The sequence below is a fragment of the Streptomyces sp. NPDC051133 genome, assembly GCF_040682635.1.
GTDB lineage: Bacteria > Actinomycetota > Actinomycetes > Streptomycetales > Streptomycetaceae > Streptomyces.
The window spans coordinates 112,182-169,085 of record NZ_JBFBBK010000007.1 but is presented as its reverse complement, the minus strand read 5'-3'; the positions used below and the strand labels follow the sequence as shown (position 1 = coordinate 169,085).

Below are 56,904 nucleotides of genomic sequence, written 5' to 3'. Positions count from 1 at the left end.
GATCACCGGGTGGTCGTCTACGACCAGCGGGGGCACGGGCGCAGCCCCGCGAGCCCCGCCTGCACCACCGAGGCGCTGGCGGACGACCTGGAGGCGGTGCTCGCGGCGACGCTCGCGCGCGGTGAGAAGGCCCTGATCGCGGGGCACTCCATGGGCGGCATGACGATCATGGCCGCTGCCGCGCGCCCCCGTTTCCGGGAGCACGCCGCCGCCGCTCTGCTGTGCAGCACGGGCAGTTCGCGGCTGGTCGCCGAGGCGCGCGTGGTGCCGTTGCGCGCGGGACGCGTGCGCACCTGGATCACCGGGCGCGTGCTCGGCTCCCGCGCACCCCTCGGCCCGGTCACGCCGGTGGCGATGGGCATCCTCAAGTACGCCACCATGGGCGCCCGTTCCGCCCCGCACATGGTCGAGGCGTGCGCGCGGATCGTGCACGCCTGCCCGCGCGCCGTGCGCCACGTCTGGGCGGGCGTGCTGGAGACGCTCGATCTCGACCACGGCGTACGGGAGTTGGAGACGCCGACCGCGGTCGTGCACGGCACGTCCGACCGGCTCACGCCCCCCGTGCACGCCCGCGCGCTGGCCGCCGCGCTGCCGCACTGCGTCGGCCTCACCGAGCTGCCCGGTATCGGCCACATGACCCCGGTCGAGGCCCCGGGGCAGGTCACCGGCAGGATCCGAGAACTCGTCACCACGTACGTCACGGGGGCCGGCCCCGCACACGGTTCCACCCCCGCGCAGATCAAGGAGGGCGCATGAGCAGGGTCAGCCTCGAAGGGCAGGTCGCCGTCGTCACCGGAGCGGCGCGCGGCGTCGGTGAGCTGCTGGCGCGCAAACTCTCCGCGCGCGGCGCGAAGGTGGCGCTGGTCGGGCTGGAGGAGGAGGCGCTCAAGGACGTCTCCTCGCGGCTGCACAGCGAGAGCGCCTACTGGCACGCCGACGTCACCGACCACGAGACGATGAGCCGGGTCGCGCGGGAGGTGAAGGCGCGGTTCGGGAAGGTCGACATCGTGGTCGCCAACGCCGGTGTGGCGACGGGCGGTCCGTTCGCCGACTCCGACCCGCAGGCGTGGCGGCGGGTGATCGAGGTGAACCTGATCGGCTCGGCGGTGACCGCGCGGGCGTTCCTGCCGGTGCTGGTGGAGAGCCGGGGCTATCTGCTGCAGGTCGCCTCGCTCGCCGCGATCACCCCCGCGCCGATGATGACGGCGTACTGCGCGTCCAAGTCGGGCGTGGAGGCGTACGCGCACAGCCTGCGCGCCGAGGTCGGCTACCAGGGCGTGCGCGTCGGCGTCGCGTACCTGTCCTGGACCGACACCGACATGGTGCGCGGCGCCGACCAGGACGACGTGATGCGGGAGCTGCGGCAGCGGCTGCCGTGGCCGTCGAACAAGACCTACCCGCTGGGTCCGGCGGTGGACCGGCTGGTCGCCGGCATCGAACGGCGCTCGGCGCACGTGTACGGGCAGTGGTGGCTGCGTGGCATGCAGGGCGTGCGCGGGTACCTGCCGGCGCTCATCGGGACAGTCGGCCAGCGCGAGATGCGGCGGTTCGCGCCGAGGCTGCAGGGGATGAGTTCCGGACTCGTCGGTGCAGGTGGGGCCGCGGACGAGGCGGCGAGGGCTACGCACCGTAACTGATCCACATGCGCTCCGTGGTCGGCCGTGTGAATCTGGTCGAGGCCCCACCAAGGGGCCGACTCCCCAGTCTCACTCACCACAGGAGTGAACCCACATGGGTATGAAGGACCAGTTCCAGGAGCAGGGCAAGGACAAGATCGGTCAGGCCCGCGAGAAGGCCGGTCAGCACGGTCAGCAGCCGCAGCGCGGTCAGCAGCCGCAGCGTGGCCAGCAGCCGCGCGGTGGCCAGCAGCCGCAGTCCGAGCGGGGTCGTCAGAACATGCGCGACCGCGAGGACACCGAGCGGGAGATGGACGACCGGTTCGACCGCGACTACGACGCGTAGCCGCTGCGCTCGGCTCCGGCCGGAATGAGATGTGGGGCGCCCTTCCTTCGGGGAGGGCGCCCTGCGTCCTGGGTGGGGCCCGTCCGCGCTACTGGTCCGCGCTACTGGTCCGCGCTACTGCTGCCGCGGGGGCAGCTTCGGGCGGGTCCGGTTCGGGACGTCGGTGTAGTCCGGGGGGACGGCGGCGGGGTGGGTCTCCAGGAGGTCCAGGGCCAGCTGGATCGCGTCGTCCATCTGGGCGTGGCGGCCCTCCGCCCAGTCCAGGGGGGTGCGCATGATCTCCACGTCGGGGGAGACGCCGTGGTTCTCCACGGACCAGCCGTAGGCGTCGAACCAGGCCGCGTTCATCGGCACCGTGATCACCGTGCCGTCGCCCAGGCGGTGCCGGCCGGTCATGCCGACCACGCCGCCCCAGGTGCGCTGGCCGACCACCGGGCCGAGCTTGAGCAGCTTGATGGCGGCCGTGATCATGTCGCCGTCGGAGGAGGTCGCCTCGTCGGCGAGGGCCACGATCGGACCCCGGGGCGCGTTCGCGGTGTACGACACCGGCTGCGCGTCCCTCGTCAGGTCCCAGCCCAGGATCGTCCGGGTCAGCTTCTCGATGACGAGTTCGCTGATGTGGCCGCCCGCGTTGCCGCGCACGTCCACGATCAGGGCGGGCCGGGACACCTCCATGCGCAGGTCGCGGTTGAACTGGGCCCAGCCGGAGCCGCCCATGTCGGGGATGTGCAGATAGCCGCACTTGCCGCCGCTCAACTCCCGTACCACCGCGCGGCGCTTGGCGACCCAGTCCTGGTAGCGCAGCGGCCGTTCGTCGACGAGCGGGACGACGGCGACCCGCCGGGCCCGGCCGGGCTCCCCCTGCGCGGGGGTGAACGTCAGCTCCACCGTCGTACCGCCGGACCCGGCGAGCAGCGGGTAGGGGCCCGCCACGGGGTCGACCGGGCGGCCGTCGACGTGCGTCAGCAGGGCGCCGTCGCGGATGCCCGTGCCGGCCAGCGGCGAGCGGGCCTTGGAGTCGGAGGAGTCGCCGGGCAGGATGCGCTTGACCGTCCAGCCGCCGTCGCGGCGCACCAGGTTGGCGCCGAGCAGGCCCTGCCAGCGCTGGTAGTGCGCCGGGCCCTCGTTGCGGCGGGCGGCGGTGACGTAGGCGTGGGAGGTGCCGAGTTCACCGAGGACCTCGCGCAGGAGATCGGCGAACTCGTCCGGGGAGGCGACCCGTTCCACCAGCGGCCGGTACTGGTCGAGCACCGCGTCCCAGTCGATGCCGCACATGCCCGGGTCCCAGAAGTAGGCGCGGATGAGCCGGCCGGCCTCCGCGTAGGCCTGGCGCCACTCGGCGGGCGGGTCGACGACGTGCAGGATGCGGCGCAGGTCGATCCAGACGGTCGTGTCGCTGTCGCCGATCTCCGTGGCGGGGGCGGCGCGCAGGTCGCCCTCGTCGACGACGACCAGCCGGGTGCCGTCGCCGCTCACCGCGAACCAGTCGAGGTGGTCGACGAGTTCGGACTTCTTCGCCTTGGCGAGGTTGAAGTGCTCCAGGGCCGGACGGGCGCTGATGTCGGTCGGGTTGGCGAACGTCTCGCCGAGCGCGCCGGAGATCGGCCAGCGCATCCAGACCAGGCCGCCGCCCGCCACCGGGTACAGCGCGGAGTACTTGGAGGCGATGACCGGGAACGGCGTGACCCTGTTCTCCAGGCCCTCCACCTCGACGGTCACCGTGCCGTTCTCGCCGGTGTCCTCGTCCTCCAGCGGGTCCAGCCCGCCGGCGGCCGGGCGGCCCTCGGGGTTCAGCGCGAAGGGGGAGGGGGTCGCCGAGTTCAGCGGGACCAGGTACGGGCGGCAGCCGAGCGGGAAGGACAGGTCGCCGGTGTGGACGTCGTACACCGGGTCGAAGCCGCGCCAGGACAGGAAGGCGAGGTAGCGGCCGTCGCGGGTGAAGACGGGGTTCTCGTCCTCGAAGCGGCCGTTGGTCACGTCCACGACGAGCCGGTCCTTGATGCGGGCCAGCTTGATCTGGCGCAGGGAGCGGCCGATGCCCGGGTGGGACCAGGTGAGCCAGGCGCCGTCGGGGGAGAAGGCGAGGTCGCGGACGGGGCCGTTGACGGACCGGATCAGCTCGGTGACGCGGCCCGCGGCGGCTTCCGCGGGTCCGGCGCCGTGGCCGCCGGCGCCCTCGGGCCGCTCCGCGCCCTCCCCCGCACCCTCCGCCGCGCTCTCCGCCGCGCCCTCCCCCGAGCCCTCCCCCGCACCGTCCGTCGCGCTCTCCTCCGTGCCGTCCGCCGCGCCCTCCTCCTCCGCCACGTCGATCAGCAGCAGCCGTCCGTCGTGGGACGCGACCGCGAGCCGCTCGCCCGGTGGGTTGGAGACCATCTCCAGGACCCGGCCCAGCTCGCCGGAGGCCAGCCGGCGGGGTGGGCGGTCGCCGCTGGCGCGGGGCAGCTGGGCGATCTCGACGGCGTCGTCGCCCTCGGCGTCCGTCACATAGGCGACCTGGCCGGTGGAGCCGAGCATCTCCGGCAGCCGTACCCGCACCCCGGGCGCGTCGGTGATCGTCCGGGCCGGCCCGTCGCGGTGGGTGAGCCAGTACAGGCTGCCGCGTACGACGACGGCGCTGGCCCGGCCGGTCTCGTCCACGGAGATGCCGTCGACGTTCTGCGCGGCCGGCACCGGGTACCTGCGGCGTCCCGCGGCCGGTCCGGCGAGCCGGATGTCGAGCTTGTGCGGGACACCGGCCGGGGAGAGGTCGTCCACCAGCCACAGGTCGCCGGCGCACTGGTAGACCACCCGCGTGCCGTCGCTGGAGGCGTGCCGGGCGTAGAAGGCGTCGTGGTCGGTGTGGCGGCGCAGGTCGGTGCCGTCGTGGGCGCACGAGTAGAGGTTGCCGACGCCCTCGTGGTCGGAGAGGAAGGCGATCCGGCCGGCGACGAACATGGGGCTGGCGAGGTGGCCGCCGATGTCGGGCAGCAGCTGCTGCCCGTGCAGCCAGAGCCGGCCCATGGCGCCGCCGCGGTACCGCTTCCAGGAGGCCGGTTCGTGCGGCGGGGTGCCGGTGAGCAGCAGGGTCTTGTGCACGCCGTCGACGTCGGCGACCTGGATGTCCGAGACCGGCCCCCAGGGCAGCTTGCGGCCGGGGTCGCCGTCCGCCGTCACCTTGTAGGCCCAGGTGAAGTAGGAGAAGGGCTCACCGTGGGAGGCGACCGCCAGGATGTCGGCGCCGCCCTCGTCGTCGGGGGGCGTCCAGCCGCAGACCCGGGTGTCGGTGCTGCCCCAGTACGTCAGCTGCCGCGCGGGGCCGCCGTCGACGTCGACGAGGTGGATCTCGGGGACGAGGCTGCGCCAGGTCGTGTAGGCGATCTCGCGGCCGTCGGGTGAGAAGCGGGGGTGGCCCGCCTTGGTGCGGTCGGCGGTGAGGCGCCAGGCGCGGCCCGGGGCGTCGAGGGGGGCCAGCCAGAGGTCGTCCTCGGCCACGAAGCAGAGCAGGTCCTCGCTGATGTGGGGAAGGCGCAGATAGCTCACCTCCCCATGCTTTTCCCCCCGATGGACCCCAGCAACTTATGCGGGGCTCACATCCGTGACGCACGGCACGTACGAAACGGTTTCGTTTCGCTCGTGCTCAGGGTATCTTCATGGTGTACGAAGACGGAGGCTCCCCGGGCGAGAAGGTGATGGGCATGACCGAGACCGTCGCAACGGCGCGTCGCAGTCGGATCACGCCCGAGCGAGAGGCCGAGTTGTACGAGGCCGTGCTCGACCTGCTCCGGGAAGTCGGCTACGACGCCCTCACCATGGACGCCGTGGCCGCCCGCACCCGGTCCAGCAAGGCCACGCTCTACCGCCAGTGGGGCGGCAAGGCCGAGCTGGTGGCGAAGGCCGTGCGGCACAACAAGCCCGGCCCGGTCGACGACGTCGACACCGGGTCGCTCAGGGGCGACCTGCACGCGCTCACGCTGCGCGCGGACGACTGCGAGATGGAGCAGAACTCCGCGCTGATGCGGGGCCTGGCCATGGCGACCCACTCCAACCCCGACCTCCTGCGGGCCTTCCGCGAGCATCTCATCGAGCCGGAGATGGCCGAGTTCCGCCGCGTCCTGCAGCGGGCGATCGACCGGGGCGAGGTGTGTGCGGACAACCCGGCGCTCCGGTTCGTGATGCACATGATGATCGGAGCGTTCGCCGCCCGCACCATGATCGACGAGCAGCCGCCGACGCAGAACTTCCTCCTCTCGTACATCGACGCCGTGGTCCTCCCCGCCCTCGGCGCGCGCACCACCTCCTGAGCTGACCCCTCTCCCCAGCAAGCCCACCACCTGACGTAACCGCTCACGTCGTCGGGCTGAACACCCCTGCCCTGACAACCCCACGACTGACCGGGAGTACGCCCTCGTGGCCACGTTCCTCTACAAACTGGGCCGGCTCGCCTTCAGGCGACGGCACTTCGTCGCCCTCATATGGGTGGCGTTGCTGACGCTCGCGGGCGTCGGAGCGGCCAGCGCGCCCGCCGCCGGCAACACCTCCTTCTCCATCCCCGGCACCGAGGCCCAGAAGGCCTTCGACCTGCTGGAACAGCGCTTCCCCGGAATGAGCGCCGACGGCGCCACCGCACGCGTCGTCTTCAAGGCGCCCAGCGGCGAGAAGATGACCGACCGTGCCAACAAGGCGGCCGTCGAGAAGACGGTCAAGGAGCTGCGCAGCGGCTCCGAGGTGGTCTCCGTCGCCGACCCCTACGCCGGGCACGCCGTCAGCCGGAACGGCTCGATCGCGTACGCCTCGGTGAAGTACAAGGTCTCCGGCATGGAGCTGAAGGACTCCTCCCGGGACGCGCTGAAGGACGCCGCGCAACACGCGCGCGACGCCGGGCTGACCGTCGAGGTCGGCGGTGACGCGCTCAACGCCACGCCCGAGACCGGCTCCAGCGAGATCATCGGCATCGGCATCGCCGCCGTCGTCCTCGTCATCACCTTCGGCTCGCTGCTCGCGGCCGGATTCCCGCTGCTGACCGCGATCATCGGCGTCGGCATCGGCGTCTCCACGATCACCGCGCTCGCGCACGCCCTCGACCTGGGCTCGACGACCTCCACCCTGGCGTCGATGATCGGCCTCGCCGTCGGCATCGACTACGCCCTGTTCATCGTCTCCCGCTACCGCGCCGAACTGGCCGAGGGCCGCGAGCGCGAGGAGGCGGCCGGCCGCGCCGTCGGCACCGCCGGATCGGCCGTGGTCTTCGCGGGACTGACCGTCGTCATCGCCCTGGTCGGCCTGTCCGTCGTCAACATCCCGATGCTCACCAAGATGGGTGTCGCGGCCGCGGGCACCGTCGCCATCGCCGTCCTCATCGCCCTGACCCTGATCCCGGCGCTGCTCGGCTACGCGGGCCGCAAGATCAAGCCGATGGGCGAGAAGAGCAGGCTGCTCGGCGGCGGCCGTACCCCGAAGAAGCCGGGCCGGCCCAACATGGGCACCCGCTGGGCAAGTTTCGTCGTGCGGCGCCCGATCGCCGTCCTCCTCCTCGGCGTGATCGGCCTCGGCGCGGCGGCGATCCCGGCCGCCTCCCTCGAACTCGGCCTCCCGGACGACGGCTCCCAGCCGGTCTCCACCACCCAGCGCCGCGCCTACGACCTCCTCTCCGAGGGCTTCGGGCCCGGCTTCAACGGCCCGCTGATGGTCGTGGTCGACGCGAAGGACAGCGCCCATCCCAAGAAGACCTTCACGAAGGTCGGCGACGAGATCAAGGGCCTGAAGGACGTCGTCACGGTCACCCCGGCCGTGCCCAACAAGGCGGGCGACACCGCGACGATCACGGTCGTCCCGAAGTCCAAGCCGTCCTCCACGACCACCGAGGACCTGGTCCACGCCATCCGTGACAAGGGCGCCGACATCGCCCGGCAGACCGACTCCCAGGTCCTGGTCACCGGCTCCACGGCGATGAACATCGACGTCTCGCAGAAGCTGAACGACGCCCTGCTGCCCTATCTGGCGCTGGTGGTCGGCCTGGCCTTCCTGCTGCTGATCGTGGTCTTCCGCTCGGTCCTCGTCCCGCTGAAGGCGGCCCTCGGCTTCCTGCTCAGCGTGCTCGCGGCCCTCGGTGCCGTGGTCGCGGTCTTCCAGTGGGGCTGGCTGTCCGGCCTGATGAACGTCGAGCAGACCGGCCCGGTCATGTCGATGATGCCGATCTTCATGGTGGGCGTCGTCTTCGGCCTCGCGATGGACTACGAGGTCTTCCTCGTCACGCGGATGCGGGAGGCGTACGTCCACGGCGAGAAGCCCAGCCAGGCCGTCGTGACCGGCTTCAAGCACGGCGCACGCGTCGTCACCGCCGCCGCTGTCATCATGATCGCCGTCTTCTCGGGCTTCATGGGCTCCAGCGAGGCGATGGTCAAGATGATCGGCTTCGGCCTCGCGATCGCCGTCTTCTTCGACGCGTTCATCGTCCGCATGGCCATCGTCCCGGCGGTGCTCGCGCTGCTCGGCAAGCGGGCCTGGTGGCTGCCGAAGTGGCTCGACCGCGCGCTGCCCAACGTCGACGTCGAGGGCGAGGGCCTGCGCACGCGCTCCGAGGACGAGGAGCGGGAGCTGGTGCGGGTCTGACGTGACCGGCCCGACGCGCCGCGTCCGCGGCGGCGCGTCAGGCCGGCAACGACCAGCCGGTGAGGGATCCGTGGGGACGGGGCACCCTCACCGGCTTCTTCCTGTCGCGGGCGCTGTCACGCGTGCGGCGACGCCGTCATCCGGAGCCGGAAGGCCGGGCACACGTCCGGGTCGTCGTCCTGGTAGAGGGACGCGCGACCGCCGTCCAGGGCGACCGACAGCGTGTCGAGACCGGAGCCGGCGGGCGGAAACCCCGGTGAGCGTGGCCCGGGTGATGTCGTAGCGTGCCCACCATGACGACAGCCGCCACTGACGCCGAAGAATCCGGAGCGCACCCCCGCTTCGCCGACGCCCTCCGCGCGCGGGGCCTCGACGACCTGCTCGTCCGGACCCGCCGGTTCCCGCAGGCCACCCGGACCGCCGCCGAGGCCGCCGCCGCGATCGGGTGCGGACTCAGCCAGATCTGCAAGTCGCTGATCTTCGCGGCGGACGGCGTACCGGTGCTGGTGCTGATGGACGGCGCCTCGCGCGTGGACGTGGAGCGGGTACGGCGGGAACTGGGCGCGGGCAAGGTCACCCGCGCCGACGCCGCCGTCGTACGCGAGAGCACGGGGTACGCCATCGGGGGCGTCCCGCCCTTCGGGCACCGCACGCGCACGCGTGTCCTCGCCGACCGCTCCCTGCTCGCGCACGACCAGGTGTGGGCGGCGGCCGGCACACCGCACACCGTCTTCCCGATCACCCCGCAGGAGCTCGTCGCCCACGCGGGCGCCACGCTGGTGGACGTGCGCGAGCAGACCGCGTGACGCCGGCCGTCACGGCCGCCGTCCTGCTCGCCGCGGTCACCCACGCCAGCTGGAACGCCATCGCGCACCGGATCACCGACAAGCTGGTCGGATTCACGCTGATCCTGGCGGGCGGCGTACTCATCGGGCTGCTGCTGGCGCCGTTCGCCGCGTTCCCGGCGGCCGGGGCGTGGCCGTACCTGGTCCTCTCGGCCGCGATCCACCTCGTGTACGTCGTCCTGCTGATGACGTCGTTCCGGCTGGGGGACTTCGGCCAGGCCTATCCGATCGCGCGGGGCAGCGCGCCGCTGGTGGTCACCGTGTTCGCGGCGGTCTTCGCGCACGAGGTGCCGGACGCGTGGGCCGCGGCCGGCATCGTCGTGTCCTGCGCGGGCCTCACCGGGGTGGCGCTGTGGGGGCTGCGCGGGCACCGGCCCAACTGGGCGGCGATCGTGGCCGCGCTGGCGACCGGCCTGTCCATCGCCTCGTACACGCTCGTCGACGGACTCGGCGTGCGCGCCTCCGGCTCCTCGCTCGGGTACACCGCCTGGCTGATGGTGGTGCAGGGCGTGGCGATCCCCGCGTACGCCGTCTGCTGCCGCTGGGGGCGCGAGACGGGAGCGGTCCTGCGCCCCCACGCGAGTCTCGGCCTGCTCGGCTCCGTCCTGTCCGTCTCCGCGTACGGCCTGGTCCTGTGGGCCCAGACCCGCGCCGCACTCGCCCCCATCTCGGCCCTGCGCGAATCCTCGATCCTCGTCGGCGCGGCCATCGGCGCCTTGTTCTTCAAGGAGCGCTTCGGCGCACCCCGGATCGCGGCGGCGGGGCTGCTGGTCGTCGGCATCGGGTTGATGCTGCACGCCGGGTAGCAGGATGAAGCGGGATCGGGGGGACAGGGATCAGGGGGACAGGACACAGGAGCCACCGAACCCCGTGAGAGGGAGAGCGTCGATGAGCGACAAGCCGACCGTCAGCGTGCTGGGCACCGGGATCATGGGGGCCGCCATGGCCCGCAATCTGTGCCGTGCCGGGTTCGAGGTGCGGGTGTGGAACCGTACGCGGGCCAAGGCCGAGCCGCTGGCCGCCGACGGCGCCCGGGTCGCCGGCACGCCCGCCGAGGCCGTCGAGGGCGCCGATGTCGTCCTGACCATGCTGTACGACGGCGCCACCGTGCTGGACGTGCTGCGCGAGGCCGGCGCGGCGCTGCGGCCGGGCACGGTGTGGGCGCAGTGCACCACCGCCGGGATCGACCTGGTCGAGGACCTGGCCGGCTTCGCCCGCGAGCACGGGCTCGTCTTCTACGACGCCCCCGTCCTCGGCACCCGCCAGCCCGCCGAGGCCGGCCGGCTGACCGTGCTGGCCGCCGGGCCCGAGGAGGGGCGCGAGACGGTCACGCCGGTCTTCGACGCGGTGGGCGCGAGCACCGTGTGGACCGGGGACGACGGCGGCGCGGGCAGCGCCAGCCGGCTGAAGCTGGTCGCCAACAGCTGGGTGCTCGCCGTCACCGCGGCCGCCGGTGAGACGCTGGCCCTCGCCAAGGGACTCGGCGTCGACCCGCAGGGCTTCTTCGACATCATCGAGGGCGGGCCGCTGGACATGGGGTACCTGCGGGCCAAGGCCGCGCTGGTGCTCGACGGGAAGCTGTCCCCGGCGTCGTTCGCGGTGGCCACCGCCGAGAAGGACGCCCGGCTCATCGTCCAGGCCGGGGAGCGGGGCGGGGTACGGCTCGACGTGGCCGCGGCGAGTGCGGAACGGTTCGCCCGCGCCGCCGCCCAGGGCCACGCGGACGAGGACATGGCGGCCGCGTACTTCGCCAGCTTCGGCAGCCCCGGCGGCTCCGGCGGCTCCGGCGGCTCCGGCGAGAGCAGGAGCTGACCCCCTTCGGCGGCGCCTTGCGCCGAGATGACGTCCGGTGCGCGCGGGAGCACCCTGGAATCAGCTGGCATCAGCGGTTTCCGGAGGTGGTCGACATGATGAACACCGCTGTGGGATGGCACGTCGAGCTGGAGTTCCAGGAGGACGATCAGCACACGCGCGCGGCGGCGATGGTGCGTCTGCCCGACGGCACCGAGGTGCGCGGGCACGGGCACGCCAGCCGTCACCGCATCGACTCCAACCAGCCCCGGGTCGGCGAGGAGATCGCGGGCGCCCGCGCGCTCAACGAGATGGCCATGCAGCTGCTGGCCAAGGCACACGACGAGATCGACGAGATGTCCGGGCGGACGTCGCACCCGATCAACGTGTGAGCGGATCCGGCCGGACCCTCAGGCGAGCGCCGTGCGCAGGGCCCGTACCAGCGACTGCGCCCGCGGGTCCGCCGTCACGCTCTTCCTGAAGCCGTTGGTGACGTAGCCGAAGGCCACGCCCGAGTCCGGGTCGGCGAACGCGAGCGCGCCGCCCCGGCCCGGGTGGCCGAAGGAGCCGGGGGAGAGCAGCGGGGACGCGCTGCCGTGCAGCATGTAGCCGAGGCCGAACCGGGTGCCCACCACGAGGACCCGGTCCGGTCCGGCGGACTGCTCGGCACGGGCCGTCGCCGCCGTCCGCGGAGTGAACAGGCGGCGTCCGCCGTCCACCTCGCCGATCAGCGCGGCGTAGAAGCGGGCCAGCCCGTCGGCGGTGGCGATGCCGTTGGACGCGGGCAGGGCGGCGGCGCGGTAGGCCGGCGCGTTCTCGTCGGGGAGCGGGGTGATGGCGGCGAAGGCGCGCCGGGTCAGGGAGTCCGGGTCGGCGTAGGCCTCGGCCACCGCCCGCTTGGGGCGGGTCTTCAGTCCGCCCGCGGCCTGAGGGGTGTCCAGCGGGCCGACGCGGCCCACGCGTGCCTGCTCCGACTCGGGCAGGCCCAGCCACAGGTCCGCGCCGACCGGCCCGGCGATCTCGTCCGCGGTCCACTCGCCGACCGGACGGCCGGTGATCCGCCGGATCAGTTCGCCGGCGAGCCAGCTGTAGGTCTGCGCGTGGTAGCCGTGGTCCGTGCCCGGCTCCCACACCGGCGTCTGGGCGGCGACGGCCGCGGCGCCCAGGTCGGGGTCGACGGCCTCGGCGGGGGTCAGCGGGCGGTCCAGCACGGGCACGCCGGCGCGGTGCGCGAGCACGTCCCGCACGCGCGTGTGCTCCTTGCCGGCCGCCTTGTACTCGGGCCAGTACGCGCCGACCGGGGCGTCGAGGTCCAGCTCGCCGCGCTGGTGCAGGAGCAGGAGCGCGGCGGCGGCGACGCCCTTGGTCGCGGAGCGCACGATCTGCGCGGTGCCGGGCTGCCAGGGCCGGGTGCCGTCGACGTCCTGGGTGCCGGCCCACAGGTTCACGACGCGGTGCCCGTCGCGGTACACGGAGACGGCCGCGCCGCGCTCGCCGAGCAGCGCGAAGTTCGCTGCGAACGCCTCCCTGACCGGCTCGAAGCCCTCGGCCACAGTGCCGTGCACGTCCACGTCCGCCGTCCCTTCCGATCGCCTGCGACAGTGGGTGCAACAGCGGCCGTCGGCCTGCGATTCCTCGGTGGGATCAGCCCAGCAGAATCGTTACGTCGATGTTGCCGCGGGTCGCGTTCGAGTACGGGCACACCTCGTGCGCCGCGTCCACCAGCCGGGCCGCGACCTCCGCGTCCAGCACGGGCAGGGAGACGCTGAGGGCGACCGCGAGGCCGTAGCCGCGGTGCTTGTTCGGGCCGATGCCGACCTTGGCGGCCACGGTGGAGCCGGTCAGGTCGTAGCCCGCGCGGTTGCCGACCAGGATCAGCGCGTTGTGGAAGCAGGAGCTGTAGCCGGCCGCGAAGAGCTGCTCCGGGTTGGTGCCGTCGCCGTCGCCGCCGAGTGCCGGGGGCATCGCGACCTTCAGCTGGATCTGGCCGTCCTGGCTGGTCACATGGCCGTTCCGGCCGCCGTGGGCGGTGGCCTCGGCGACATACATGATCTTCGTCGGACGCGTGTCGACGGCGGTGTCCTCGGTCATGGCCGGCCTCCCCCGGAACAAGTGGCGCACAAGTACATCGCGCACAAGGTACTGACCGGTATGGAGAGGGGCCGCACCAGGGGTGGGCAACCGGCGGTAACACCGGTCAGCGGCGGCCGGCCGCCGGGTCGGCGCGCTCGGTCAGCCTCCACAGTTCCTCGCGCAACCGCGCGATCTCCTGTGCGCCGAGTCCCGTGGCCGTGAGCAGGGCGCCGGGCACGCGCGCCGCGCGCTCCCTCAGTTCCTCACCGCGCCCGGTGCAGGCGACGCGCACCGAGCGCTCGTCGCCCGCCGAGCGCTCCCTGCGTATCAGGCCCGCCCCCTCCAGCCGCTTCAGCAGCGGCGAGACGGTGCCGTAGTCCAGACGCAGGGCGCGGGCCAGCTCCTTCACGCCGGCCTCGCCGCGCTCCCACAGCACGAGCAGCACGAGGTACTGCGGGTAGGTGAGCCCGAGGTCGTCGAGGAGCGGACGGTACGCGGCGGTCACCGCGCGCTGCGCCGCGTACAGCGCGAAGCACAGCTGGTCGTCCAGCAGCAGCGAGCCCTCGGCGGCGTGGTCCTCGTTCGTCACGCGCCCATTGTCACGGACTTCGGGTCGAACCCGAACGGCAGCTCCAGCCGGTGCGCCCGCATCAGCTCCTCGTCGGAGAGCAGCGCGCCCGTGGCGCCGTCCGCCGCGATCACGCCGTCGCTGAGGACCAGGGCGCGCGGGCACAGCTCCAGGGCGTACGGCAGGTCGTGGGTGACCATGAGGACGGTCACGTCCAGGGAGCGCAGGATGTCGGCGAGCTCCCGCCGGGAGGCCGGGTCGAGGTTGGAGGACGGCTCGTCCAGGACCAGGATCTCCGGCTCCATGGCGAGCACGGTCGCGACCGCGACCCGGCGCCGCTGGCCGAACGACAGGTGGTGCGGCGGCCGGTCGGCGAAGTCCTGCATGCCGACCCGCTCCAGCGCCGTGCGCACCCGCTCCTGGAGGGCCGCGCCCTTGATCCCGGCCGCCGCGGGCCCGAACGCCACGTCCTCCCGCACGGTCGGCATGAACAGCTGGTCGTCCGGGTCCTGGAAGACGATGCCGACCTTCTGCCGGATCGCGGCCATGTGCTGCTTGCCGACGGGCAGCCCGGCCACCGTCACGGTGCCGGTGCCACCGTTCAGGATGCCGTTGAGGTGCAGCACGAGCGTGGTCTTGCCGGCGCCGTTCGGACCGAGCAGCGCGACCCGCTCGCCGCGCCCGATCGTGAAGTCGACGCCGAACAGCGCCTGGTGGCCGTCCGGGTAGGCGAAGGCGAGGCCGCGGACCTCCAGCGAAGCAGTACTCACAGGACCCATCCCAGCAGACAGACGACAAGGGCGGCGCAGGGGAGCGCGAGGGCGTGACGCCACTGCGCGCGGGACGCGGTCACCTCGTCGATGACCGGCATCGAGCCGGCGTAGCCCCGGCTCACCATGGCGAGGTGGACGCGCTCCCCGCGCTCGTAGGAGCGGATGAACAGCGCGCCGGCGGACTTGGCCAGTACGCCCCAGTGCCGCACGCCCCTGGCCTCGAAGCCGCGGGACTCGCGGGCGATCCGCATCCGGCGCATCTCGTCGGTGATGACGTCGCCGTAGCGGATCATGAAGGAGGCGATCTGCACCAGGAGCGGCGGCAGCTTCAGCCGCTGCAGCCCGAGGAGCAGTTCGCGCAGCTCGGTGGTGGCGGCCAGCAGCACGGAGGCGGCGACGCCGAGGGTGCCCTTGGCGAGCACGTTCCAGGCGCCCCACAGGCCGTTCACGCTGAGCGAGAGGCCGAGGACGTGCACCCGCTCGCCCTCCGCCACGAACGGCATGAGGACCGCGAAGGCCACGAACGGCACCTCGATCAGCAGCCGCCCGAGCAGGAAACCGGCGGGCACGCGCGCGTGGCGGGCGACGGCGGCGAGCAGTACGGCGTACAGCGCGAACGCCCACATCGCCTCGCGCGGCGTCGACACCACGACGACCACGAACAGGAAGGCGGCGGCGAGCTTGGTGTGCGGCGGCAGGCCGTGCACGGGCGAGTGCCCGTGCCGGTAGAGCCTGTGCGCGTGTCCGGCGCCCACGTCAGGCGCCGGTGCTCAGGGGGGAGGCGTCGTCGGCGCCGCGCCGCCTGCGCACCGCCCAGAACACGGCGCTGCCCGCCACCACCGTGACGCCGACGCCGATCACGCCCGCGAGGCCGCCGGACAGCCGGGCGTCGGAGACGTCCTTGACGCCGTAGTCGGCGAGCGGGGAGCCGGAGGCGGCGTGCTTCTCCTCCTTCTTGTCGATCCCCTTGTCGTGCGCGACCTTCTCCAGCCCGTCCGGGGAGGCGGAGGCGTAGAAGCTGACGAAGCCGGCGAGGACGAGGGACGTGACCAGGCCGGTCGCCCACAGCGTGCGGCGGGAGGTGCGCGCCGCGACGGGGGCCGTGGGCGCCGGGGCGTCCACCAGCGCGCCGTTCACGCGCAGCTTGAGCCGCTGCTGCAGACCGCGCGCGCCGTGCACCAGGTCCGGGCGCACGGCGATGACGGCGCCCACGGTGAGCGCGGTGATGAACGCCTCGCCGACGCCGATCAGCACATGGACGCCGATCATCGCGGTGGCGACCTTGCCGAGCGGGACGTCGGTGGTGCCACCGGCGGCGTAGATCAGCGTGAAGGCGACGGCGGCGGCCGGCACGGAGACCAGGGCGGCGACGAAGGAGGCGACGGTCACCGAGCGCCGCCCCCGGGGCAGCACGGCGAGCAGGCCGCGGAAGACGGCGTAGGACACGACCGTCGTGACGATCGCCATGTCGGTGATGTTCACGCCGAGCGCGGTCAGGCCGCCGTCCGCGAACAGCACGCCCTGCATGAGCAGCACGACGGACACGCACAACACGCCTGTGCAGGGGCCTACGAGGATCGCGGCGAGCGCCCCGCCGAGCAGATGGCCGCTGGTGCCGGCCGCCACGGGGAAGTTGAGCATCTGTACGGCGAAGATGAACGCCGCCACCAGGCCGGCCAGCGGGGCCGTCTTCTCGTCCAGTTCACGGCGGGCGCCGCGCAGGCTCACCGCGAGGGCGCCGGCGGCGACCACTCCGGTGACGGCGGAGGTAGGGGCGTCGATGAATCCGTCAGGTACGTGCACCCGACGATTTTAGGGCCTTGTTGCGAACCTTTTGCAAGAGAGATGCAGTCTCACCGCTCCGGCAGGCGTCCGCCGGGCGAGAGCGGGAATATGTGCGACATTGGAAAGAAGCGGATGCACAGCTTTCGCATAGGTCACTCAGCGTGAGAGGGCGGTCCGATGACTGTAGTCGAGCAGTACGCGCGCGCCCATATCGTCACGGACGAGGAGGACCCGGGGGCCGTGCCCGTGGTCCTGCGCTACGACCCCGACGCCGATCCGCGGTCGGTCCGGTTCGGTCTGCCCGGGCCGCACGAGTGGACGTTCTCGCGCACCCTGCTCGAACGCGGACTGCGGGCACCGGCCGAGAGCGGTGCCGTACGGGTGTGGCCGTGCGGGCGCGTGCAGGCCGTCGTGGAGTTCCACTCGGACAACGGTGTCGAGGTGGTCCAGTTCGAGTCGAAGGCGCTGCTGAGATTCCTCCGCCGTACGTACACGGCGGAGCCGGTGGGCGCCTGAGCTCAGCCGCCCATCTTCAGCAGGGCCGCCACGATCGGGCCCGCCGTGTCGCCGCCGTGACCGCCCGCCTGGACCACGCCCGCCGCGGCGAGGTCGCCCTTGTAGGCGGTGAACCACCCGTTCGGCTTCTTCTGGCCGTCGACCTCCGCGGAGCCCGTCTTGGCGCCGTAGTCCCCGCTCATGCCCGCCATGGCCTTGCTCGCCGTGCCGTAGTCCGCCGTGAACCGCATGACGTCCTTCAGCTGGGACCGCGTCGCCGACGACATGGTCCGCGCCGCCTTCGCCAGCGTGCGGTGATCCACGTCGGGGGAGACCAGGTACGGCTGGTGGAAGGCGCCCGACTCCACCGTCGCCGCCACCGAGGCCATGTTCATCGGGTTCATGCGCACCCCGCCCTGACCGATCAGCGAGGCACCCATCTGCGCGCCGCTCTGCACCGGCACCGAGCCGTCGAACGACGGGACGCCGACGGCCCAGTTGTCCATGCCGAGGCCGTAGACCTGCTGGGCCTCCTTCGTCAGGTCGCTGTCCGACAGCTTCGGCGCGAAGTCGATGAAGGCGTTGTTGCAGGAGGCACCGAAGCTCTGCTTGAACGTGCCCTTCTTGATCTCGGAGTCGTCGTCGTTGTGGAACGTCCAGCCGGCCAGCTTGTACGTCTTGGGGCAGGGGTGCGAGGCGTCCGGGGTGACGAGCTTCTTCTCGAACAGCATCGTCGACGTCACGATCTTCATCGTGGAGCCGGGCGCCAGGGAGCCCTGGAAGGCCGTGTTGAAGCCGTGCCCGCTGTTGGCGACCGCGAGGATCTCACCGGTCGAGGGCCGCAGCACCACCACGGAGGCCTGCTTGCGCTCGGCGACCTGCCGCTCGGCCGCCGCCTGCAGCGTCGGGTTCAGCGTGGTCCGCACCGTGCCCGGCGTGCCCTTGCTCAGCTCCAGGAGCGTCTTGTCGGACAGCTTGGCCGCCTGCGACGCCTTGCCGCGCACCACGCGCAGCTCGATGCCCGCCTTGCCGCCGGCCGTCTTGCCGTACTTCTCCCGCAGCCCGTCCAGCACCGTGCCCAGGGACGGGAACCTGGCGGAGGTCAGCTGACCGCCGGCGCGGTCCAGCGCGGTGACCGGCGGGGTCCCGGACTCACCGGTGACGAGCGTGTCGCCGTCCTTCAGCTCCGGATGGACGACGGAGGCGTGCCAGTCGACGAGCGGCTTGCCGTCGCTCGTGCGCCGGACGACGGTGAGCGAGCTGTCGTAGGCGAGCGGCTTGCTCAGGCCCTTGTACGACACCGTCGCCTTGACGGAGAACGGCACCTTCGCGCCCGTGGCCTTCCCCGGGGTGAGGGTGACGTCCTTCAGATGGGCGTCCTTGGTGTAGCCGGTGAGCAGCGTGCCGGCGGCGGAGGTGTCGTCGGTGACCCCGGCCGCCTCGGTCACCCTGCCCTGCTGCCAGGCGGTCAGGAAGCGCGTGGACGCCGTGCGGACCTCGGCGGCGCTGAGCGGGCCGGTCTTGACGGCCTTGTGGTGGGCGGAGCCGGCGGACGTCCCGTCGTCGGCCGCGGCCCCGCCGCCGTACAGCGCGTACACGCCGAACCCGGCGCCGCCGATCACCACGGCGAGCATCCCGCCGAGCACGACGGGTCCGGTGTTCCGTCGCTCGGCGACGCGCCTTCTCTTGCCCACTGCCTCAGTTCCTCCGCGTCTTCCCCGGGTCCCCGCCGCCCTCGCACTCCTCAACGACGGCAATCACCTTAAAGTCCCCGCCTCGACGGGTGACGTCAGCCCGCATTCCGTAGCACGCTTGCGACAATCGGGCCGGCCGCGTCGATGCCGTGTCCACCGTCCTGGGTCATCGCGGCGGCGGCCACGTCACCGCGGTAACCGGTGAACCAGCTGTTGGACCTCGACTGCCCGTCGACCTCGGCCGAGCCCGTCTTGGCGCCGATGTCGCCGCTCAGCCCGGCCATCACACCGGCCGCCGTGCCGCTGCGCGCGGTGCGGTTCATCATGGCCCGCAGCTGCCCGACCGTGCTCTGCGACAGCCCGCGCGCGTGTGCCGCCGCGCGGTGGTCCAGGCTCAGCGGCACGATCACCGGCTGGCGGAAGGTGCCGGTCATCGCGGTCGCCGTGACGGACGCCATGTTCAGCGGGTTCATCTGGACCTGGCCCTGCCCGATCAGGTTGGCCGCGGTGTCCGGGCCGCCGGAGGCCGGGACCCGGCCGTCGAAGGAGGGCACGCCCACCTTCCAGTCCTGCCCGATGCCGAACCGCTCCTCGGCCTCCTTGGTGAGGGAGTCCACCCGCACGGAGTCCGCGAACTTCACGAACGCGGTGTTGCAGGAGCGGGCGAAGCTCTCGGAGAGGGTGGCGTGCTCGTTGGGCGCCAGGTCCTTGAGGTTCTGGAAGGTCTGGCTCTGCCAGACGGCCGTCGCCGGGCAGGGTGCCGGGCCGCTCGCCGTCGTCAGCCCGGTGTCGATGAGGGTCGCCGCGCTGACGATCTTCATGGTGGAGCCGGGGGCGAGGGTGCCGAGGAAGGCCGCGTCGAAGCCGTCCCTCCGGTGGTTGGCGACCGCCAGGACCTCGCCCGTGCTGGGCTTGACGGCCACGACGGACGACTCGGCGTACTTCTGCACGGCCGTCTCGGCCGCCGCCTGCGCGCTCGCGCTGAGCGTCGTCCGCAGCCTGCCCGGCCGGCCCTTGGCCAGGGTGAGGAGCGGGGTGTCGGCGGCGCTCCCCTCGTGCCGGATCGCCAGCTCCACCCCGGGCCGCCCGCCCGCCGTGTCGCCGTACCGCGCGCGCAGCTCGTCCAGCACGGTGCCGAGGGAGGGGTACTTCTCCTTCGACAGGACCGTGCCGTCGCGGTCCACGGCCTCGACGGGCGGGTCCGCCGCCTTCCCGGTGACGAGCGTGTCGCCCTTCTCCAGCCGCGGATGGATCACGGAGGGCTGCCAGTCGACCAACGCGCGGTGCGAGGTCTCGCCGCGGACGACCGACAGGCTGCTCGCGTAGGAGAGCGGCCTGGAGGTGCCGTCGTAGGACACCGTCGCCTCGACCGTGAACGGCACCCTCGTGCCGGTGGCCGTGCCCGGCGTGATGTGCACATGGGTGATGTGCGCGTCGTCGCCGTAGGCGGTCAGCAGGGCCCGCGCGGCGTCCGGGTAGTTCGTGTACGACGCCGCGGCCGGCGCGTCGCCCTTCTCCCAGGCGGCGAAGAACGTGCCCGTGGTCTCCTTCACCTCCGCGGCGCTCGGCGGCCCCGTCTTCACGGACACCGCGCCGCCCGTGCCGCCGCCCCCGCCGCCGTGCAGCGCCGAGAGGACGTTGTACGCGCCGTAACCGGCCCCGCCCAGCACCACCGCACACACGGTGCCTATGACGGCACCCTTCACCCCGCTGCGCATGCCGCGCTTCCCCTCCCCGTAGACCCTGTTGAACACGTTCAAAACAGGTTGCCCCAGGCACTGTAAGCGCTTGTGTCACTGCTGTGGCGGATGTTGTCGAAACCGTGATGAAGCCTCAGTGCCTCAGTGCCTCAGGGCCCCATGGCCCCGGGCCCCATGACCCCCTGGCCCCGTGGCGGGCGTTCACCGGGGGACCGAGGTGCCGACACGTGTGATGAGGAGGGCGATGTCGTCCTGCGCGGGGGTCGGAGCGAGGCGGTCGATGAGGGTGTCGGCCAGCTCGTCGAGGGACGGGTGGTCACCGGCGAGGAGGCGGGTGAGCTCATCGAGGCGCTCGTCGAGGTCGTGATCCCGCGCCTCGACGAGCCCGTCGGTGTAGAAGACGAGCACGGTGCCCGGAGCGACGGAGATCTCGGTGGTCGAGTAGGAGATGCCACCGATGCCGAGCGGCGCGCCGGAGGGCAGGTCGATGAGGCGGGCGGTGCCGTCCGGGCTGATCAGGGCGGGCGGGGGGTGTCCGGCCCGGGCCAGCCGGCAGCGGTTCGCCGCGGCGTCGCAGACGCCGTACAGGCAGGTGGCCAGGATCGGGCCGTCGAGGTCCTGCATCGCCTGGTCGAGGTGGTGCAGCAACTGGTCGGGGGACAGGTCCAGGCGGACGAGGGCGCGCAGCGTGCTGCGCATCTGCCCCATGACGGCGGCGGCGGGGATGCCGTGCCCCATGACGTCGCCGATGGCGAGGGCGGCCTTGTCGGGGGTCATGGCGGCCACGTCGTACCAGTCGCCGCCCACCTCGCTGGCGTCGGAGGCGGGCAGGTAGCGGTGGGCGATCTCGATACCGCCGGGCGGGTCGAAGGCGCGGGGCAGCAGGCTTCGCTGCAGCGTCAGAGCCGTGTCGTGCTCGTGGGCGTAGCGCAGGGCGTTGTCGATCGCCACGGCGGCTCTGGCCGCGATCTCCTCGGCGTCGGCCAGCTCGTCCTGCGCGAACGGGCTGGGGTTCTCCGCCCGCCACAGGCCGACCGCACCCAGCAGTGTGCGCCGTGAGGACAGCGGGGCGGTGATCAGCGAGTGCATGCCGTAGTCCAGCAGCCTGCGGGCCTGGTGGCCGTGCCGGGCCTGCCATGCGGAGGCGGTACGAAGGTCCGGCACGAAGGTCGCGTCCGCGCTCGCGAGAGCGATCCGTGAGCCCACGGGGCCGAGCGGCGGGTCGGCACGGACCCCGCCGAGCGCGACGCGGCGAGCCCATCCGTCGTGCTCGGCGAGCGGCTCGTCGACGAGCAGGACGGGCAGGGCCAGATCGACGGTGACGAAGTCGGCGAAGCGCGGGACCAGCACGCGCACCAGTTCCTGTGCGGTCTGCTTCGCGTCGAGCGTCGTGCCGATGGCGATGCTGGCCTCGTACAGCAGCCCGAGACGCGCGTGAGCGTGACGTGCCTGCTCCCGGCTCTCCTCCAGCGAGCGGGCCATGGTGTTGAACGCCGCCCCGAGCTGCCCGATCTCGCCCCGGCCGGTCTCGGGCATCCGCACGGCGAGGTCGCCGCCGGCGAGCCGGGACGCCACGCCGGCCGCCTTGCGGACCGGCCAGACAACGGCCCGGATCAGGTACCCGGCGAAGATCGCGATGAGGAGCATGGAGCCGCTGAGGCCGACCGCGGCCGCCACGACCGCTTCCCGCGCCTCGTCATCGGCCGCGCCTTCACGCGCCGTGATCAGGGCTTCCTGGGTCGCCTCGTACTGGTCGAACTGCTTCCTGAGCGCGTCGACGCGCCGCTTGCCCTCCTGCGTCGAGGCCACCCCGTGGGCCCGGGGATCCCCTCGGCTCGCGGCCGCGACCAGCGGAATCGAGTAGTCGTGGATGAGGGACTCACCGGCCTGCCTGATCTGCAGGGCCAGGCTCTTCTGGCCGGGGGTGGTGCTGAGGCGCACGAGTCGCCGTGCCTGGCCGGAGAACTTGGTCCGGGCGGTCTGCCATGGCTCGAGGAACTGTTTCTCCCCGGTGATGACGAAGCCGCGCTGGCCCGTCTCCAGGTCGACGACGAGTCCCTCGACCGTCCGCGCCTGGGCGAGCGCCGTCTGTGCGTGGCGGTCGGCCGCCGTCGACTCGCCGAGCTCGACGATCGTCCAGAGCAGCATCGTGAAGGCGAGCCCGATCAGCAGGGCGAGCAGTCCACCGGCGACGGCGGTAAGGGGTACCAGCCCCACACGTGCGCGTCTCTTGCGTGGACCCGGCATGCGCATCCCCGTCATCAGCAGGGCGGTCTCGCGGTGAGCTCCGTCCCCTCGAGTCTAGGTGGGGTGCGCCGGACCCGCCGGGGACGCCGCCGGCCCCGGCCCAGCCGGACACGAACGCCCGCCTTCGGCGCCAGTCCCCGCCGGCATCACGCTGTCTTCACGCCCGGCATGATGGCCGCCGACGACGACTTTCATCCAGGCTCAGCCTTCCCAGGTTCGAATCCCGGCGCCGCCACACGGTCTTGCCAAGATCAATGGTCTCCATTGTTCCGCCCATCCGCACGTGCTGAACTGGCTCGCGTATGGAGGCCACAGAAAGGGCTGGCACATGACCGGGGTCCTCAGCACAGGGTGGGACAGTGTGCGGCAGCGAGCCAGGCTGAGCGCCCAAGCCCCCGGGGCCACCGCCCCAATGGAGCGGCTGACCGCGTTCAAGCGGGCAGAGCTGCTCGGGCGGCTGCGCTGGGAAGTCATCCAGGGCGGCTCTCTGTTCCTGACCTATCCCCAACTGCTCGATGGCGCCGTCTTCGCTGTGCTGCGGCCCGCCGCACTCCTCGATGAGTTGGCGATCCGCGCGATCGGTGGCGGCGCGGTGCTGCCGATCCGGGTGAACTCGCGGAACGCAAACCTGGCCGCACAACTGATCGCGATGCTCTCGACCGGTTTCCTCTTCTCCTCCCTCCCGATCCCTGACGAGCAATGCCTGCGGCTCCAGCAGGAGTTGGCTGTCCACGCGGACGTGGAGGCTGCGGCCGCATCCCTCGCGGCGGAGGGGCCAGTCGGCGTGGCGGACCAGTTGTTGGCGGTGACAGGCGTCCTCGACACTCCGCTACGGCGGCGCACAGTCGCCCGGTGGGGCGACTGGCTGGAGGCCGCCGAGCGTGGCCTGCTGGAGGTCAGCGCCCTGGCGCCGGCCGACTATGCAACCGCGTACGCCCTGCGGCCCCCGCCGCGCCCGGAGGAAGTGGCCAGTCATGAGGGCCGGGCGGTGCTTGCTGCCTGGACCAGCGGGGAGTTCGACGTGAACGGGCTGCCTAACCGTAGCCGCCTGTACGAGAGCCTCGACCCCCTGCTGCGCTCCGGTGACCCCCTGGCCCAAACGGATGCAAAGACACTGCGCGAGTCCTTCGACGAGACGTACTACCGAGCCATCGCGGCGAGCGAAGGCTGCCTGCTTGGGCTGGCCTCGCCTCGCCGCGGCATCCGGCGCCGCGAAGCAGCGACGCTCGTGGACCAGACACCGGTCGTGATCTATCCGACCCGGTTCGAACTGCGGCTCGGCCTGATGAGCGGTGAGCAATGGCAGCGTTACACGGATGAGGCAGCCGATGCCCTCACCAGTTGGTGGCACCGGCGGGACCTCACTGCACTGCAGGAGGTGGGCGACTTGCTCGCCGCCCGTACGAAAGAGCCACCGTCCGGTGGCGTGGACGAGGTGCCGGTGACCCGACTCCAACGGTTCACACAGAGTGCACGTGGGGTTACCGCGCAGATGGTTGCGGGCGGCGGAATGAGCCTGGCGACCAGCCTGCTCGGCGAGGGGACGCCTGGAGTGTTCGCCGCTGGCGCAGGTGGGGCGCTCGCGCCGGTCGTCGTTGCGGCCGTAGCAGCCGGGGTGACCCGCCTGACCGACTTCCGAGGACGATACGACGTGATAGAGGTCCCTGGGGTGCTGGGAAGGAGGGCCTGATGGAGACTGAGGCGCCACGCACGCACACCCGCAAGGCATACACCGATGCTGACGGCGGCCGATGGTGCGAGGTCTACATCGATACCTATCGCTTGCCCTCCGGCACCGAGACCGTCCGGCACCGCATCCGCGTTGGCGGTGGCCGCACAGGAGTCGTGGTGCTGGCCCGACGAGGTGACGACATTCTGCTGGTCCGCCAGTGGCGACCGACGGTCGGCCGGTGGGCCTGGGAACTTCCGCGCGGCTTTGGCGAAACAGATCCTGTCTCGGACGCGCTGCGCGAACTTGTCGAGGAGACGGGGCTGGTGGGTTCCACAGTGGTTGTAGTGGCGTACCTGGACGTCGACTCCGGCATGCTGGAGAACGAGGTTGCCGTCGCGGAGGTCTCGGTTCAGGGTGACGCACCACTGCGTCCCAGCTCAGCCGGTGACGGCGAGATTGCCGCGGCGCGCTGGTGGAGTCCACACGAAATCGCACAGGCGATCCGTGCGGGAGAGTTGCGGGACGGCTTCACGCTTGCCGCGCTCGGGGCATCCAGCGCGGCCCGAGGGTAGGTGAAGTGCTGCTTGACAGGGATGGCTTCTTCTCCGGGCGCCCCGAGACCGCCGGAGTCCTCATCTGTGGGACACGGTGACGTCAAGCGGTTGAAAGCGCAGCCCAGACGCTGGCCATCGCGCGGTCTGTAAATCTGCCGTGGTGCCGTAGCCGGGCCGTCTCGGGGCCGTCCGAGGGCGGCCGGTAGTAGCCACTGACGACCGACAACGACCACGAGGGCGCGGCCGGCCGCCGCGCCCTCGTGGCGGGTCCGCCCGGCTAGACCCAGGTGTCCAGCCACATCCGCGAGCGCCACTGGTCCATCGGGATCGCCTCGCCCGTGAACAGGGGCCAGAAGTAGATGAAGTTCCAGGCGATCAGCAGCACCAGCACGCCCGCCGCCGACGCGCCGACCACGCGGCGGGTGTCGCTGGAGCCCGGTGGGCCGACGATCGCGCCGATCATCATCGCCACCGCCAGGCACAGGAACGGCACGAAGACGACCGCGTAGAAGAGGAAGATCGTCCGCTCCTGGTACAGGAACCACGGCAGATAGCCGGCCGCGATGCCGCAGGCGATCGCGCCCGCCCGCCAGTCGCGGCGGAACGCCCAGCGCCACAGCACGTACAGGATCGCGAAACAGGCCGCCCACCACAGCAGCGGCGTGCCGATCGCCAGCACCTCCCGGGCGCACTTCTGGCCCGCGTCCGCCGGGCAGCCGTCGGCGCCGGGGTTGGGGGACTCGTAGAAGTACGACACCGGGCGGCCCAGCACGATCCAGCTCCACGGGTTGGACTGGTAGGTGTGCGGGGACGTCAGCCCGACGTGGAACTCGTACACCTCGTGCTCGTAGTGCCACAGGCTGCGCAGCCAGTCCGGCAGGAAGGTCCAGCCGCCGCCCTTGCCGTCGGTGGCCGCCCAGTTGCGGAAGTAGCCGCCGCTGCCGTTCGTGGGGGAGAGGATCCAGCCGGTCCAGGAGGCCACGTAGACGACGATCGCCACCGGGACCGTCGCCACGAAGGCGAGGCCGGTGTCGTACTTCAGGACCGCCAGGTACGGATGCCGGGCACCGGCCACCTTCCGCGCGCCGACGTCCCACAGCACCGCCATCACACAGAACGCGGCCAGGATGTACAGGCCGTTCCACTTCGTGCCGATCGCCAGACCCAGCATCAGCCCGGCCGCCCAGCGCCAGGGGCGCAGCCCGAAGCGGAAGGTGTCGCCGACGTGCACGTCCGGGCGGACGCGCCCGTCGGGGCCGGCGGGCAGCGCGGCGGCGATTTTCTCCCGTGACCTGTCCCGGTCGACGACCAGACAGCCGAACGCGGCCAGCACGAAGAACATCAGCACGCCGTCGAGCAGCGAGGTCCGGCTCATCACGAAGTGCAGGCCGTCCACCGCCATCAGCGCGCCCGCCAGGCAGCCGAGGAACGTCGAGCGGAAGATCCGCCGCCCGATCCGGCACAGCAGCAGCACGGACAGGGTGCCCAGCAGCGCGGTCATGAAGCGCCAGCCGAACGGGTCGAACCCGAAGAGCAGTTCGCCCAGCCCGATCACGTACTTGCCGACCGGCGGGTGCACGACGTAGGCCGCGTCCGTCGGGATCGCCAGATGGCCGTGCGTCTGCAGGACGAGGTCGTTGGCGTTCTTGTCCCAGTTGACCTCGTAGCCGCGGTGCACGAGCGCCCAGGCGTCCTTGGCGTAGTACGTCTCGTCGAATATCACCGCGCGCGGGCTGCCCAGGTTCCAGAACCGCATCAGGCCCGCCATCAGCGTCACCAGCAGCGGCCCGCCCCAGCCCGACCAGCGCCGGATCCGGTCGGCGAGGACCGGCGAGGCGCCGAGTGCCGCCCACAGCCGGGAGCTCGGCTCGGCGTACGGGGGCACCAGCCGGTCCCGTACGTCGCCCGCCGGCGCGTCCTCGGCCGGTGTGTACCCGAATCGGCGCAGCCGCCGCTGCCACGACGGCTGCTCGTCGTGCGGTGCCTGGCCCTGCCGGAGGTCCATGGAGGACGCGGTACTGGTCACCGCGCCATCGTAGGGAACGGTGCTGTGGGAGTCCCGTGCATGTGGGGTACCGATCGGGATGCGGCCGTTTTCCCCCGGTGAGACGGCCCTGGGAGGATGGGGGCGTGACTGGAACCCTTGTCCTGGCAGGTACCCCCATCGGTGACATCGCGGACGCGCCGCCCCGGCTGGCCGAGGAGCTGGCCGGCGCCGACGTGGTGGCCGCGGAGGACACCCGGCGGCTGCGCCGGCTCACCCAGGCGCTGGGCGTGACCCCCAAGGGGCGCGTGGTGTCGTACTTCGAGGGCAACGAATCCGCCCGCACGCCCGAGCTGGTGCAGGAACTGGCCGGCGGCGCGCGTGTGCTGCTCGTCACGGACGCCGGCATGCCGTCGGTCTCCGACCCCGGGTACCGGCTGGTGGCGGCGGCCGTCGAGCAGGACATCCGGGTGACCGCCGTACCGGGTCCGTCCGCCGTGCTCACCGCGCTCGCCCTGTCCGGGCTGCCCGTCGACCGGTTCTGCTTCGAGGGCTTCCTGCCGCGCAAGGCGGGCGAGCGGCTGTCCCGGCTGCGGGAGGTCGCGGCCGAGCGGCGCACGCTGGTCTACTTCGAGGCCCCGCACCGGCTCGACGACACCCTCGCCGCCATGGCGGAGGTCTTCGGCGCGGACCGGCGGGCCGCCGTCTGCCGCGAGCTGACCAAGACGTACGAGGAGGTACGGCGCGGTCCGCTGGCCGAGCTGGCGGAGTGGGCCGCGCAGGGCGTGCGCGGGGAGATCACCGTCGTCGTCGAGGGCGCGCCCGAGACCGGGCCCGAGGAGCTGGACGCGGAGGAGCTGGTCCGCCGGGTGCGGGTGCGGGAGGAGGCGGGGGAGCGGCGCAAGGAGGCGATCGCCGCGGTCGCCGTCGAGGCGGGAGTGCCGAAGCGGGTCGTGTTCGACGCGGTGGTGGCGGCCAAGCGCGCCGGTGGCTGAGCGGCGCGCCGGTGGCTGAGCAGCGCGCCGGGCGCTCGGGAAACCCCCTGTGAGCAGGGCCGTTCTCGTGTGAGCGGACGCGCCATGGGACGGCAAAGGGCTGTCTTCGATGGCAAAGCCCAGCGGGGTGGAAGAGGGCGGTTTCTGCAAGGAACGCCCAAATCGGCTCCAACACTCGACAGCCCTGCTGCGTTCACGCCGGCGGAAGAGTCCACTGGTTGAAGAGACGCCCCGTCGCGGGGCGTTTGTCCAGCGGAACAAGAGGAGCTGGCATGAGTGAGCTCGCAGGGCAGCCCGGCCTCCGTGGTACTGCCACAGCCGTCGTTCACGAGTCGTACGCGTTCGCCTGCATGAGGTGCGGGCACGGCTGGGAGCAGTCGTACGAGATAGAGCACCACACGGACGGCGACGGGCACGAGTTCGTGCTGTACGTGGCCGACGGCCGGGTCGTGCCGTCGCCGCTGAGCCGGCCCAGCTGCCACAACTGCGACGGCCACGTCGTGCGGATCATGCGCGCGGGCCAGGTCTCGTCGGCGCGGGGCGCCGGCCGGCACCACTCCGTGCCGCAGGCGGGCCCGGTCGAGGCACCGCAGGTGCCCGGGCGGACCGAGGAGCCGCACCACTGGCACCTGTCCGACCTCCTCCACCCTTTCCGCAAGGCGGGCTGAGCCTGCTGCGGGGCCCCGCGGGGCGGGCATGGTCCTTTCGTAGGATCGGGGCATGCCTTCGAACGCCGGCCAGAGCCCCAAGGACGACAAGCACACGGCCCCGCCGCTCCCGGCGCCCCTCCAGGTGCCCGTCGCCGACTCGCACACCCACCTCGACATGCAGTCCGGCACGGTCGCGGAGGGCCTCGCCAAGGCCGCGTCGGTGGGCGTGACGACGGTCGTCCAGGTCGGCTGCGACATCAAGGGCTCACGCTGGGCCGCCGAGACGGCCGCCGCGTACGACAGCGTCCACGCCGCGGTCGCCCTGCATCCCAACGAGGCCCCGCGCATCGTCCACGGCGACCCCGACGGATGGTCTCGGCAGGGCGCCCGCGAGCCGGGCGGGGACGCGGCGCTGGACGAGGCCCTCGCCGAGATCGACCGGCTCGCCGGGCTGCCCCAGGTGAAGGGCGTCGGGGAGACGGGACTCGACCACTTCCGCACGGGCCCGGAGGGCAAGGCCGCGCAGGAGCGGTCCTTCCGCGCCCACATCGAGATCGCCAAGCGGCACGGCAAGGCCCTGGTCATCCACGACCGGGACGCCCACGCCGACGTCCTGCGGATCCTGCGGGAGGAGGGCGCCCCCGAGCGCACCGTCTTCCACTGCTACTCCGGCGACGCCGACATGGCCGCGGTCTGCGCCCGCGAGGGCTACTTCATGTCCTTCGCCGGCAACGTCACCTTCAAGAACGCCCAGAACCTGCGCGACGCCCTCGCCGTCGCCCCGCTGGAGCTGGTCCTCGTCGAGACCGACGCGCCGTTCCTGACCCCCGCGCCCTACCGCGGACGGCCGAACGCGCCGTACCTCGTCCCGGTCACGGTCCGCGCGATGGCCGCCGTCCGCGGCATCGACGAGGACGCGCTGGCGACGGCCCTGGGCGCCAACACCGCCCGCGCCTTCGACTACTGAGCACTACAGAGCACTACAGAGCACTACAGAGCACTACTGAAGCACTGCTGAGCACCGCGCAACTGTACGTATCTGCGTCGCTTTGGAGAGTCACGGCCGCTCCGCTAGGTTCTGGTCGCCCGAACCGGACCCCTCTGGCTCCCTGGAGCGTGTCGGCGTGAGCAAGTCGCAGTACGAGACGTACGAGCCGTACGGTCATGACGCCTCCGTGCACACCGCGGAGACCCTGCCCTACGGCCTGTACGAGGACACCTACCGGCCCGCTTACGAGGCCCAGGCGTACTTCGTCACCGAGCCGGTGCCGCCGCGGCGGACGATGACCGTGCCCGTACCGGTGACCGCGGAGGAACCGGAGCCACTCGATGGGGTGACCGGACCGCCCCAGGGGATGGACGGGCGTGCCGCGCGCCGGCGCAGGGCACGCGGTGCCGAGCGCCCGGAGTCCGCGGTGCGCCGCCTGCTGCCGCAGGCGCTGGTGGTGGCCTTCCTGGCCGGCGGCACCACCGCGTTCGTCGCCAAGGACAAGGCGATCGAGCTGAGCGTCGACGGCCGGCCGCGCACCCTGCACACCTTCGCCGACGACGTGAGCGAGCTGCTCGCCGAGCAGGGCGTGCACGTCGGGGCGCACGACATGATCGCGCCCGGCCCCGGCGAGGCCCTCGCCAGCGGGGACGCCGTCGCGGTCCGCTACGGGCGCCCGGTACGGCTCACGCTGGACGGCCGGCGGCACGAGGTGTGGACGACGGCGCACACGGTCGAGGGGGCGCTCGACGAGCTGGGGGTGCGCGCCGAGGGCGCGTATCTGTCGACCTCACGCTCGCAGAGCATCGGACGCGCCGGACTCGCGCTCGACGTGCGCACCGAGCGCGCCGTCACGGTCATGGCGGACGGCCGTACCCGCACCATCCGCACCAACGCGGCCACGGTCCGCGAGGCCGTCGAGGAGGCCGGGATCGTCCTGCACGGCGAGGACACCACCTCCGTCCCGCCCGACAGCTTCCCGCGCGACGGCCAGACGGTGACCGTGCTGCGCATCAGCGGCACCCGGGAGGTGCGCGAGGAGCAGATCCCGTTCGACGTCGAGCGGGTCGAGGACCCCTCCCTCTTCAAGGGCATCGAGGTCGTCGCCCGGCCCGGACAGCCCGGACTGCGGCGGGACACCTACCTGCTGCGCACCGTCAACGGCGTCCGGCAGAAGCCGCGCCGGGAGACCTCCGAGACGGTGCGGGGGCCGCGCAGGCAGCTGGTGAAGGTGGGCACCAAGCCGCTGCCGCCCTCGGTGGACGGCGCCGAGAACCTGAACTGGAGCGCCCTCGCCGCCTGCGAGTCCGGCGGCCGCCCGCACGCGGTCGACCCCTCGGGGACGTACGGCGGGCTCTACCAGTTCGACACCCACACCTGGCACAGCCTCGGCGGCACCGGCCGGCCCCAGGACGCGCCGGCGCAGGAGCAGACGTTCCGCGCGAAGAAGCTGTACGTGAGCCGGGGGGCCAGCCCGTGGCCGCACTGCGGGACGCGGTTGCGCGGCTGATCCGGGGGCCCGCGTGCGCCCCCCTGGCGCCCCGCGGGCCCGGGAGGCACCCCCGGGGCCGGGGGACCTGGCAACCCGGCCCGGTGGACCCCCGTACCCTTGTCCCGTGAGCAGCCCCACCCCCGACGCCCTCCTCGGCCCGGCCGACATCCGTGAGCTGGCGGCAGCGCTCGGTGTCCGTCCCACCAAGCAGCGCGGCCAGAACTTCGTGATCGACGCCAACACGGTCCGCCGTATCGTCCGCACCGCCGAGGTCCGCCCGGACGACGTGGTCGTCGAGGTCGGCCCGGGGCTCGGCTCCCTCACCCTCGCGTTGCTGGAGGCCGCCGACCGGGTCACGGCCGTCGAGATCGACGACGTCCTCGCCGCCGCCCTCCCCGCGACCATCGGCGCGCGCATGCCGGCCCGCGCCGACCGGTTCGCGCTGGTCCACTCCGACGCGATGCACGTCACCGAGCTGCCCGGCCCCCCGCCGACGGCCCTGGTGGCGAACCTCCCCTACAACGTCGCCGTACCCGTGCTGCTGCACATGCTCGAAACCTTCCCGAGCATCGAGCGCACCCTCGTCATGGTGCAGTCCGAGGTCGCCGACCGGCTCGCCGCCGCCCCCGGCTCGAAGGTGTACGGCGTGCCGTCCGTGAAGGCCAACTGGTACACCGAGGTGAAGCGGGCCGGCGCCATCGGCCGCAACGTCTTCTGGCCCGCGCCGAACGTCGACAGCGGGCTGGTCTCCCTCGTCCGGCGGGCCGAGCCGATCAAGACGACGGCCTCCAGGCGGGAGGTGTTCGCCGTGATCGACGCGGCCTTCGCGCAGCGCCGCAAGACCCTGCGCGCCGCGCTCGCCGGCTGGGCCGGATCCGCCGCCGCCGCCGAGGCGGCCCTGGTCGCCGCCGGGGTCTCGCCGCAGGCGCGCGGGGAGTCGCTGACGGTGGAGGAGTTCGCGTCCATCGCCGAACACAAGGAGTCCGGCACGTGAGCGTCACCGTACGCGTTCCCGCCAAGGTCAACGTCCAGCTCGCGGTCGGCGCCGCCCGCCCCGACGGGTTCCACGACCTCGCCAACGTCTTCCTCGCCGTCGGCCTCTACGACGAGGTCACGGTGACCCCCGCGGACGAGCTCCGGATCACCTGCGAGGGCCCCGGCGCCGACCAGGTACCCCTGGACCGCACCAACCTCGCCGCGCGCGCCGCGCTCGCGCTCGCCGGACGGCGGGGCATCGAACCGGCCGTGCACATCCACATCGCCAAGGACATCCCGGTCGCCGGCGGCATGGCGGGCGGCAGCGCGGACGGCGCGGGCGCGCTGCTCGCCTGCAACACGCTGTGGGGCGCGGGCGCCTCGCGGGCCGAACTGCTCGCGATCTGCGCCGAGCTGGGCAGCGACGTGCCGTTCAGCCTGGTCGGCGGGGCGGCTCTGGGCATCGGGCGGGGCGAGCAGCTGACCGCCCTGGAGACCGGTGGCACCTTCCACTGGGTGTTCGCGATGGCCGAGCGGGGGCTGTCGACCCCGGCGGTCTTCCGCGAGTTCGACCGGCTGGCCGAGGGACGGGAGATTCCGGAGCCGGTGGCTTCGGCGGAACTGCTGGAGGCGCTGGCGAAGGGGGACGCGGACGCGCTGGCCGCCGCCGTCTCCAACGATCTCCAGCCCGCGGCCCTGTCCCTGTTCCCGGAGCTCGCCGACACGCTGGACGCGGGCCGCGGCGCCGGCGCCCTCACCGCGCTGGTCTCGGGATCGGGGCCCACGACCGCCTTCCTCGCGCGCGACCCCGAGGCCGCCGCGAAGATCGCCGACGCTCTCCGCTTCTCCGGCACCTGCCGGACGGTGCGCACGGCGACGGCCCCCGCGCCGGGCGCCACGGTGACCCTTCACGCCTCCGCGCGGTGAGCCACCCGGAGGCCGCCGCGAAGATCGCCGATGCTCTCCGCTCCTCGGGTACCTGCCGGGCGGTGCGCACGGCGACGGCTCCTGCGCCGGGCGCCACGGTGACCCTCCACGCCTCCGTGCGGTGAGCCACCCCGAGGCCGCCGCGAAGATCGCCGATGCTCTCCGCTCCTCGGGTACCTGCCGGACGGTGCGCACGGCGACGGCTCCTGCGCCGGGCGCCACGGTGACCCTTCACGCCTCCGCGCGGTGAGCCACCCCGAGGCCGCCGCGAAGATCGCCGATGCTCTCCGCTCCTCGGGTACCTGCCGGGCAGTGCGCACGGCGACGTGCCCCGCGCCGGGCGCCACGGTGATCGACCATGCCTCCGTGCGGTGAGCGGTAATACGGCTGCGCCGACGGCAGGGGCGCTCTAGGCTCCGCTCCCTCGGCCGCTTCCGGCGCGGGCGGGCAGGGGGGAGCGCACACATGGACACGGGGGAACCGGACCGGCTCGTCGAGGCCGTACGGCGCGGGGACGCCGGACGGGTCCGGGAGCTGCTCCAGGCCGGCGCCGATCCGGACACCGCCGACGGGAGCACGGGCCTGCCGGTGCTGTGCCGGGCGATCGCCGCGGACGACGAGCCGGTCGCCGAGGCCCTGGTGCAGGGCGGGGCCGACCCGCTGCGCCGGCTGCCCGACGGCACCACCCCGCTGCTGCGGGCGATGGACGGCGGCTCGCCGCGGCTCGCCCGGGCCGTCTTCCCCGACATCGCGCTGCGCCCCGGGCCGGCGCGCGAGGAACTGCTCGACCACGCCCGCCGCCTGGCGGGCATCGACCCCGAGGCCGAACTGCGGCGCCGAACCGGCCTGCCGGGCCCGGCCGGGCGGACCCGGCAGCAGGACGACATCGGCTGCTGGTACGAGCGGCTCACCCTCGGCGGCCTGACGCTGTGCGACGGGCACGCGGCCTTCCTCACCGCCCTGGAGGCGAGGCTGCGGCTGCGCACGCCCTTCGCCGAACTGCTCGCACGCGCCCTGACCCGCCCGGACCGCCACCACGAGGTGTGGACGGAATCGATGCTGGCGCTGGGTGCGCGGCTGGACGACGAGACCTGGTCCGAGGCCACCCGGCTCGGCCGCGATCCCGATCCGCTGCTCCGGCTCTTCGCCGCGGACGTGCTGCTGAGCACGATCGTCGCGGACGCCCAGCGCCGCGAGCCCACCCTCCAGGACCGGGCCCGCGAGTTCGTTCCCTGGGCCGAGCGGGAGCGGGACACGGAGGTGCTCGACGTCCTGCTCGACCTTCTGACGTGGATGCGCGGCCCCGAGACCGACGCCATCGGCCTGGCGCACGTGACGCACCCCGACCCCCGGATCCGCAGCCACGTGCCCGAACTGCTGGACGGCGACGAGGACGCGCTGCGCCCGGAGGGCCTGGCCGCCGTCCTCACCCTGGCCCGCGACCCGGACCCCGACGTACGCGACCGCGTCTGCTTCTGGTTGTCGCACTACCGGGGCCGCGAGCCGGAGACCGGGAACGTACTGGTGGAGCTCACGCACGACGAGCGGCAGCGCACGCGCGCGTACGCGGTCGCGGCCCTGGCCCACCGCGACGACCCGCGCTGCGTGGAGCTCGAACACCGCATCGGACCCCTGGAGCCCGGCATGGACGCCGAATCGTTGCCGCTGCTGGCGGTCTGGTACCACCAGCGGCGTGGGAAGGAGCAGAAGGACGACGGCTGACCTCCGACTACCCTGGATGGTCGATCCATCCCCCCGGGCAGGAGTGAAATGGCCGTCAACCTGGTCAATGTCGAGAACGTCAGCAAGGTGTACGGCACCCGTGCCCTGCTCGACGGCGTCTCGCTCGGTGTGTCGGAAGGGGACCGGATCGGCGTCGTCGGGCGCAACGGCGACGGCAAGACCACCCTCATCCGGATGCTCGCCAAGCTGGAGGAGGCCGACACCGGGCGCGTCACGCACTCCGGCGGGCTGCGCCTCGGCGTGCTGACGCAGCACGACTCCCTCGACCCCGCCGCCACCGTCCGGCACGAGGTCATCGGCGACATGGCCGACCACGAGTGGGCGGGCAACGCCAAGGTCAGGGACGTACTGACCGGGCTCTTCGGCGGCCTGGACCTGCCGGGCTTCCCCAAGGGGCTCGACACCGTCATCGGGCCGCTCTCCGGTGGCGAGCGGCGCCGTATCGCGCTCGCCAAGCTGCTCATCGAGGAACAGGACCTGCTCGTCCTGGACGAGCCCACCAACCACCTCGACGTCGAGGGCATCGCCTGGCTCGCCGCCCACCTGCGCGACCGCCGCTCGGCGCTGGTCTGCGTGACCCACGACCGGTGGTTCCTGGACCAGGTCTGCACCCGCATGTGGGACGTGCAGCGCGGTGACGTCTACGAGTACGAGGGCGGCTACTCGGACTACGTCTTCGCGCGTGCCGAGCGCGAGCGGATCGCCGCCACCGAGGAGGCCAAGCGGCAGAACCTGATCCGCAAGGAGCTGGCCTGGCTGCGGCGCGGGGCGCCCGCGCGGACGTCCAAGCCCCGATTCAGGGTCGAGGCCGCCAACGAGCTGATCGCCGACGTGCCGCCGCCCCGGGACAGCTCCGAGCTGATGAAGTTCGCCTCCTCACGGCTGGGCAAGACCGTCTTCGACCTGGAGGACGTCACCGTGCAGGCCGGCCCCAAGGTGTTGCTCAAGCACGTGACCTGGCAGCTGGGCCCCGGCGACCGGATCGGTCTCGTCGGCGTCAACGGCGCCGGGAAGACCTCCCTGCTGCGCGCCATGGCGGCGGCGGCCCGCACCGGGGGCGAGGAGCAGCCGGCCGCCGGCCGGGTCGCCGTCGGCAGGACCGTCAAGCTCGCCTACCTCTCCCAGGAGGTCGCGGAGCTGAACCCGAACACGCGGGTCCTGGAAGCCGTCCAGCAGGTCCGCGAGCGCGTCGACCTCGGCAAGGGGCGCGAGATGACCGCCGGGCAGCTGTGCGAGACGTTCGGCTTCGGCAAGGAGAAGCAGTGGACGCCGGTGGGGGACCTCTCCGGCGGTGAGCGCCGCCGCCTGCAGCTCCTGCGCCTCCTCATGGACGAGCCCAACGTCCTCTTCCTCGACGAGCCCACCAACGACCTCGACATCGAGACCCTCACCCAGCTCGAGGACGTCCTCGACGGCTGGCCCGGCTCGATGATCGTCATCTCCCACGACCGGTTCTTCGTCGAGCGCACCACGGACCGCGTGTTCGCCCTCCTCGGCGACGGCGCCCTGCGGATGCTGCCGCGCGGCATCGACGAGTACCTGGAGCGGCGCCGGCGCATGGAGGAGACGGTCGCCACGCAGGCCGCCGCCGCGGCCCCCAGGCCGGCCACGACGGAGAAGAGCGCCGCCGGCCAGCGCGCCGCCAAGAAGGAACTGCAGAAGATCGAGCGCCAGTTGGACAAGGTCTCCGAGAAGGAGTCCAAGCTGCACGCTCAGATCGCCGACAACGCCACCGACTTCGCGAAGGTGGCCGAACTGGACGCGCAGCTGCGGGAGCTGGCCGGTGAGCGCGAGGAACTGGAAATGCGCTGGCTGGAATTGGCGGAGGACGCCTGACCTGTCCGGCATCTCGCGCCGGGGGGGGCGCGTGCGCCGCGTGAAGGGGGCGTGAAGGCGCATAACGACGGCATCACGGGCCGGTTCTCCCTTGGGAACAGGGGAGGGCACGGCCCCGTGTGCTGTCTGCGCCGGGTGATAGAAAGAGCCGTCTGACTACTTCTGAATACGACCTTGGGTCCATCACGAACCTCAGGGCGTGGCTAAAAATCAGTGAACGAGGGGGAAGAACGCTGATGACTCAGCCGCCCAACCAGCCGCCGCACGGCGGTTTCGGAGCGCCACAGGACCAGCCGCCACAGGGCGGCGGATTCGGCGCACCCCCTCCTCCGGCGCAGCCGCCGGCCGCCCCGCCCCAGCCGCCCGCGGCCCCGCCGCAGCAGCCCCAGCCCGGCTACGGCTACCCGCAGCAGCCCGGCCCCTACGGCGCCCCGCCCGTGCCCGGCGCGCCGGGCCCGTACGGCGCCCCGGGGCCCTACGGCTACCCGCAGCAGCCCCAGCAGCCCCAGCATCCCGGCCCGTACGGGGCGGCGCCCCAGCCCGGTTTCGGTGGCGGGTACCCGCAGCAGCCGTACCCGGGCATGCCCGGCACCCCGCCGGGCGCCCCCGCGCCGGGGTCCAGGACGAAGCCGGCTCTGCTCATCGGTGCCGCGGTGGCCGCGCTGCTCGTCATCGGCGGCACCGTGTACGCGGTGGCCGGCGGCGGGGACGACGACGGCAAGAAGAAGGCGGTCGCCCAGCAGAGCGACGACCCGAAGCCCTCCGCCTCGGCGTCCGCCACCCCGAGCCCGTCGAGCGGCGGCGGTGACGACCCGGAGAACTTCAACGAGGGCCGCAAGCCCGGCGAGGCGAAGGTCCTCTGGTACAAGTCGGCGCCGGACGCACCGGGTTCGGGTGCCGACGCGCCCGGTCTGTGGGTCACCGGCTCCACGGTGGTGAAGGCGGCGTACAAGCAGGTCTTCGCCTTCGGCGCCGGCGACGGCAAGGCCGCCTGGGGGCCGATCGCCTTCCCGCAGAAGATCTGCGCGGTCACCCCGCAGAAGTCGGCCGACGGCAAGGTCGTCGTGGCGTACGAGAGCGGCCCCGGTGACAGCGCCAAGTGCAACCAGCTGCAGCAGATCGACCTGACCACCGGCAAGAAGGGCTGGAGCGGCGAGGTCGCCGACGGCGAGCTGTTCGACAGCGCGCTGAACGTCGAGCTGACCGTGAGCGGGAAGACGCTGATGGTGGCCCGTTCGCAGTCGGGCACGGCGTACGACATCGACAGCGGCAAGAAGCTGTACGACAAGAAGAAGTACGGCTCCGCCTGCTTCCCGGACGCGTACGCGGGCGGCACCGGCCGGCTGATCCAGGTGGCCTCCTGCGGCGCCGGCACGAGCACCGAGCACGACGAGATCCAGGAACTCGACCCGGCCACCGGTAAGGCGAGGTGGACCCAGAAGGTCAAGAAGGGCTGGAAGGTGTCGCGGACGTACTCCGTCGACCCGCTCGTCGTCTACCTGACCAACCAGGACAAGAAGGCCTGGAACATCTCGGCCTTCGCCAAGGACGGGAAGTTCCGTTCGCAGGTCACGGTCGACGAGAAGTTCGCGCCGCGCTGCGGCTGGGCGATCCTCGAACGCGACCTGCAGGGCTGCCAGGGCGTCGCCGTCGACGGCGACACGCTCTACCTGCCCACGGACTCCACGAGCAGCGCCAACGAGATCGTCGCCATCGGCCTGGCCGACGGCAAGGCGAAGTGGCGCGCCAAGTCCCCCGCGGACGAGCCGATGTCGCCGGTCAAGGTGGAGGGCGGCAAGCTCATCGCGTATGTGCAGCCGTCGTACGACACGGGCGGCCAGGTCGTCTCGATCCCGGTCGGCGGCTCCTCCCACAAGGCGGCCAAGCTGCTGCAGAACCCGTCCGGCACCGCCGAGATCGAGGACACCTTCTACGACAGCGTCCTCGACTGGTCCGGCGGGCGGTTCTTCATCTCCTCCGGCCGGCTGAACGGAAACGACGACGCGAAGGAGAAGCTGATCATGGCCTTCGGCAACTGAGCCCGGCTTCCCGCCCTTTCCGTAGAGTCCGAGTCCGCTGAGCCGTCCGGCCGTCCGAGCTTCACCGAGGTACCCGCGTCATGACCCAGCCGCCCCCTCCGCCACCCCACCAGCCCCCGCAGCAGGGCGGCGGCTTCGGCCCGCCGAACACCCCGCCGCCCCCGCCGCAGACCCCGCCCGCGCCGGCCCCGCAGGACCAGCCGCCCGCGGCTCCGCCTGCCCCGCAGGACCAGCAGCCGGCGGCCGCCCCGATCCCGCTGGACAAGCCGCCCGCGGCCCCCGCGGCCCCTGCGGCTCCCGCGGCCCCGGCGGGTCCGCCCGTGCAGCCGCCGCAGCCGCCGCAGCCCGCGTACGGCTACCCGCAGGCCGGCGCTCCGGCCCCGCAGCCGCCCCAGCCCGGATACGGCTACCCCGGCGCGCAGCAGAACCCGTACGCCCAGCAGCCCCCGGCCTACGGGCAGCCGCAGGGCCCGTACGGCCAGCCGCAGGGCCCGTACGGCCGGCCCACCCAGCCGATGCAGCCCGGACAGCCCGGGCAGCCGGGCTACGGCTATCCCGGCTACGGCTATCCGGGGCAGCAGCCGACGATGCCGATGCAGCCGCAGTCGGGGACGGGCGGCGGCCGGAACAACACCGTGCTCTTCATCGTCGTCGCGGCGGTCGTCGTGATCGCGCTGATCGTCGGCGGCGGCCTCTGGTACGCCAAGTCCTCCGGTGACGACGGCAAGCGGCACCACACCGCCTCCTCCGGCGGGGGCACGGGCGGCGACAAGGGCGGCTCCGGGGGCACGTCCACCGGCGGCAAGGAGAAGGCGCCGGCCGACCCCGCCTCCCAGGTGCTCTTCCAGGTCCCGATGCCCAAGGCCGACGACACGACCGACACCTCCGGCTCGTGGCTGACCGACAAGGTGTACGCCAAGAGCGGCGTCGCCGAGATCGTCGGCTACGACCCGGTCAAGGGCGGCAAGCTGTGGACGGTCAAGCTGCCCGGCCCGGTCTGCGCGGCCAGCACCCAGGTCAGCTCCGACAACCGTACGGCGGTCCTCTTCCAGCCGAAGATGCCCGCGAAGAACTCCTCCGCGGGCTGCAGCCAGGTCGCCGCGATCGACCTCGACACGGGCACCAAGCTGTGGACGAAGACGGTCAAGTCCGGTGACTACACGGCCAGTCTGGACAACGTGACGGTCGCCCAGCACACCGTCGCGGTCGGCAGCACCGACGGCGGCGCCGCGTTCGACATCGACTCCGGCAAGACGCTGTGGCAGCCGAAGCCGGACGACACCTGCTACGACGCCGGGTACGGCGGCGGCGCCAAGCTGGTCGCGGTGCGCAAGTGCGGCGGCTACGACAACAAGCAGCTGCACATCCAGAACATCGACCCGAAGTCCGGGAAGGTGATCTCCGAGTACAAGATGGACTCGGGCATCGAGTACGCCTCCATCGTCTCCACCGACCCGCTGGTGGTGGCCGCCGACGTCGGCGACAGCGCCGGCGACGGCAGCGGTGTCTCGGACTACTTCTCCATCGACGGCAAGACCGGCAAGCTGATCACCCGCATCTCCGCGCCCGCCGACACCTACGGCGGCCGCTGCGACGGCATCGACACCGTCGACGGCTGCAAGGAGATCGTCGCGGGCGACGGCAAGCTGTACGTGCCGACCGAGGAGCACGACGGGTCCGGCCAGTACAGCAGGACCAACGAGATCCTCGCCTTCGACCTGACCACCGGGAAGCAGACCGGGCAGCGCGCCGAGGCCGGCGACGGCTACACGATCTCCCCACTGCGCATGGACGGCGGCAGCCTGATCGCCTACAAGCGCCCGCCGTACGACAAGGGCGGCCAGATCGTCAGCATCGACGGCGGCTCCTTCAAGGAGACCAAGCTGCTGGAGAACCCGGCCAACTCGACCGTGCGGGACGTGGAGACCAGCATGTCGCCGGACTACTCGGAGATCCTCTTCGGGCACGGCCGGCTGTACATGTCGGAAGTCTTCGCCCACAAGGCGGACTCCACGAACGAGAAGGAGGTCCTGGCGATGGCGTTCGGCCCCAAGGGCTGACCGTTCGCCGACGCCTGATGCCGTCTCGCCCGAATGGGTGACTTGCCGAGAAGTGCCCCGGATTTCATCGATCCGGGGCACTTCTCATCAAGAGGGGCAGCGCGACGTCGAACAAGCGTGTAGCTTCCGGGGGCATGAAGGGGCCGGGTGCCGGGGGGCGCTCTGTCCCAGCGGACCGGTGGACGTCCATAGTGGGGCATCCACGGGGGGGACTGGGGGGTTGCTCGATGGGAGTGCGGCTCATGGTCGTCGACGACCATCGCCTGCTCGCGGAGGCGTTGGCGTCGGCGTTGAAGCTGCGCGGGCACCGGGTGCTCGCCGCGGCGGCGCCGGCCGCGGGCGCGGCGGACCTGGTGATCGCGCGGGCGCCGGAGGTGTGCCTGCTGGGTACGGCGGCACCGGCCGAGCCGGGGGTGTTCGACCCGGTGGTGAAGATCAAGCGGGAGCGGCCGCAGGTGGCGGTGCTGGTGCTGGGGCCGGTGCCCTCGCCGCGGGGCATCGCGGCGGCGTTCGCCGCGGGCGCGTCCGGGTACGTGCGGCACGACGAGCGGATCGAGGGGGTCGAGCGGGCCATCATGAAGGCCCGCGCGGGGGAGGCGGCGGTGGCTCCGCAGCTGCTCCAGGGGGCGTTCGGCGAGCTGCTCAATCCGGCGGCGCAGCCCGACGACGAGGCGCAGCGGCTGCTGGAGATGCTGACGCCGCGGGAGGTGGAGGTGCTGGTGCGGGTGGCCGACGGCGAGGACACACGGCTGATCGCGGCGGGCATGGGCATCGCACCGAGCACGGCCCGCACCCATGTCCAACGGGTCCTGATGAAACTGGGCGTGGGCTCCCGCCTGGAGGCGGCGGCCCTGGCGGCCCGGACCGGCTTGCTGGACCGGGCGGGGCCGTTGACCTCCGGTTCCGACTAGACGCCCTGGGGGCGCGGGGCTGTGTCGATCTGCGGCTCCGCCGCGCGGGCGCGATCGGCCACGACGTACCCGTAGCCGGGGACGGTCCACAGCCCTACGGCGGGACCGTCCCCTGACCGACGGTCACTCCTCCGGCGAACCCTCCGGAGGAAGCGGCCGAGGCGCCGCAGGCCTCAGCTTCAGCCAGGCCAGGAAGAAGATGCCCAGCAGGAGCATGCCGATCCCGGTCCAGAGGTTGATGTTGACTCCCTGCGCCTTGTCGATCGCGGACTGGGAGTCGGTGATGCCGGTGATCGTGACGATGATGCCGTAGACCACGAACAGGCCGCCGATGATGCGGCGCAGGTCGAAGATGCGGGCCGCGGTCGCCGACTTGCTCTCCAGGTCGGTGACCTCGCGCTGGACGTCCTCCTCCGAGTAGTGGAACTGCTCGTGCGGGCGGTCGGAGTGTTCGTTCATGATTTCCTCGATCCTCCCGCGTCAGAACGAGAACGGGATGTAGCAGGCGGCGGCGAGCACGACCGCGCCCCAGCCCAGCAGGGCCGGCTTGCGGTACCAGGCCTCGTCGCCGGGCGCGGGCGGTTCGGACATGCCGGGGGAGCGGGTGCCGTAGACGAGGCCCTGGAGCTCCCGGGCCGGCTTCGGCTCGGTGAACAGGGAGACCGCGACCATCACGACCGCGCCGGCGACGAACCCGGCGATCGCGGAGACGAAGTTGGCGCCCTGGTCGGAGGGGATGGAGATGATCCCCTTCTTGTAGAAGACGAAGTAGTTGATCATGGCGGCCGTGGTGCCGGCGAGCAGGCCCCAGAAGCCGGACTTGGCGGACGCGCGCTTCCAGAACATGCCGACGATGAACACGACGAACATCGGCACGTTGAAGAAGGAGAACAGCGTCTGCAGGTAGCTCATGATGTTCGAGAACGAGGACGCCAGGAACGCCGTGCCGATGGAGGCGAGGACGCCGACCACGGTGATCAGCCGGCCGAAGCGCACGTAGTACGCGTCCTCGCGGCCCCGCACCACGTACTTCGCCCAGATGTCGGTGGTGAACACCGTGTTGAAGGACGACACGTTGGCCGCCATGCCCGCCATGAAGGCCGCCAGCAGACCGGTGACGGCGATGCCGAGCACGCCGTTGGGCAGCAGCTCCTGCATCAGGTACGGGATGGCGTCGTTGTACTGGTAGCCGGAGGCCGGGGTGCCGAACTTCGGGACGATCGCGGCGGCGACCAGGCCCGGGATCATCACCAGGAAGACGATGAAGATCTTGGGGTAGGCGGCGATCAGCGGGGTCCGCTGCCCTGCGGAGAGGTTCTTGGCGGACAGGGCGCGCTGCACCTCGGCGAAGTTGGTGGTCCAGTAGCCGAAGGAGAGCACGAAGCCGAGGCCGAGGACGATGGTCAGCCAGTTGGCGCCGAGCGGGTTGGCGTGGCCGATGCCGGTGCCGCCCCAGGCCGTGGTGAAGTCGGCGCCGTGCGTCGCGGTGAGCTTGTGGGTGAGCCCGTTCCAGCCGCCGACCTTCTTCAGGCCGAGCACGGTGATCGGGATGAGCGCGGCCAGGATCACGAAGAACTGCAGCACCTCGTTGTAGATCGCCGAGGACAGGCCGCCCAGGGTGATGTACGCGAGCACGAAGGCGCCGGCGACGACGATGGCCACCCACTGCGGCCAGCCGAGCAGGGCCTCGACGACGATCGCGAGGGCGTAGAGGTTGACACCGGCGATCAGGATGGCGGCGAAGGCGAACAGGATCGAACTGAGCAGGTGAGCGGCCCGGTCGAAGCGCAGCAGCAGGAACTCGGGGACCGAGCGGACCTTGCTGCCGTAGTAGAAGGGCATCATCACCAGGCCCAGGAAGACCATGGCGGGGATGGCGCCGATCCAGTACCAGTGGACGGTGTAGGCGCCGTACTGGGCGCTGTTCGCGGCCATGCCCAGGATCTCGGTGGCCGCCAGGTTCGCCGAGATGAAGGCGAGGCCGGTGATCCAGGCGGGCAGCGAGCGTCCGGAGAGGAAGAAGTCCAGGCTGGTCTTCACCGAGCGGCGGGCCGCGAAGCCGATGCCGAGGACGACGAGGAAGTAGATGCCGAGGATCGTGTAGTCGAGCCCGTTGGTCGGGAGCCGTAGGCCCGCCGCCAGATACGTATGGGCGTCTGTGGGGGTTTGCATGGAGAACTCGCTTCGTCGCGCGAACTGATCAGTGCGGAACCTACGCCGCCGCGTTCAGTATTTGAACACTTCTGTTGATGTTCTTTGTTTGATTGTGATGATCCTCGGGGTGGTCGAGTGTGGTCTGTTATGTTTGATTGTGTTGAGTGATTGGGTGCGGGACGTGAGGAGTCCGGCGTGAAGAAGACCTCGACCCGGCTGGCCGACGGTCGTGAGCTGATCTACTACGACCTGCGCGACGACCGGGTGCGGGACGCCGTCGACCGCCGCCCGCTGGAGCGGACCCACACGACGTCCGAGATCCGCCGCGACCCGCTGCTCGGCGACTCCATCGCCGTCGCCTCGCACCGCCAGGGCCGTACGTACCATCCGCCGGCCGACGAGTGCCCGCTGTGCCCGACGCGGGGCGAACGGCTGAGCGAGATCCCGGACTCTTCCTACGACGTCGTCGTCTTCGAGAACCGGTTCCCCTCCCTCGCCGGCGACTCCGGGCGCTGCGAGGTCGTCTGCTTCACCTCCGACCACGACGCCTCCTTCGCCGACCTCACGGGGGAACAGGCGCGGCTGGTGCTGGACGCCTGGACCGACCGGACGTCCGAGCTGTCGCACCTGCCCTGCGTCGAGCAGGTCTTCTGTTTCGAGAACCGGGGTCCCGAGATCGGCGTGACCCTGGGCCACCCGCACGGACAGATCTACGCCTACCCGTTCACCACCCCGCGCACCGCGCTGATGCTCCGCTCGCTGGCCGCCCACAAGGACGCGACCGGCGGGGAGAACCTCTTCGACGCCGTCCTGGAGCGGGAACTGGCCGGGGACCGGCTCGTCCTGGAGGGTGAACACTGGGCGGCCTTCGTGCCGTACGCGGCGCACTGGCCGTACGAGGTCCACCTGTACCCGAAGCGCCGCGTTCCGGACCTGCTCGCCCTGGACGAGGCCGCGCGCACAGAGTTCCCCCAGGTCTATCTGGAACTCTTGAGGCGCTTCGACCGGATCTTCGGCACCGATGAGCCGCCGACGCCGTACATCGCGGCCTGGCACCAGGCTCCGTTCGGCGCCCTGGCGGAGTTCGACGGTGTCGTGCGCGACGACTTCGCGCTCCACCTCGAGCTTTTCACCATCCGCCGCACTTCCGGCAAGCTGAAGTTTCTCGCGGGTTCCGAGTCCGGCATGAACGTGTTCATCAACGACGTGCCGCCGGAACGCGCGGCCGAGCGACTGCGAGAGGTAGCGAGTTCATGAAGTACCTGGTGACGGGTGGCGCGGGTTACGTCGGCAGTGTCGTGGCGCAGCATCTGCTGGAGGCCGGCCACGAGGTCACCGTCCTCGACAACCTCTCCACCGGCTTCCGCGAGGGCGTCCCGGCCGGTGCCGCGTTCGTCGAGGGCGACATCCGCGAGGCGGGCGAGTGGCTCGACGCCTCCTACGACGGCGTGCTGCACTTCGCCGCGTCCTCGCAGGTCGGCGAGTCGGTGGTGAAGCCGGAGAAGTACTGGGACAACAACGTCGGCGGCTCCATGGCCCTGCTCTCCGCGATGCGCGAGGCGGGTGTGCGCAAGCTGGTCTTCTCCTCCACGGCGGCCACCTACGGCGAGCCGGAGCAGGTCCCGATCGTCGAGACCGCCCCGACCAGGCCGACCAACCCCTACGGCGCCACCAAGCTGGCCGTCGACCACATGATCACCAGCGAGGCGGCCGCCCACGGCCTGGCCGCGGTGTCGCTGCGCTACTTCAACGTGGCCGGCGCGTACGGCGCCCAGGGCGAGCGCCACGACCCGGAGTCGCACCTGATCCCGCTGGTCCTCCAGGTCGCCCAGGGCCGCCGCGACGCGATCTCGGTCTACGGCGACGACTACCCGACCCCGGACGGCACCTGCGTCCGCGACTACATCCACGTCGCGGACCTGGCCGAGGCCCATCTGCTGGCCCTGCGGGCCGCCGCGCCCGGCGAGCACCTGATCTGCAACCTCGGCAACGGCAGCGGCTTCTCGGTCCGCGAGGTCATCGAGACCGTCCGCAAGGTCACCGGCCACCCGATCCCCGAGGTGGTCGCCCCGCGCCGGGGCGGCGACCCCGCGGTCCTGGTCGCCTCCGCGGCCGCCGCCCGCGAGAAGCTGGGCTGGAACCCGTCCCGCGCGGATCTCGCGGGGATCGTCGCGGACGCGTGGGAGTTCGCGCAGAACGTCACGAGGGAGCACTAGTGGGGGCACAGCGGGTCCGGGAGCGCTTCGCCGAGCTGTACGGGACGGAGCCGGAGGGCGTGTGGGCGGCGCCGGGCAGGGTCAACCTGATCGGTGAGCACACCGACTACAACGACGGCTTCGTGATGCCCTTCGCCCTGCCGCACCGGGCGACGGCGGCCGTCTCCCGCCGCACCGACGGCGTCCTGCGCCTGCACTCGGCGGACGTCGGGGGCGGCGTCGCGGAACTCTCGCTCGACGCCCTGGCACCGCAGAGCGACGACGCCTGGACGGCGTACCCGGCGGGCGTGGTCTGGGCGCTGCGCGAGGCGGGCCACGAGGTCACCGGCGCGGACATCCATCTGGCCTCGACCGTCCCGACCGGCGCGGGCCTGTCCTCCTCCGCCGCCCTGGAGGTCGTGATCGCCCTGGCGCTGAACGACCTGTACGGCCTCGGCCTGCAGCGCTGGCAGCTGGCCCGCCTGTGCCAGCGCGCCGAGAACGTCTACGTCGGCGCGCCGACCGGCATCATGGACCAGACGGCGTCGGCCTGCTGCCAGGCCGGGAACGCCCTGTTCCTGGACACCCGGGACCTGTCCCAGCAGCAGATCCCCTTCGACCTGGCGGCCGAGGGCCTGCGCCTGCTGGTGGTCGACACCCAGGTCAAGCACGCCCACAGCGGCGGCGAGTACGGCAAGCGCCGCGCGGGCTGTGAGCGGGGCGCGGCCCTGCTGGGCGTGGACGCCCTGCGTGACATCGCGTACGCCGACCTGGACGCGGCCCTGGCCCGTCTCGGCGACGACGAGGAGGCGGTCCGCCTGGTCCGCCACGTCGTGACGGAGGACCGGCGGGTCGAGCGGGTGGTGGAACTCCTGCGCGCGGGCGGGACCCGGGCGATCGGCCCCGTCCTCACCGAGGGCCACGCCTCGCTGCGCGACGACTTCCGCATCTCCTGCCCCGAGCTGGACCTGGTCGTGGACACGGCCCTGTCCGCCGGGGCCCTGGGCGCCCGCATGACCGGCGGCGGCTTCGGCGGCTCGGCGATCGTCCTGACGGAGGCCACCGACGTGGACACTCTCACCAAGACCCTCGAAGAGGCCTTCGCCACCGCGGACTTCACGACCCCCCGCGTCTTCGAGGCGGTGCCCGCGGCGGGGGCGCGGCGGGTGGTCTGAGTTTCCGCTAGCGTCGTCAGCCCCGCACACCTGTGCGGGGCTGACGCTCTTTCACGGGAGGCACCGCCGATGACGGACGACGAGATCCGGTCCCGGTTCGACGGGCGGGGGCAGGTCGAGATCCGGGGGTCGGCGGCCGTGCAGGGTCGGGCCGAGGCGATCGGTCATGCGCTCGGGTATCGGCTGGTCTCCGTCGAGCGCCTCCGTGGCCCAGGTCGCGTGTTCGGGTTGCCCGCCCCCGTCAGCCTGCGGTTGTTCTTCCGGCGGGACGACGACCCCCGGGCCCGGCGCCGGGCCGAGCGGACCGTCGAGCGGCTGCGGGCGGGCGGTCCCGTGCTCGCGGCCGACGAACCGCCGCCCCCGCCCCCGCCGGCCCCGGCTCCGCCGCTGACGCCGCGGCCGCCGGCCCCCCGGCCCCGGCGTTCGATGGAGCCGCAGCCGCCTCCGCCCGCGCCGTCGGGACCGCCCGGGCCCCGGATCCCGTCCCGGCCGCCCTGCCCGCCCCCGCCTGCGCCCCCGCCTTCCGCGGGGGAGTGAGCCCCCGTCAGTCCAGCCGCTTGGTCAGCGTGAACTCCGTGATGCCCGGCGGGTAGTCCGGGACCACCCCCACCACCTGGTACCCCTGCTTCTTGTAGAAGCCGGGTGCCTGGAAGTCCCAGGTCTCCAGGCGGGACGCCGTACAGCCGCGGGTGGTGCGGGCCAGGGCCTCCGCCTCCGCCAGCAGCCGCGAGCCCAGGCCCGCGCCGCGGTGGACGGCGTCGACCCACAGGTAGGTGACGTGCAGCCAGGCGGTCCAGGTGTGGCCGACCAGGCCGCCCGCCAGGCCGCCCGAGGAGTCCAGGGCCCACACGTGCAGGGGCATGTCGCGTTCGCCGGGGGTGCCGCGCAGGGCCGCCAGCACCGGGGACGCCGCCGTGTTGGTGTCCCGCAGCCGTGAGTGGAGCAGATCACGTCGAGCTTTGTCGACTTCCGCCTCGATACGAAACATGCGGCACACCATAAACGCGCCGGACGGTCAGTTCTGCAAATCTCCTTCCGCTCCGTGCTCCCATCCGTACTCTGAGGAACAGCACCGGTGGGGGCCGGTGCTGATCAGGGGGCGAGACAAGCGGGTACGGCACCCGCGGTGGGGGTAGCAGTGTCCGCGACGGCGGCGGCCGTGCGGCGGGTGTTCCTTGCCGCAGGTGCCGTGTCCGCACAGGGTCGCCGTTCTCCGGAGGACCAGGCCCGGTCCGGGAGGGGTTTCGTGGTTCGCATCCGAGTCCTGGTCGTCGACGACCACCGCATCTTCGCCGAGTCGCTCGCCGCGGCACTGGCCGCCGAGCCCGACGTCGACGTCTTCGCCGCCGGCAGCGGCCCGGCCGCACTGCGCTGCCTGGAACGGGCGGCCGGTGAGGGCCGCCGCTATGACGTCCTCCTCGTCGACGCCGACCTGGGCGGCCGGCTGCCCGGCGCCCGCCCGGCCGTCCCGGTGCAGGACGGCAACGAGGACGGGCTGGTCGACGGCATCTCGCTCGTCGCCGGGGTCAGAGCCGCCCAGCCCGCCGTACGGATCGTGGTCCTCGCCGAGAAGGACGACCCCCGGCGGGCGGCGCTCGCGCTGCAGGCCGGTGCCTCGGGATGGGTCGCCAAGGACTGCTCGCTGTCACGGCTGCTCACGGTGATCCGCGGGGTGCTGCGCGACGAGACGCATCTGCCGCCCGCCCTGCTCACCGGGGTCCTCAAGGAGCTGACCGCCGCCCGCCGGCACCGGACCGAGAGCGAGCGGCTGGTGGAGTCCCTCACGCCGCGCGAGCGGGAGGTGCTGCGCTGCATGGTCGCCGGGCTCGGCCGCAAGGCGGTCGCCGAGCGGCTGTTCCTCTCCCCGCACACCGTGCGCACCCACATGCAGAACGTCCTCGGCAAGCTGGGCGTCCACTCCACGCTGGCCGCCGTCGCGCTGGCCCGGCGGGCCGGGGTGGGGCCGGCCGACCTAACCGGGGATGTTGTCGAACGGGGCGGTCAGCTGGCGTAGCAGCCCGGCCAGCTCCGCCCGCTGGGCGCGGGACAGCTCGGCGAGGATCGCCCGCTCCTGCTCCAGCAGCCCCGCGAGGGCCTGGTCCGCGCGGTCCCGGCCGGTGTCGGTCAGCCGGACCAGCACGCCCCGCCGGTCGCTCGGGTCGGGCAACCGCTCGACCAGGCCCTTCTTCGCGAGCCGGTCGATCCGGTTGGTCATCGTGCCCGAGGTGACCAGGGTCTGCGTCAGCAGCTGCCCGGGGGAGAGCTGGTACGGCGTGCCCGCGCGCCTGAGCGCGGTCAGCACGTCGAACTCCCACGGTTCGAGCTGGTGCTCGGCGAAGGCCAGCCGGCGGGCGCGATCCAGGTGCCGGGCGAGTCGGCTCACCCGGCTGAGCACTTCCAGCGGTTCCACGTCGAGGTCCGGACGCTCCCGGCGCCACGCTGCGACCAGCCGATCGACCTCGTCCTCCATGGAGATCAGTGTAGTGGTTGTGTCGACGTGAAGTCTCTTGATGTCGAGTCTCTTGACATCGAGAGATATTTCCCGGGACAGTGCTGTCATGACGACGCCCACCTGGGACCCCGCCCAGTACCTCCGCCACGCCGGCCACCGCGCCCGCCCCTTCGCCGACCTCATCGCGCGGGTGCCCGCCCTCCCCGGCGACCGGCCCCGCATCGCCGACCTCGGCTGCGGCCCCGGCAACGTCACCGTGCTGCTCACCGCACGCTGGCCCGCGGCCCACGTCACCGGCTACGACAACTCGCCCGAGATGCTCGACAAGGCCCACGTCGACCAGGAGGGGCCGACGGCCGGCGCGGGCCGCCTCGACTTCGCCCACGCCGACGCCCGTACCTGGACGCCCGAGGAGCCGTACGACCTGATCGTCTCCAACGCCACCCTCCAGTGGGTGCCGGGCCACGCCGACCGCTTCGCCGACTGGATCGCGGGCCTGAGGCCCGGCGGCACCTTCGCCTTCCAGGTCCCCGACAACATCGACGCCCCGCTGCACGCCCTGATGCGCGACCTCGCCGGCACCCCCCGCTGGAAGTCCCGCCTCGCCGACGTCCTGCGCCACACCGACTCCGTGCACACCCCCGGCGCCTACCTGGACCGGCTCGCCCGCCTCGGCTGCGCCACCGACGTGTGGCAGACGACGTACTTCCACGTCCTTCACGGCGAGGACCCGGTCCTGGACTGGGTGAAGGGCACCGGACTGCGGCCCGCCCTGACCGCCCTCGCCGACGACCCCGAGGCACGGGACGCCTTCGTCACCGAGTACCGGGACCTGCTGCGCCAGGCCTACCCGAGCGCCCCCTACGGCACCGTCCTGCCGTTCCGCCGGCTGTTCGCCGTCGCCGTGAAGGAAGGCTGAGGATGCTGGTGGCCGTCGATCACGTGCAGCTGGCCGCACCGCCCGGGGCGGAGGACGCGCTGCGCTCGTACTACGCCGGCGTCCTCGGCATGACCGAGATCCCCAAGCCGCCCGCCCTGGCGGCGCGCGGGGGCTGCTGGTTCGAGGCCGGCTCCGTCCAGCTCCACGTCGGCGTGGAGGAAGGCTTCCGGCCCGCGAGAAAGGCCCACCCAGGGCTGCGGGTGGCGGGCATCGAGGCCTTCGCCGCCCGGCTGCAGGCCCTCGGCGCCCCGGTGACCTGGGACGACAACCTCCCCGGCCACCTGCGCTTCTACTCCGAGGACCCCGTCGGCAACCGCCTGGAGTTCCTGGAGCGGGTCAGGCCGTCCGGCCGAGGTGAGTGACGAGGATGTGGATCACCTCGTCGTCGATGGTGTGCAGGACGCGGGTAGTCGCTCGCCCACGCACGGACGCCGGGTGTCGACGGGCGGGGTCTTCCTTGAGGCATCGGCCGGCCTGGTAGGGGGCGCTGGGTTCCCGGATGAAACGGCAGATCACGGGCGCAGCCCGAGGGTGCGCCTGACCTCTTCGTGAGGGATGCCGGGCTCGAGCGTGCCCGCGGCCTTGCGCCACTGATACTCCGCGACCGCCAGCGCGTCTTCGAGATCCTCCATCACCTGCGGCGAGACGAGGAGCGCGACCACATGCCCGCGATCGGTGAGGGCGATGGTCTCCCGGCCGTGTGCCGCACGTCGGACCAGGTCATCGAGCTGGGAACGGGCTGCGCTGAGGGCGATACGAGTCATGCCGCCATGATTCCGAACGGTGCCTTTGAGTGACCACCGGTGTCACCTCTTCCGGTGAGCCTCAGCTCTTGCGGTGCCCTATCAGCCGCGGCTTCTGCTCCAGCCCGTCCAGGCCGTGCCACGCCAGGTTCACCAGATGCGCCGCCACCTCCGCCTTCTTCGGGCGGCGCACGTCCAGCCACCACTGCCCGGTCAGCGCGACCATGCCGACCAGCGCCTGCGCGTACAGCGGGGCCAGCTTCGGGTCGAACCCACGGGACTTGAACTCGCGGCCCAGGATGTCCTCCACCTGGGTGGCGATGTCCGAGATCAGGGAGGCGAAGGAGCCCGTGGACTGCGGGATGGGGGAGTCCCGGACCAGGATCCGGAAGCCGTCCGTGTACTCCTCGATGTAGTCGAGCAGCGCGAACGCCGCCTGCTCGCACAGCTCGCGCGGGTGACCGGCCGTCAGCGAGCCCGTCACCATGTCCAGCAGCCGCCGCATCTCGCGGTCGACCACCACCGCGTACAGCCCCTCCTTGCCGCCGAAGTGCTCGTACACCACCGGCTTGGACACCCCGGCCTTCGCCGCGATCTCCTCCACCGACGTGCCCTCGAAACCCTTCGCCGCGAAGAGGGTGCGACCGATCTCCAGCAGCTGCTGGCGGCGCTCGGCGCCGGTCATCCGTGTCCGGCGGGTCCGCCGTTGCTTGTCATTGCCCGAGGTGCTGCTGGAGTCGGTCGCCACGGCGTCAATCATGCCGCCTTCGCCGTCTCCTTCCGGCGCCGGGAGCCGCCTTCCTCGGTGTTGCGGCGCGAATCGATACGCGAGCGTGACGGCCAGCGCACGTCGTACGCCCACCCGCACAGCTCGAAGATGCGGATGAACCGCGCCGAGGAGTCGAGCTGGCCGCGCATCACCCCGTGCCGCGCCGACGTCGGGTCGGCGTGGTGCAGGTTGTGCCAGGACTCACCGCACGACAGCACCGCCAGCCACCACACGTTGCCCGAACGGTCCCGCGACTTGAACGGCCGCTTGCCCACCGCGTGACAGATCGAGTTGATCGACCAGGTGACGTGGTGCAGCAGGGCCACCCGCACGAGTGAACCCCAGAAGAACCCGGTGAACGCGCCCCACCAGGACATCGTCACCAGACCGCCGATGACCGCGGGCAGCGCCAGCGACAGCGCTGTCCACAGCACGAACTGGCGGGAGACCGCACGGATCGCCGGATCCTTGATCAGGTCCGGCGCGTACTTCTCCTGCGGGGTCTGCTCCTCGTCGAACATCCAGCCGATGTGCGCCCACCACAGACCCTTGATCAGTGCCGGGACCGTCTCACCGAACCGCCACGGCGAGTGCGGGTCGCCCTCGGCGTCGGAGAACTTGTGATGCCTGCGGTGATCGGCCACCCAGCGCACCAGGGGGCCCTCGACGGCCATCGACCCCATGACCGCCAGCGCGATCCTGAGAGGCCGCTTGGCCTTGAACGAACCGTGGGTGAAGTACCGGTGGAAGCCGATCGTGATGCCGTGGCAGCCGAGGTAGTAGAAGAACACCAGCAGGCCCAGATCGAGCCAGCTCACCCCCCAGCCCCAGGCCAGCGGCACCGCCGCCACCAGCGCCAGGAACGGCACGATGATGAAGAGCAGCAGCGTGATCTGCTCGATCGAACGCTTCTGTTCCCCGCCCAGCGTCGCGGACGGAATCGGTGCGCCGGTGGCCTTACGGGGGTCGTCGATCACATCGGAACTTGAGGTCATGCGCGTCCCCTGGGGGGTCGAGGGTCGAGGCAGATGCCGGGCCGCCGGGACCGGACGGGACTCGACGGTACTTCCCTACGGTTCCGTAACCTACGGCGTCGTAAGTATGGCAGCGTGTCGTGCGGCGGCACGAGCCCCAGAGCCTGCGCGTCCCGCATGGACACCTATCCTTGGTCTCGGTCGGACAGCGCGGTCCGCTGAAGTTTCCTTCCCGGACGCTCCGGCCCGTATGCGGCACCCGCCGCCGCGTGGCGGACGGACGGGTTCCCTCCCAGACGAGCTTCAACACTGCAAGGAGCCGCACCTGTGAGCAGTGCCGACGACCAGACCACCACGGCCAGCACCGAGCTGCGCGCCGACATCCGCCGCCTGGGTGATCTCCTCGGCGAGACCCTCGTCCGGCAAGAGGGTCCCGAGCTCCTCGACCTGGTCGAGAAGGTCCGCCGCCTCACCCGCGAGGACGGTGAGGCCGCCGCCGAACTGCTGCGCGGCACCGAACTGGAGACCGCGGCCAAGCTGGTCCGCGCCTTCTCCACCTACTTCCACCTGGCCAACGTCACCGAACAGGTGCACCGCGGCCGCGAGCTGCGCGCCCGGCGCGCCGCCGAGGGCGGCCTCCTCGCCCGGACCGCCGACCGCCTCAAGGACGCCGACCCCGAGCACCTCAGGCAGACCGTCCAGAACCTCAACGTCCGCCCGGTCTTCACGGCACATCCCACCGAAGCCGCGCGCCGGTCGGTCCTGAACAAGCTCCGGCGCATCGCCGCGCTCCTGGAGGAGCCCGTCCTCGACTCCGACCGCCGCCGCCACGACGTCCGCCTCGCCGAGAACATCGACCTCGTCTGGCAGACCGACGAGCTGCGCGTCGTACGCCCCGAACCCGCCGACGAGGCCCGCAACGCCATCTACTACCTCGACGAACTCCACGCGGGCGCGGTGGGCGACGTCCTGGAGGACCTCACCGCCGAACTCGAACGCGTCGGCGTCAAGCTCCCCGACGACACCCGCCCGGTCACCTTCGGCACCTGGATCGGCGGCGACCGCGACGGCAACCCCAACGTCACCCCCCAGGTCACCTGGGACGTCCTCATCCTCCAGCACGAACACGGCATCAACGACGCCCTGGAGATGATCGACGAACTGCGCGGACTGCTCTCCAACTCCATCCGCTACACCGGCGCCACCGAGGAACTCCTCGAATCCCTCAAGGCCGACCTCGACCGTCTGCCCGAGATCAGCCCCCGCTACAAGCGCCTCAACGCCGAGGAGCCCTACCGCCTCAAGGCCACCTGCATCCGGCAGAAGCTGGAGAACACCAAGCAGCGCCTCGCCCAGAACATCCCGCACCAGGAAGGCCGCGACTACCTCGGCACCAGCGAGCTGCTCGGCGACCTGCGGATCATCCAGACCTCCCTCAGGGAGCACCGCGGCGGCCTCTTCGCCGACGGCCGCCTCGGCCGCACCATCCGCACCCTGGCCGCCTTCGGCCTCCAGCTCGCCACCATGGACGTCCGCGAACACGCCGACGCCCACCACCACGCCCTCGGCCAGCTCTTCGACCGCCTCGGCGAGGAGTCCTGGCGCTACGCCGACATGCCCCGCGAGTACCGCGCCCGGCTCCTCGCAAAGGAACTCAGGTCCCGCAGGCCGCTCGCCCCCACCCCGGCCCCCGTCGACGCCGCCGGCGCCAAGACCCTCGGCGTCTTCGAGACCGTCAAGAAGGCCCTGCAGGTCTTCGGCCCCGAAGTCATCGAGTCCTACATCATCTCCATGTGCCAGGGCGCCGACGACGTCTTCGCCGCCGCCGTCCTCGCCCGCGAGGCAGGCCTCCTCGACCTGCACGCCGGCTGGGCCAAGATCGGCATCGTCCCCCTCCTGGAGACCACGGACGAACTCAAGGCCGCCGACACCATCCTGGAGGACATGCTCTCCGACCCGTCCTACCGGCGCCTGGTCGCGCTGCGCGGCGACGTCCAGGAGGTCATGCTCGGCTACTCCGACTCCTCCAAGTTCGGCGGCATCACCACCAGCCAGTGGGAGATCCACCGCGCCCAGCGCCGGCTGCGCGACGTCGCCCACCGCTACGGCGTCCGCCTGCGCCTCTTCCACGGCCGCGGCGGCACCGTCGGCCGCGGCGGCGGCCCCTCCCACGACGCCATCCTCGCCCAGCCCTGGGGCACCCTCGAAGGCGAGATCAAGGTCACCGAGCAGGGCGAGGTCATCTCCGACAAGTACCTCATCCCCTCCCTCGCCCGGGAGAACCTGGAACTGACCGTCGCGGCCACCCTGCAGGCCTCCGCCCTGCACACCGCGCCCCGCCAGTCCGACGAGGCCCTCGCCCGCTGGGACGCCGCCATGGACGTCGTCTCCGACGCCGCCCACGCCGCCTACCGCCGGCTCGTCGAGGACCCCGACCTGCCGACGTACTTCCTCGCCTCCACGCCCGTCGACCAGCTCGCCGAGCTGCACCTCGGCTCGCGGCCCTCCCGCCGCCCCGGCTCGGGCGTCTCCCTCGACGGCCTGCGCGCCATCCCGTGGGTGTTCGGCTGGACCCAGTCCCGGCAGATCGTGCCCGGCTGGTTCGGCGTCGGCTCCGGCCTCAAGGCGCTGCGGGAAACCGGTCTGGACACCGTGCTCGGCGAGATGCACGAACAGTGGCACTTCTTCCGCAACTTCATCTCCAACGTCGAGATGACCCTCGCGAAGACCGACCTGCGCATCGCCCAGCACTACGTCGACACCCTCGTCCCCGACGACCTCAAGCACGTCTTCGACACCATCAAGGCCGAACACGAGCTGACCGTCCGCGAGGTGCTCCGCGTCACCGGCGGGCAGGAACTGCTGGACGCCCAGCCCGTCCTCAAGCAGACCTTCACCATCCGCGACGCCTACCTGGACCCGATCTCCTACCTCCAGGTCACCCTGCTCAAGCGCCAGCGCGACGAGGCCGCCGCCGGCGCGAACCCCGACCCGCTGCTCGCCCGCGCCCTGCTCCTCACCGTCAACGGCGTGGCGGCGGGCCTGCGCAACACCGGCTGACCCGCAGCCGGACAAGAGGGTGCCCCCGAGGCCGTACGACCCCGGGGGCACCCTCTTCTCATCCGCTCACCGCACGACTCGGCTCACCGCACGGCTCCGCTCACCGCACGACTCGGCTCACTGCACGGCCAGGAACGCCGACGTCAGCAGGGCCGCACCCGCCAGCCCCAGCACCCACGCCACCCGCGTCAGCCGCATGCCGCCGGCCACCACCACCGACGCCAGCAGCAACGCCCCGCCCAACGGCAGCCAGGCGTACAGTATTCCGGCCGGACCCGACCGCAGAGCGTCCCCGGTACCGGGCTTCAGGACGACGTCGTACGTCCGCCCCTTGCGCACCGCCACGGACTTCTCCAGCTCCACGCGCGCGTGCGCCCGCGCCCCCGCCGACACCGGCGAGAACGGCCCACTGCACCTGTCGCCCGCACAGGCCGTCACCCGCACCGTGCCCTGTTCGCGCCCCTTGGTCAGCATCACGTGCTGCGCGGTCCCCCAGGAACCCCACACCCCCGCGAAGAGGATCAGCGCGGCGAGGACACCCATCGCCGAGAGCCGCCCGAACCGCAACGCGGACACGGACGCCTGGCGGGCTGAGCTGGCTGTGGCAGGCATGGCCGGGATCATTGGCCAAACTCCCACGACCGGTCAACTCACCCGTCCGCGGTACCACTACATGTCAGGAGTTGTACGCGCTCTGCGCCCGCTCCAGCCCCTCCGTCACCAGACACTCCACCGAGTCCGCCGCACGGTCCACGAAGTAGTCCAGCTCCTTGCGCTCCGCCGACGCGAAGTCCTTCAGCACGAAGTCCGCCACCTGCATACGACCCGGAGGCCGGCCGATCCCGAACCGCACCCGGTGATAGTCCGCGCCCATGGCCTTCGTCATCGACTTCAGGCCGTTGTGCCCGTTGTCCCCGCCGCCCAGCTTCAGACGGAGCACCCCGTAGTCGATGTCCAGCTCGTCGTGCACCGCCACGACGTTCGCCACCGGCACCTTGTAGAAGTCCTTCAGCGCGTTCACCGGACCGCCGGACAGGTTCATGTACGACATCGGCTTCGCCAGCACCACCCGGCGGCCGGCCGGCCCCGCCGGAC

The 56,904-nt window shown here is 72.1% G+C and carries 50 protein-coding genes and 1 pseudogene (2 of these 51 running past the window's edge); 31 read left to right on the top strand and 20 right to left on the bottom strand.

Annotation, left to right across the window (positions count from 1 at the left end; genetic code table 11):
• The 3 genes from AB0N17_RS10675 to AB0N17_RS10665 all read left to right on the top strand — a co-directional run.
• A protein-coding gene (locus AB0N17_RS10675; protein WP_366010819.1) for an alpha/beta hydrolase crosses the window boundary here: on the top strand, nt 1–756 show its 3' portion. The gene continues 198 nt to the left of window position 1, outside the view; the window shows 756 of its 954 coding nt (coding positions 199–954); the start codon falls outside the window, past its left edge; its stop codon occupies nt 754–756.
• Nucleotides 753–1,637 carry an SDR family oxidoreductase gene (locus AB0N17_RS10670; protein WP_366010818.1) on the top strand — a complete coding sequence of 295 codons (885 nt, stop codon included), beginning with the start codon at nt 753–755 and terminating at the stop codon, nt 1,635–1,637. The genes AB0N17_RS10675 and AB0N17_RS10670 overlap by 4 nt, the downstream gene beginning before the upstream one ends.
• 94 nt (nt 1,638–1,731) lie before the next feature.
• Complete coding sequence (locus AB0N17_RS10665; RefSeq protein WP_366010817.1) at nt 1,732–1,962, top strand: hypothetical protein; 231 nt, start codon at nt 1,732–1,734, stop codon at nt 1,960–1,962.
• Between the two features lie 114 nt (nt 1,963–2,076).
• On the opposite strand, the gene AB0N17_RS10660 is transcribed toward AB0N17_RS10665, so the two are convergent.
• The gene (locus tag AB0N17_RS10660; protein ID WP_366010816.1) at nt 2,077–5,481 is read right to left on the bottom strand and encodes a S41 family peptidase; all 3,405 of its coding nucleotides are present in this window, start codon (nt 5,479–5,481) and stop codon (nt 2,077–2,079) included.
• 155 nt (nt 5,482–5,636) lie between these two features.
• Between AB0N17_RS10660 and AB0N17_RS10655 the strand changes: the two genes are divergently transcribed.
• The 6 genes from AB0N17_RS10655 to AB0N17_RS10630 all read left to right on the top strand — a co-directional run bounded on the left by AB0N17_RS10655 (nt 5,637) and on the right by AB0N17_RS10630 (nt 11,578).
• Nucleotides 5,637–6,242 (top strand): TetR/AcrR family transcriptional regulator, encoded by a 606-nt coding sequence (locus tag AB0N17_RS10655; RefSeq protein WP_366010868.1) that lies wholly within the window; start codon nt 5,637–5,639, stop codon nt 6,240–6,242.
• 106 nt (nt 6,243–6,348) lie between these two features.
• On the top strand, nt 6,349–8,550 hold the full coding sequence (locus AB0N17_RS10650; protein WP_366010815.1) for an MMPL family transporter: 2,202 nt from the start codon (nt 6,349–6,351) through the stop codon (nt 8,548–8,550).
• Nucleotides 8,551–8,843: 293 nt separating this feature from the next.
• Nucleotides 8,844–9,356, top strand: a complete 513-nt coding sequence (locus AB0N17_RS10645) for a YbaK/EbsC family protein (RefSeq protein WP_366010814.1) — start codon at nt 8,844–8,846, stop codon at nt 9,354–9,356.
• The gene (locus tag AB0N17_RS10640; RefSeq protein ID WP_366010813.1) at nt 9,353–10,201 is read left to right on the top strand and encodes a DMT family transporter; all 849 of its coding nucleotides are present in this window, start codon (nt 9,353–9,355) and stop codon (nt 10,199–10,201) included. The genes AB0N17_RS10645 and AB0N17_RS10640 overlap by 4 nt, the downstream gene beginning before the upstream one ends.
• An 82-nt stretch (nt 10,202–10,283) precedes the next feature.
• Nucleotides 10,284–11,207 (top strand): NAD(P)-dependent oxidoreductase, encoded by a 924-nt coding sequence (locus tag AB0N17_RS10635; protein ID WP_366010812.1) that lies wholly within the window; start codon nt 10,284–10,286, stop codon nt 11,205–11,207.
• Between the two features lie 95 nt (nt 11,208–11,302).
• The gene (locus AB0N17_RS10630) at nt 11,303–11,578 is read left to right on the top strand and encodes a DUF1876 domain-containing protein (protein WP_366010811.1); all 276 of its coding nucleotides are present in this window, start codon (nt 11,303–11,305) and stop codon (nt 11,576–11,578) included.
• Between the two features lie 18 nt (nt 11,579–11,596).
• On the opposite strand, the gene AB0N17_RS10625 is transcribed toward AB0N17_RS10630, so the two are convergent.
• The 6 genes from AB0N17_RS10625 to AB0N17_RS10600 form a co-directional block, all read right to left on the bottom strand.
• Nucleotides 11,597–12,757: a serine hydrolase domain-containing protein gene (locus AB0N17_RS10625; RefSeq protein ID WP_366010810.1), complete on the bottom strand. Its 1,161-nt coding sequence runs from the start codon at nt 12,755–12,757 to the stop codon at nt 11,597–11,599.
• A 73-nt stretch (nt 12,758–12,830) separates the two neighbouring features.
• Entirely contained in the window at nt 12,831–13,277 is a 447-nt protein-coding gene (locus AB0N17_RS10620; protein ID WP_366010809.1) for an organic hydroperoxide resistance protein, read from the bottom strand.
• Nucleotides 13,278–13,383: 106 nt separating this feature from the next.
• Nucleotides 13,384–13,848, bottom strand: a complete 465-nt coding sequence (locus tag AB0N17_RS10615) for a MarR family transcriptional regulator (RefSeq protein ID WP_366010808.1) — start codon at nt 13,846–13,848, stop codon at nt 13,384–13,386.
• Nucleotides 13,845–14,606, bottom strand: a complete 762-nt coding sequence (locus tag AB0N17_RS10610; RefSeq protein ID WP_366010807.1) for an ABC transporter ATP-binding protein — start codon at nt 14,604–14,606, stop codon at nt 13,845–13,847. Before AB0N17_RS10610 ends, AB0N17_RS10615 begins: the two co-directional genes overlap by 4 nt.
• On the bottom strand, nt 14,594–15,355 hold the full coding sequence (gene cbiQ / locus AB0N17_RS10605; protein WP_366010806.1) for a cobalt ECF transporter T component CbiQ: 762 nt from the start codon (nt 15,353–15,355) through the stop codon (nt 14,594–14,596). The genes AB0N17_RS10610 and cbiQ overlap by 13 nt, the downstream gene beginning before the upstream one ends.
• 1 nt (nt 15,356) lies before the next feature.
• Nucleotides 15,357–16,403, bottom strand: a complete 1,047-nt coding sequence (locus AB0N17_RS10600; protein ID WP_366010805.1) for an energy-coupling factor ABC transporter permease — start codon at nt 16,401–16,403, stop codon at nt 15,357–15,359.
• Between the two features lie 159 nt (nt 16,404–16,562).
• Between AB0N17_RS10600 and AB0N17_RS10595 the strand changes: the two genes are divergently transcribed.
• Entirely contained in the window at nt 16,563–16,901 is a 339-nt protein-coding gene (locus AB0N17_RS10595; protein WP_366010804.1) for an SsgA family sporulation/cell division regulator, read from the top strand.
• A gap of 2 nt (nt 16,902–16,903) precedes the next feature.
• Here AB0N17_RS10595 and AB0N17_RS10590 read toward each other — a convergent pair whose 3' ends face one another.
• The 3 genes from AB0N17_RS10590 to AB0N17_RS10580 form a co-directional block, all read right to left on the bottom strand.
• On the bottom strand, nt 16,904–18,574 hold the full coding sequence (locus AB0N17_RS10590; RefSeq protein ID WP_366010803.1) for a penicillin-binding transpeptidase domain-containing protein: 1,671 nt from the start codon (nt 18,572–18,574) through the stop codon (nt 16,904–16,906).
• A 95-nt stretch (nt 18,575–18,669) separates the two neighbouring features.
• The gene (locus AB0N17_RS10585; RefSeq protein WP_366010802.1) at nt 18,670–20,292 is read right to left on the bottom strand and encodes a penicillin-binding transpeptidase domain-containing protein; all 1,623 of its coding nucleotides are present in this window, start codon (nt 20,290–20,292) and stop codon (nt 18,670–18,672) included.
• Nucleotides 20,293–20,475: 183 nt separating this feature from the next.
• The gene (locus AB0N17_RS10580; protein WP_366010801.1) at nt 20,476–22,491 is read right to left on the bottom strand and encodes a SpoIIE family protein phosphatase; all 2,016 of its coding nucleotides are present in this window, start codon (nt 22,489–22,491) and stop codon (nt 20,476–20,478) included.
• Nucleotides 22,492–22,933: 442 nt separating this feature from the next.
• Here AB0N17_RS10580 and AB0N17_RS10575 point away from each other — a divergent pair, with 442 nt between their 5' ends.
• Nucleotides 22,934–24,211, top strand: coding sequence for a hypothetical protein (locus AB0N17_RS10575; RefSeq protein WP_366010800.1), 1,278 nt, complete (start codon nt 22,934–22,936; stop codon nt 24,209–24,211).
• Nucleotides 24,211–24,765, top strand: a complete 555-nt coding sequence (locus tag AB0N17_RS10570) for an NUDIX hydrolase (protein ID WP_366010799.1) — start codon at nt 24,211–24,213, stop codon at nt 24,763–24,765. Before AB0N17_RS10575 ends, AB0N17_RS10570 begins: the two co-directional genes overlap by 1 nt.
• A 259-nt stretch (nt 24,766–25,024) precedes the next feature.
• Here AB0N17_RS10570 and AB0N17_RS10565 read toward each other — a convergent pair whose 3' ends face one another.
• Nucleotides 25,025–26,773 (bottom strand): phospholipid carrier-dependent glycosyltransferase, encoded by a 1,749-nt coding sequence (locus AB0N17_RS10565; protein ID WP_366010798.1) that lies wholly within the window; start codon nt 26,771–26,773, stop codon nt 25,025–25,027.
• 104 nt (nt 26,774–26,877) lie between these two features.
• Here AB0N17_RS10565 and rsmI point away from each other — a divergent pair, with 104 nt between their 5' ends.
• From rsmI to AB0N17_RS10505, 12 genes and pseudogenes are all read left to right on the top strand, one after another.
• Nucleotides 26,878–27,726 (top strand): 16S rRNA (cytidine(1402)-2'-O)-methyltransferase, encoded by an 849-nt coding sequence (rsmI, locus tag AB0N17_RS10560; RefSeq protein ID WP_366010797.1) that lies wholly within the window; start codon nt 26,878–26,880, stop codon nt 27,724–27,726.
• A gap of 272 nt (nt 27,727–27,998) precedes the next feature.
• On the top strand, nt 27,999–28,394 hold the full coding sequence (locus AB0N17_RS10555; protein WP_366010796.1) for a hypothetical protein: 396 nt from the start codon (nt 27,999–28,001) through the stop codon (nt 28,392–28,394).
• Nucleotides 28,395–28,446: 52 nt separating this feature from the next.
• Nucleotides 28,447–29,343: a TatD family hydrolase gene (locus AB0N17_RS10550; RefSeq protein WP_366010795.1), complete on the top strand. Its 897-nt coding sequence runs from the start codon at nt 28,447–28,449 to the stop codon at nt 29,341–29,343.
• Nucleotides 29,344–29,500: 157 nt separating this feature from the next.
• Nucleotides 29,501–30,874, top strand: coding sequence for a ubiquitin-like domain-containing protein (locus tag AB0N17_RS10545; protein WP_366010794.1), 1,374 nt, complete (start codon nt 29,501–29,503; stop codon nt 30,872–30,874).
• A 106-nt stretch (nt 30,875–30,980) separates the two neighbouring features.
• Complete coding sequence (gene rsmA, locus AB0N17_RS10540) at nt 30,981–31,850, top strand: 16S rRNA (adenine(1518)-N(6)/adenine(1519)-N(6))-dimethyltransferase RsmA (RefSeq protein WP_366010793.1); 870 nt, start codon at nt 30,981–30,983, stop codon at nt 31,848–31,850.
• A complete protein-coding gene (locus AB0N17_RS10535; RefSeq protein ID WP_366010792.1) occupies nt 31,847–32,758 on the top strand; it encodes a 4-(cytidine 5'-diphospho)-2-C-methyl-D-erythritol kinase in 912 nt (303 codons plus the stop codon). The genes rsmA and AB0N17_RS10535 overlap by 4 nt, the downstream gene beginning before the upstream one ends.
• Before the next feature lie 130 nt (nt 32,759–32,888).
• A pseudogene (locus tag AB0N17_RS10530) lies at nt 32,889–33,008 on the top strand (4-(cytidine 5'-diphospho)-2-C-methyl-D-erythritol kinase); the annotation flags it as partial.
• 215 nt (nt 33,009–33,223) lie between these two features.
• Nucleotides 33,224–34,480: a hypothetical protein gene (locus AB0N17_RS10525; protein WP_366010791.1), complete on the top strand. Its 1,257-nt coding sequence runs from the start codon at nt 33,224–33,226 to the stop codon at nt 34,478–34,480.
• A 48-nt stretch (nt 34,481–34,528) separates the two neighbouring features.
• Complete coding sequence (locus AB0N17_RS10520) at nt 34,529–36,337, top strand: ABC-F family ATP-binding cassette domain-containing protein (protein ID WP_366010790.1); 1,809 nt, start codon at nt 34,529–34,531, stop codon at nt 36,335–36,337.
• Nucleotides 36,338–36,573: 236 nt separating this feature from the next.
• Nucleotides 36,574–38,376: a PQQ-binding-like beta-propeller repeat protein gene (locus AB0N17_RS10515; RefSeq protein ID WP_366010789.1), complete on the top strand. Its 1,803-nt coding sequence runs from the start codon at nt 36,574–36,576 to the stop codon at nt 38,374–38,376.
• 80 nt (nt 38,377–38,456) lie between these two features.
• Complete coding sequence (locus AB0N17_RS10510; RefSeq protein ID WP_366010788.1) at nt 38,457–40,436, top strand: PQQ-binding-like beta-propeller repeat protein; 1,980 nt, start codon at nt 38,457–38,459, stop codon at nt 40,434–40,436.
• Between the two features lie 227 nt (nt 40,437–40,663).
• Nucleotides 40,664–41,347 carry a response regulator transcription factor gene (locus AB0N17_RS10505; protein WP_366010787.1) on the top strand — a complete coding sequence of 228 codons (684 nt, stop codon included), beginning with the start codon at nt 40,664–40,666 and terminating at the stop codon, nt 41,345–41,347.
• 123 nt (nt 41,348–41,470) lie between these two features.
• Here AB0N17_RS10505 and AB0N17_RS10500 read toward each other — a convergent pair whose 3' ends face one another.
• Both AB0N17_RS10500 and AB0N17_RS10495 read right to left on the bottom strand, forming a co-directional pair.
• Complete coding sequence (locus tag AB0N17_RS10500) at nt 41,471–41,806, bottom strand: hypothetical protein (RefSeq protein WP_366010786.1); 336 nt, start codon at nt 41,804–41,806, stop codon at nt 41,471–41,473.
• Nucleotides 41,807–41,827: 21 nt separating this feature from the next.
• Complete coding sequence (locus tag AB0N17_RS10495; RefSeq protein WP_366010785.1) at nt 41,828–43,519, bottom strand: sodium:solute symporter family protein; 1,692 nt, start codon at nt 43,517–43,519, stop codon at nt 41,828–41,830.
• A gap of 177 nt (nt 43,520–43,696) precedes the next feature.
• Here AB0N17_RS10495 and galT point away from each other — a divergent pair, with 177 nt between their 5' ends.
• From galT to galK, 3 genes are read left to right on the top strand one after another with little or no spacing between them, the layout of a single operon-like run.
• On the top strand, nt 43,697–44,758 hold the full coding sequence (galT, locus tag AB0N17_RS10490; RefSeq protein ID WP_366010784.1) for a galactose-1-phosphate uridylyltransferase: 1,062 nt from the start codon (nt 43,697–43,699) through the stop codon (nt 44,756–44,758).
• Nucleotides 44,755–45,717 (top strand): UDP-glucose 4-epimerase GalE, encoded by a 963-nt coding sequence (galE, locus tag AB0N17_RS10485; protein WP_366010783.1) that lies wholly within the window; start codon nt 44,755–44,757, stop codon nt 45,715–45,717. The genes galT and galE overlap by 4 nt, the downstream gene beginning before the upstream one ends.
• Nucleotides 45,717–46,871 carry a galactokinase gene (galK, locus tag AB0N17_RS10480; RefSeq protein ID WP_366010782.1) on the top strand — a complete coding sequence of 385 codons (1,155 nt, stop codon included), beginning with the start codon at nt 45,717–45,719 and terminating at the stop codon, nt 46,869–46,871. The genes galE and galK overlap by 1 nt, the downstream gene beginning before the upstream one ends.
• Before the next feature lie 544 nt (nt 46,872–47,415).
• On the opposite strand, the gene AB0N17_RS10475 is transcribed toward galK, so the two are convergent.
• Entirely contained in the window at nt 47,416–47,871 is a 456-nt protein-coding gene (locus tag AB0N17_RS10475) for an N-acetyltransferase (RefSeq protein WP_366010781.1), read from the bottom strand.
• A 246-nt stretch (nt 47,872–48,117) separates the two neighbouring features.
• Between AB0N17_RS10475 and AB0N17_RS10470 the strand changes: the two genes are divergently transcribed.
• Nucleotides 48,118–48,885: a response regulator transcription factor gene (locus AB0N17_RS10470; RefSeq protein WP_366010780.1), complete on the top strand. Its 768-nt coding sequence runs from the start codon at nt 48,118–48,120 to the stop codon at nt 48,883–48,885.
• On the opposite strand, the gene tamR is transcribed toward AB0N17_RS10470, so the two are convergent.
• On the bottom strand, nt 48,844–49,341 hold the full coding sequence (tamR, locus tag AB0N17_RS10465) for a MarR family transcriptional regulator TamR (protein ID WP_069780386.1): 498 nt from the start codon (nt 49,339–49,341) through the stop codon (nt 48,844–48,846). The two genes, AB0N17_RS10470 and tamR, sit on opposite strands and share 42 nt — an antisense overlap.
• 88 nt (nt 49,342–49,429) lie before the next feature.
• Between tamR and AB0N17_RS10460 the strand changes: the two genes are divergently transcribed.
• Nucleotides 49,430–50,242, top strand: coding sequence for a trans-aconitate 2-methyltransferase (locus tag AB0N17_RS10460; protein ID WP_366010779.1), 813 nt, complete (start codon nt 49,430–49,432; stop codon nt 50,240–50,242).
• Nucleotides 50,243–50,244: 2 nt separating this feature from the next.
• The gene (locus AB0N17_RS10455; RefSeq protein ID WP_366010778.1) at nt 50,245–50,625 is read left to right on the top strand and encodes a glyoxalase; all 381 of its coding nucleotides are present in this window, start codon (nt 50,245–50,247) and stop codon (nt 50,623–50,625) included.
• A 150-nt stretch (nt 50,626–50,775) separates the two neighbouring features.
• On the opposite strand, the gene AB0N17_RS10450 is transcribed toward AB0N17_RS10455, so the two are convergent.
• The 3 genes from AB0N17_RS10450 to AB0N17_RS10440 all read right to left on the bottom strand — a co-directional run bounded on the left by AB0N17_RS10450 (nt 50,776) and on the right by AB0N17_RS10440 (nt 52,770).
• Complete coding sequence (locus AB0N17_RS10450) at nt 50,776–51,027, bottom strand: type II toxin-antitoxin system Phd/YefM family antitoxin (protein WP_366010777.1); 252 nt, start codon at nt 51,025–51,027, stop codon at nt 50,776–50,778.
• Nucleotides 51,028–51,088: 61 nt separating this feature from the next.
• Nucleotides 51,089–51,766 (bottom strand): TetR/AcrR family transcriptional regulator, encoded by a 678-nt coding sequence (locus AB0N17_RS10445; RefSeq protein WP_030751766.1) that lies wholly within the window; start codon nt 51,764–51,766, stop codon nt 51,089–51,091.
• Nucleotides 51,763–52,770, bottom strand: a complete 1,008-nt coding sequence (locus tag AB0N17_RS10440) for a fatty acid desaturase (RefSeq protein WP_366010776.1) — start codon at nt 52,768–52,770, stop codon at nt 51,763–51,765. Before AB0N17_RS10440 ends, AB0N17_RS10445 begins: the two co-directional genes overlap by 4 nt.
• A gap of 306 nt (nt 52,771–53,076) precedes the next feature.
• On the opposite strand from AB0N17_RS10440, the gene ppc reads away from it, so the two are divergent.
• Nucleotides 53,077–55,809, top strand: coding sequence for a phosphoenolpyruvate carboxylase (gene ppc, locus AB0N17_RS10435; RefSeq protein WP_366010775.1), 2,733 nt, complete (start codon nt 53,077–53,079; stop codon nt 55,807–55,809).
• Between the two features lie 117 nt (nt 55,810–55,926).
• On the opposite strand, the gene AB0N17_RS10430 is transcribed toward ppc, so the two are convergent.
• Both AB0N17_RS10430 and pth read right to left on the bottom strand, forming a co-directional pair.
• Nucleotides 55,927–56,433 carry a hypothetical protein gene (locus AB0N17_RS10430; RefSeq protein ID WP_366010774.1) on the bottom strand — a complete coding sequence of 169 codons (507 nt, stop codon included), beginning with the start codon at nt 56,431–56,433 and terminating at the stop codon, nt 55,927–55,929.
• A gap of 52 nt (nt 56,434–56,485) precedes the next feature.
• Nucleotides 56,486–56,904, bottom strand: partial view of an aminoacyl-tRNA hydrolase gene (gene pth, locus AB0N17_RS10425; protein WP_366010773.1) — the 3' portion only. 187 nt of this gene lie beyond the right edge of the window; only the last 419 of its 606 coding nucleotides appear in the window; the start codon falls outside the window, past its right edge — the gene reads right to left on this strand; its stop codon occupies nt 56,486–56,488.

What these genes read in the sequence shown, in the direction of transcription:
- AB0N17_RS10670 (WP_366010818.1), top strand. Translation starts at nt 753, where the DNA reads ATGAGCAGGGTCAGCCTCGAAGGGCAGGTCGCCGTCGTCACCGGAGCG.
- AB0N17_RS10665 (WP_366010817.1), top strand. Translation starts at nt 1,732, where the DNA reads ATGGGTATGAAGGACCAGTTCCAGGAGCAGGGCAAGGACAAGATCGGT.
- AB0N17_RS10655 (WP_366010868.1), top strand. Translation starts at nt 5,637, where the DNA reads ATGACCGAGACCGTCGCAACGGCGCGTCGCAGTCGGATCACGCCCGAG.
- AB0N17_RS10645 (WP_366010814.1), top strand. Translation starts at nt 8,844, where the DNA reads ATGACGACAGCCGCCACTGACGCCGAAGAATCCGGAGCGCACCCCCGC.
- AB0N17_RS10635 (WP_366010812.1), top strand. Translation starts at nt 10,284, where the DNA reads ATGAGCGACAAGCCGACCGTCAGCGTGCTGGGCACCGGGATCATGGGG.
- AB0N17_RS10630 (WP_366010811.1), top strand. Translation starts at nt 11,303, where the DNA reads ATGATGAACACCGCTGTGGGATGGCACGTCGAGCTGGAGTTCCAGGAG.
- AB0N17_RS10620 (WP_366010809.1), bottom strand. Translation starts at nt 13,277, where the DNA reads ATGACCGAGGACACCGCCGTCGACACGCGTCCGACGAAGATCATGTAT.
- AB0N17_RS10610 (WP_366010807.1), bottom strand. Translation starts at nt 14,606, where the DNA reads ATGGGTCCTGTGAGTACTGCTTCGCTGGAGGTCCGCGGCCTCGCCTTC.
- AB0N17_RS10595 (WP_366010804.1), top strand. Translation starts at nt 16,563, where the DNA reads ATGACTGTAGTCGAGCAGTACGCGCGCGCCCATATCGTCACGGACGAG.
- AB0N17_RS10585 (WP_366010802.1), bottom strand. Translation starts at nt 20,292, where the DNA reads ATGCGCAGCGGGGTGAAGGGTGCCGTCATAGGCACCGTGTGTGCGGTG.
- AB0N17_RS10575 (WP_366010800.1), top strand. Translation starts at nt 22,934, where the DNA reads ATGGAGCGGCTGACCGCGTTCAAGCGGGCAGAGCTGCTCGGGCGGCTG.
- AB0N17_RS10570 (WP_366010799.1), top strand. Translation starts at nt 24,211, where the DNA reads ATGGAGACTGAGGCGCCACGCACGCACACCCGCAAGGCATACACCGAT.
- AB0N17_RS10555 (WP_366010796.1), top strand. Translation starts at nt 27,999, where the DNA reads ATGAGTGAGCTCGCAGGGCAGCCCGGCCTCCGTGGTACTGCCACAGCC.
- AB0N17_RS10550 (WP_366010795.1), top strand. Translation starts at nt 28,447, where the DNA reads ATGCCTTCGAACGCCGGCCAGAGCCCCAAGGACGACAAGCACACGGCC.
- AB0N17_RS10525 (WP_366010791.1), top strand. Translation starts at nt 33,224, where the DNA reads ATGGACACGGGGGAACCGGACCGGCTCGTCGAGGCCGTACGGCGCGGG.
- AB0N17_RS10520 (WP_366010790.1), top strand. Translation starts at nt 34,529, where the DNA reads ATGGCCGTCAACCTGGTCAATGTCGAGAACGTCAGCAAGGTGTACGGC.
- AB0N17_RS10515 (WP_366010789.1), top strand. Translation starts at nt 36,574, where the DNA reads ATGACTCAGCCGCCCAACCAGCCGCCGCACGGCGGTTTCGGAGCGCCA.
- AB0N17_RS10510 (WP_366010788.1), top strand. Translation starts at nt 38,457, where the DNA reads ATGACCCAGCCGCCCCCTCCGCCACCCCACCAGCCCCCGCAGCAGGGC.
- AB0N17_RS10505 (WP_366010787.1), top strand. Translation starts at nt 40,664, where the DNA reads ATGGGAGTGCGGCTCATGGTCGTCGACGACCATCGCCTGCTCGCGGAG.
- AB0N17_RS10500 (WP_366010786.1), bottom strand. Translation starts at nt 41,806, where the DNA reads ATGAACGAACACTCCGACCGCCCGCACGAGCAGTTCCACTACTCGGAG.
- AB0N17_RS10495 (WP_366010785.1), bottom strand. Translation starts at nt 43,519, where the DNA reads ATGCAAACCCCCACAGACGCCCATACGTATCTGGCGGCGGGCCTACGG.
- galE (WP_366010783.1), top strand. Translation starts at nt 44,755, where the DNA reads ATGAAGTACCTGGTGACGGGTGGCGCGGGTTACGTCGGCAGTGTCGTG.
- AB0N17_RS10475 (WP_366010781.1), bottom strand. Translation starts at nt 47,871, where the DNA reads ATGGTGTGCCGCATGTTTCGTATCGAGGCGGAAGTCGACAAAGCTCGA.
- tamR (WP_069780386.1), bottom strand. Translation starts at nt 49,341, where the DNA reads ATGGAGGACGAGGTCGATCGGCTGGTCGCAGCGTGGCGCCGGGAGCGT.
- AB0N17_RS10460 (WP_366010779.1), top strand. Translation starts at nt 49,430, where the DNA reads ATGACGACGCCCACCTGGGACCCCGCCCAGTACCTCCGCCACGCCGGC.
- AB0N17_RS10455 (WP_366010778.1), top strand. Translation starts at nt 50,245, where the DNA reads ATGCTGGTGGCCGTCGATCACGTGCAGCTGGCCGCACCGCCCGGGGCG.
- AB0N17_RS10450 (WP_366010777.1), bottom strand. Translation starts at nt 51,027, where the DNA reads ATGACTCGTATCGCCCTCAGCGCAGCCCGTTCCCAGCTCGATGACCTG.
- AB0N17_RS10445 (WP_030751766.1), bottom strand. Translation starts at nt 51,766, where the DNA reads ATGATTGACGCCGTGGCGACCGACTCCAGCAGCACCTCGGGCAATGAC.
- AB0N17_RS10440 (WP_366010776.1), bottom strand. Translation starts at nt 52,770, where the DNA reads ATGACCTCAAGTTCCGATGTGATCGACGACCCCCGTAAGGCCACCGGC.
- AB0N17_RS10430 (WP_366010774.1), bottom strand. Translation starts at nt 56,433, where the DNA reads ATGATCCCGGCCATGCCTGCCACAGCCAGCTCAGCCCGCCAGGCGTCC.